Genomic DNA, 57,671 nt, shown 5'->3' with positions numbered 1-57,671 from the left:
GGCTCCCGACAGCCCGTGGACGTTGCACGCGAGCGGCGTGCTGACCCCGGCGGTCCCGGTACGCGGCGACGACCTCGCCGCCTGGCCGCCTGCCGGCGCGGAAACCCTCGAGACGGCCGGGCTCTACGACCGGCTCGCGGACAGCGGCTTCGGCTACGGGCCCGTCTTCCGGGGCCTGCGGCGGGCGTGGCGGCACGGCGAGGACGTCTACGCCGAGGTCGAGCTGCCCGAGGACACCGCGGACGGGGCGTTCGGGCTGCACCCGGCGCTGCTCGACGCCGTCCTGCACGCGGCCGCGTTCCTGCCCTTCGCCCCGGCCCCGAACGGGCGCCTGCCGTTCTCCTGGCGCGGGGTGTCCTTGCACGCGGAAGGTGCGCGTGCGCTGCGGGTGCGGCTCACCCGCACCGGTGCCGAGTCCCTCGCGATCACCGTCGCCGACTCCGCCGGGCGAGCCGTCGCGACCGTGGAATCCTTGGCCCTGCGGGAGTTCTCGCCCGACCAGCTCACCGCCCGGCCGGACGCGCTGTACCGGCTGACCTGGGCCGCGTACGACGGCGACCCGGTCGGCCTGCCCGACGTCGAGGTGGTTCCCTTCGAGACCCGGCCGGTGCGGGAAGCGACGCGGGCCGCGCTCACCTTGATCCAGTCCTGGCTCGCCGAAGACCGCCCGGCCAAGCTCGTGCTGCTGACCTCCGGCGCGGTCGTCGCCGAGGACGGCGACGGGCCGGGGGATCCGGCGCTCGCCGCGGTCTGGGGCCTGGTGCGCTCGGCGCAGTCGGAACACCCGGGCCGGTTCGTGCTGGTGGATTCCGACGGCTCCCTCGACGTCGCCGACGCGGTGGCGACGGGGGAGAACCAGGTCGCCGTCCGCGGCGGCACGGTCCGGGTCGCGCGGCTGGCCAAGGAAACGGACGCGCTGACCGTGCCCGCGGGCGACTGGCGGCTCGACATCGCCGAGCGCGGCACCCTCGACGGGCTGACCGTCGTGGCCTGCCCGGAGTTCGCCGGGCCGGTGGCGCCGGGCGCGGTCCGGATCGCCGTGCGCGCGGCCGGGGTCAACTTCCGGGACGTGCTCAACACCCTCGGCATGTACCCGGGCCCGGCCACCTCGCCGGGGCTGGAGGGCGCCGGGGTGGTCACGGCGGTCGGCGAGGGTGTCACGCGCTTCGCGCCCGGCGACCGCGTCATGGGCATGTTCGGCGGCGCGTTCGGGCCGGTGGCGGAGGTCGACGAACGCCTGCTCTGCCGGTTGCCCGCCGGGATGTCGTTCGCCCAGGGCGCTTCGGTGCCGGTCGTGTTCCTGACCGCGCTCTACGCCCTGACCGACCTCGGTGATCTGCGTCCCGGCGAAACCGTCCTGGTGCACGCGGCGGCGGGCGGTGTCGGCATGGCCGCGGTGCAGCTCGCGCGTCGGCTCGGCGCCGAGGTGTACGGCACCGCGAGCACCGGGAAGTGGGACACGCTGCGGGAGTCGGGCTTGACGGACGACCACATCGCGTCCTCGCGGACCCTCGACTTCGAGCACGAGTTCCAGGCGGCGACGGACGGGCGCGGCGTCGACGTCGTGCTCGACTCGCTCGCCGGTGACTTCGTCGACGCGTCCCTGCGGCTGCTGCCCCGCGGCGGCCGGTTCCTGGAGATGGGCAAGACCGACGTGCGCGATCCCGAGCGCGTGGCGGCCGAGCACCCGGGCGTCCGGTACCAGGCGTTCGACCTCGTCGAAGCCGGGTACGACCGGATCCGCGAGCTGTTCGACCGGCTGCTGGGGTGGTTCGAGGCCGGGGTGCTGACGCCGCTGCCGGTCACCGCGTGGGACGTCCGGCACGCGCCGGCGGCGTTCCGGCACGTGAGCCAGGCGAAGCACGTCGGCAAGGTCGTGCTCACCGTGCCCGCGCCGCTCGATCCCGACGGCACCGTGCTGATCACCGGCGGCACCGGCGGTCTGGGCCGGCTGCTGGCCCGGCACCTGGCGTCCTCCGGCGTCCGGCACCTGCTGCTGGCTTCGCGGCGTGGTCCGGCCGCTTCGGGCGCCGAGGAGCTGCGGGCCGAGCTTTCCGCCCTGGGCGCCGAAACTTCGTTCGCCGCCTGCGACGCGGCCGACCGGGACGCGCTGGCGCGGGTGCTCGCCGACGTCCCGGCGGACCACCCGCTGACCGCCGTGGTGCACGCGGCCGGGGTGCTCGACGACGGGCTCGTCGGCTCGCTCACCCCGGACCGGCTGGACGCCGTGCTGCGGCCCAAAGCGTCCGCCGCGGCCCACCTGGACGCGCTGACGCGGGACCTGGACCTGTCGGCGTTCGTGCTGTTCTCGTCGGCGGCGGGCGTGCTCGGCGCACCCGGGCAGGCGAACTACGCGGCCGCGAACGCCTTCCTCGACGGGCTCGCCCGCCGGCGTCGCTCGGCGGGCCTGCCGGCGCTGGCGCTGGCGTGGGGGCCGTGGCTGCCGGCCGGCGGCATGACGGCCGGGCTGACCGACGCCGACGTGCGGCGCATGACGCGGTCCGGGCTGCCGCCACTCCCCGTCGAGCAGGGCTTGGCGTTGTTCGACGCGGGCCTGGGCGCGCCGGACGCGGTGCTCGTGCCGATGCTGGTCGACGTGCGGGCGATGAGCGAGGTTCCGGACCAGCTGCGCGGAGTGGTCCGGACCACGGTCCGGCGCCGGGCGGCGGCCGCGGCGCCGGCGGACCTGCGGGAGCGGCTCGCGGCCGCGTCCGGCGAGCACCGGCGGGAGGCGCTGCTGGAGCTGGTGTGCGCGCAGGTGGGCGCGGTGCTGGGCTACGGCCCGGAAAGCGTGGACCCGGCGCGGGTGTTCAAGGAGCTGGGCTTCGACTCGCTGACCGCGGTCGAGCTGCGCAACCGGCTGAGCACCGCGAGCGGCGTCCGCCTGCCGGCGACGCTGATCTTCGACTACCCGACCCCGGCGGCGCTGGCCGGGTACCTGGGCGAGGAACTGTTCCCGGAGTCCGGTGCGGACGCGGAAGAGCACGAGATCCGGGCGGCGCTGGCGTCGATTCCGGTGGCGCGGTTCCGGGAAGCGGGGTTGCTGGAGGCACTGCTGAAACTGAGCGGCCGCGAGGTGCCGGACCCGGAAGAGGACGACTTCGGCGACATGGCCGTCGACGACCTCGTGCGGCTGGCGCTGGGAGCCGAAGAATGAGAAAGCGCGGACGAACGGAAGCGGCCGCCCCGGTGTCCTTCCCCGACAAAGGACACCAGGACGGCCGCCGAGTTCCGCCGCGGTCGTTTTCAGGAGATGAAGAAGCGGCGCCTCCCCTGGGCCGTCGTGCGGCGCGCCGTCGCGCTGCGGACGAAGAACAGCAGTCCCACCACTATCGTCACGCCGCCGCCGACCACGCCGATCGTGTGCTGGCCCGCGTTGATGATGATCGCGATCCCGCCCGCGACGAGAATCAATCCCATGACGAGGGAAACGAACGGCCGTCCACCTTGGTCTTTCGCCATTTGAAACTCCTTTGGAACGAGGGTCGACGAAATCTCTTGTGATCGATTCAAGCACACGCCGCACAGCGTTGTGAGTCCTCGAAAGTCGTCTTCCGACCATCGAAAGTTGACGTTGCCCGGGTTGCGGGTCGCTCCCGGTGCTGGGACGATCACGCTGGTACGGGGGTTGCAACTTTGGTTGCGGTGACAAGCGACCTTCTGCAGTAGCCCGGCCGGGGGAACAGCCGGTTGACTGGTAGCCAGGTACAGCGATATCCAGGATCGAATACGGAGCAAGCGCTTGATCACAGCACGAGATCTGACGAAGCGATACGGGGACACGACCGCCGTCCACGGCTTGTCCTTCGACATCAAGCCTGGCGTCGTGACCGGTTTCCTGGGCCCGAACGGGGCCGGCAAGTCGACCACCATGCGGATGATCCTCGGCCTGGACACCCCGAGCGGTGGCTCGGTCACGGTCAACGGCAAGGCCTACCGCGACCTGCCCGCGCCGATGCGCGAGGTGGGCGCGCTGCTCGACGCGAAGGCCGTCCAGGGCTCCCGCACGGCGTACCGGCACCTGCAGTGGGTGGCGCAGGCCGGCGGCATCCCCCGCAAGCGCGTCGACGAGGTGCTCGACACCGTCGGCCTCACCGACGTCGCGGGCAAGAAGGTGGGGAACTTCTCCCTCGGCATGTACCAGCGGCTCGGCATCGCCACGGCCCTGCTGGGCGACCCGCCGACGCTGCTGTTCGACGAGCCGGTCAACGGCCTCGACCCGGAAGGCATCTTCTGGATCAGGACGCTGATGCAGGACCTCGCCGCCGAAGGGCGGACGGTCTTCGTGTCCAGCCACCTGATGAACGAGATGGAAGAGACCGCCGCGCACGTCATCGTGATCGGCCGCGGCGAGCTGATCGCCGACATGCCGATCACCGACTTCACCCAGCGCAGCGCGCGCAGCCACGTCCACGTGGTCTCGCCGCAGGCCGCCGAGCTCGCCGAAGCGCTCGAGCGCGCGGGCGGCAAGGTGACCAAGCTGGACGACGGTTCGCTCAACGTCGTCGGCATGGACGCGCCGGAGATCGGTGACCTGGCCCTGGAACGCCGGCTCGGGTTGCACGAGCTGACGCCGGTCCGCGCGAGCCTCGAGGCCGCGTTCATGGACCTCACCAAGGACAGCGTGCAGTACCGCTCCCACAACGGCGCGCCGCCGGAGGAGCACAAGGTTCTCGAGACGGCCCGCGCGCTCGCGGCGGAAGGGAGTGAGTGACGTGACGACGGCAACGGCTGCCCTGCCGGCGGCGAAGACCTCGCCCGGCATCACGAACACGCTCACCGCGGAGTGGACCAAGCTCCGGTCGGTCCGGTCGACCTGGCTCGTCGTCATCGCCGCGGCGGTGGTCAGCGTCGGGTTCTCCGTGCTGTTCAGCTTCCTGACCGAACAGGACTACAAGAACCTGCCCGGCGAGCAGCGCATCGACTTCGACGCGGCCGGCACCAGCATGGTCGGGATGAACCTCGGCCTGATCCTGCTGTCGGTGCTCGGCGCGCTCGCCGTGTCCGGCGAGTACTCGACCGGGATGATGCGCCTGACCCTGGCCATCACCCCGCACCGCGGCCGGGTCCTCATCTCGAAGGCCGTGGTCGTCGGGCTGCTGTCCTTCGTGCTCGGCACGGTGTTCGCGGCGGCGGCGTTCTTCATCGGCCAGCTCGTCCTCGGCATCAACCCGGACATCCCGACGCTCGGCCTCGGCGGCCCGGGCGTGCTGCGCAGCCTGCTCGGCTGGGGCGCGGAGATGGCGGCGTTCGCGTTGCTGGCGCTGGCGTTCGGCGTGATGTTCCGCAGCGCGGCGGGCGCCATCGCGACGGCGATCGGCTTCATCTTCGCCCCGGCGATCCTGGGCGCGTTCCTGCCGGCGTGGGTCCAGCGCGACATCCTGGCCTACTTCCCGGCGTCGGCGGCGGAGCAGCTGAGCACGGCCCAGCTCAAGACGGACTCCGCGACCTACCTCGGCCCGCTCACCGGCGGCGGCACGCTGCTGACGTGGGTCGCGGTGGCCCTGGTGGTGGCGTTCTCCCTGATGGGCAAGCGCGACTCCGGCTGAGCGGGTCCGCCGCGGCTGGTCGTGAGTGTTCAGGGCGGTTCCGACCGCCCTGAACACTCACGACGTCAGGCCGAGGATGCGGTCGGCGGCTGTGACGGCGCCGCCGCCTTCGCGCGTGTGGTCGCGCATGGCCCGCGTGCGGGCGCCGATCTCGTCGTCGGCCGCCACCGCGAGGACCGCGTCGCGAACCGACTCCGGGGTCACCTGCTCGCGCGGGAGCCGGACGCCGAGGCCCAGCTCCACGACCCGCTCCGTGTTGACCTCCTGCTCGCCGTGCATCGGGACCAGGACCAGCGGTGTCCCGCAGTAGAACGCCTCCATCACGCTGCCCATGCCCGCCGACGTCACGAACGCCGACGCGTGCCGCAGCACCGCCGGGTGCGGAACCCACTGTCGTGCCTCGATGTTCGGGGGCAGCGCTCCCAGCGACGCGGGATCCACGCCGCCGCCCAGGGTCATCACCAGGTTCCACGGCAGGTCCGCGAACGCGCGGGCGCACTGGCGGAAGAAGTCCGGCTGGTCGTTGAACGCCGACGTGCCCAGGGAGACCAGCAGCACCGGGTTCCCGTTCGACGGCGGTTCCCAGCCCGTCAGCGGTCGCTGCGGGCCGAAGCACGGGCCGGTGAACGTGTGCCGCTCGTCGAACGTCTCGCCCGCGTACTGGAACCCGCGGGGGATGAGGACCAGCTTGTGATCGCCGCCGTCGTCGAGGAACTGCTCCGGCGTCCGGCCCGGGGCCTCGGCCGACAGCAGGGCCTCGAGGTCGGCGAGGAAGTCGTAAGAGTCCTCAGTGGACTCGGGAGCCGGGTACCGCGCGACGTGCGCGGGCAGCGAATAGTGCTCGTTGGACGCGAAACACGCCGAGAGCTGCACGGTCGGGCAGGTGACGTCGTGGGCGAGCACCCGGCCCGCGATCCACATCGTCGAGTCGAAGGCGAGCACGTCCGGCGGGTCTTCCGCCAGCAGCTTCCGCACCGGCTCCAGCGGCGCCAGGCAGCTGGACGCGCCGGTCAGCGCGGCCGCCAGCCGGTGCGAGCCCGGGTCGCCGGCCGGCTCGTCGTAGCCGAGCGGCCGGGCGCCCGTCGCCGCGATCCGGCCGGCGAACGCGCTGCCGGTCGCGACGGTGACCCGGTGGCCGCGCCGGACCAGCTCGCCGAGGACGTCCAGGACGGGGGTCACGTGGCCGTGGCCGGGCAGGGTGCAGAGCACGACGTGTCGGGTCACACCGGCCATGGTCGCAGCGCGCATTCAGGGATTTCGCCAGACATCCGGCCGTTAGCCTCGGGCGCGGACACTCGTGGAGGTGGCGGATGGAGTTCGGCTGGACCGCGGACCAGCGGCAGCGCTACGACCGGACCTTGGCCGACACGCGCGCGGCGTTCCCGGCCGAGCCCGAGTACGTCTTCAGCCGCGAGAAGTGGGCCCTGCTCGGCAAGTTCGGCGTCCTGGGCGCCAGCGTGCCCGCCGAGCACGGCGGCGGCGGCCTCACCGCGCTGGAGACCGCGCGCGTCTTCGAAGCCGCCGGCCAGGGCTGTCCGGACACCGGTCTCGTCTTCGGCGCGGCCGCGCACCTGTTCGCCTGCACGATGCCGATCGTCGGCTTCGGCACGCAGGCCCTGCGCGAGCGGCTGCTGCCCGGCCTCGCCGCCGGAGACCTGATCGCGGGCAACGCGATGACCGAGCCGGAAGCGGGGTCGGACGTCGGGGCGCTGCGGACCACGGCGACGGCCGTCGACGGCGGGTTCGTCCTGAACGGCGTCAAGAGCTTCGTCAGCAACGGCCCGGTCGCCGACGTCCTGGTCACCTACGCGGTCACCGACCCGGATGCCGGCCACTGGGGCATCACGGCCTTCGCGCTCGACGCCGATCTGCCGGGCATCACGCGCGGCGAGCCGTTCGGCAAGCTGGGCATGGAAGGCTGCGTGGCCGGCGAGATCACCTTCACCGACTGCTTCGTCCCGGCGGACGCCGTGCTCGGCGAACCCGGCCAGGGCTCGGCGATCTTCCAGCACTCGATGGGCTGGGAGCGTGCCTGCCTCTTCGCGCTGTACCTCGGCGTGCAGGACCGGCTGATCGCGCGGTGCCGCGACCACGTGCGCGGCCGCCGCCAGTTCGGCAAGCGGCTCGCGGAGTTCCAGTCGGTGTCCAACCGGGTCGTGGAGATGAAGCTGCGGGCCGAAAGCGCCCGGCTGCTGCTGTACCGGGCGTGCTGGGCCCTTGACGCGGGCGAGGACGCGACGCTGTTCGCGGCGTTGTCGAAGCTCGCGGTGTCCGAAGGGACGGTCGCGAGCGCGACCGACGCCGTCCAGCTGTTCGGCAGCCGGGGCTACCTGCGCGAGCACGGCGTCGAGGCCGCCTTGCGGGACGCGATCGGCGGGACGATCTTTTCCGGCGCTTCCGACGTACAACGGCAGCTGGTCGCGATGGAACTGGGGTTGTGATGCTGCACGAGCTGATCCTCACCGCCGCCGAGCGCACTCCGGACGCCCCGGCCGTGCACTGCGGCGACACCACCGTCACCTACCGCGAACTCGACGAGCTGGCCGCCCGCCAGGCCGCCGGGCTGCGCGCCGCCGGGGTCCGCCGCGGTGACCGGGTGCTGATCTGGGCGGAGAAGAGCGTCGAAGTGGTGGCGCTCATGCAGGCGGCACTGCGGCTGGGCGCGGTCTACGTGCCGGTCGCGCCGTCCAACCCGGTGTCCCGGGTGCGGCTCATCGCCGACAGCTGCACACCCGCGCTGGTGGTCACCGGCACGGCGGCCGACTGGGGCCCGAACCCGCCGCCGCTCAGCTCGTTCGAGGCACTGTCCACAAGCGACGGTTCGGTGGTTCCCGAGCGCGTCGGCCCGGACGAGCCCGCCTACATCCTCTACACGTCCGGCTCGACCGGCGCGCCGAAGGGCGTCCTGATCAGCCACCGCAACGCGCTCGCGTTCGTGGAATGGGCCGTCGCGGAGACCGGGCTGCACGCGGGGGACCGGCTGGCCAACCACGCGCCGTTCAACTTCGACCTGTCGGTGTTCGACCTCTACGGCGCGTTCTCCGCCGGGGCGTCGGTGGACCTGGCGGGTTCGGACCTGTCCTACTCACCCGCGGAGCTGACGGACTTCCTGCACGGCCGCGGGATCACCGTCTGGTACTCGGTGCCCTCGGCGCTGGTGCTGATGATGCGGCACGGCGGGCTGCTGGACCGGCCCGCTCCGGCGTCCTTGCGGGTCTGCGTGTTCGCCGGGGAGCCGTTCCCGATCGCCGGGGTCCAGGCGCTGCGCCGCGCGTGGCCGGAGGTGCGGCTGTTCAACTGGTACGGCCCGACCGAGACGAACGTCGTCACGAGCTACGAGGTGACCTCCGCCGATCTCTCGCGGACCGGCGCCCTGCCGATCGGGCGGGCGTGCTCGGGCGCGACGCTGACGCTGGCGGACGGCGAGATCGTCGTCGAGGGTCCGACGGTCATGCTCGGCTACTGGGGCGCGGCCCCGCAGCTCGGCGGCTACCGGACGGGCGACCTCGGCCGGTACGACGCGGCGGGCGAGCTGGAGTACGCCGGCCGCCGCGACGCGATGGTCAAGCTGCGCGGCCACCGGATCGAGCTGGGCGAGGTCGAGACGGCCCTGGCCCGGCACCCGGCGGTCGCCGAGGTGGCGGTGGTGGTCGCGGGCGCGGGCATCGACGCGCGGCTGCGCGCGGTGGTCGTCCCGCGTCCCGGCGAGCGCGTGACGCTGCTGGGGATGAAGGCCCACTGCGCGGCACACCTGCCGAAGTACATGATCGTCGACGAGGTCGTCACGGCGGCGGAACTGCCCCGCACGGCGAACGGCAAGACCGACCGCGCCAAGCTGGCCGCCGCGCACTGACCCGGGACGGGAAAAGGGCGGTCCCGGGGTCGGGACCGCCCCTTTCTCCGTGTTCAGCCGCGCGCGATGACGTAGTGCGTCGGCAGGTTCAGGCTCGAGCCGTCCGCCAGGGTTTCCGTGGTGCGCAGCAGCAGCTCGCCGCCGTCCACGATGGAGAAGCCGCCCAGCTCGTAGACCGTCTCCAGCTCCGCCTCGCCCGCCGCCGGCTGGAGGCCGATGCCGAAGTAGATCGACACCCGCTCCAGCTTCGGCAGGTCGTTCGCCGGGTCGGCGATCAGCTGCTGCATGTACGTGTAGCTCGCCGGGGTCAGCTCCTGGTTGAACACGCACCCGCGCGCCCCGGCCAGCGCGGCCAGGTTGCGCGTGCACGTCACCCGCCGGTCCACCGGCAGCTGGTGGATGACGCCCGACAGGTAGATGTTCACGTCGCCGTAGCGCGCGCGGAACGCGGCCACGGCCGTGTCGTCGAGCACGTCCAGCAGCTCGTACGAGACGTTGGGCGCGGGGTTCTCCGTCCGCGCCCGGTTCAGCGCGGCTTCCGCGATGTCCACCCCGACGACCCGGTCGTACAGCCCGGCCAGGTACTTCGTCTGGGTCCCGTTGCCGCAGCCCAGGTCGACTAGCGGGAGCGCGGGGTCGAAGTGGGCCTTGAACAGCTCCGCGTGCGCCGCCGCGCCCTCGGCGGGCGCGCAGTCCCAGAAGGCCGCGCCCGCGCGGTCCGGGAGGTCCTTCCAGTAGGCCTCCCAGACCTGCCCGTCCTTGTTCGCCATGGTGGGCTTCTCCCGCCGGGTCAGTTCTTCGGCCACGGGATTTCCGGGGCCGCGTAGTACTTCACGCCCAGTGCCGTCCAGCGCGGGCCCTGCGCGGCCAGCCGCGCCGAGAACGACGTCCAGTCGTGGCTCGCCTGCGAGGACCAGCCGATCTCGGCGATCGCGGGCAGCCGCGGGAACGCCAGGTACCGCACGTCGTCCAGGCTCTTCACGGTGTCCGTCCACAAGGGAGCTTCGACGCCCGAGATGTTGGCGTTCAGCGCGCCCGGCACCACCGCCGTCGGGTCCCAGCCGTACGCCGCCTGGACGCTGATGGTCCCGGCCCAGTCGAGGCCGGTGTCCGCCGGGACACCGGGGGCGTACTTCATGTCCAGGTAGGTGTAGACGCACGGCGCCATGATCAGCTTGGCGCCCTTCTGGCTGGCCTGGCCGACCTCGTTCTGGGTGCCGTCGTAGATCCAGAACTCGCCGGTCACGCCCTTCGGCGGGGTCGCCGTCAGCATCTCCGCCCAGCCCAGCAGCTTCTTGCCGAGCTTGGCCACCATCGGCGCGATCTTCGCCATGAACGCCGTGTACTGCGCGTCGTCGAGGTCCTGGATCTCGTCGCCGCCGACGTCGAGGTAGTCGCCCGGGGTCAGCGCCGCGACCTGCGTGAGCACGTCGTTGATGAACTTGTAGGTGACCGGCTTGGTCACGCACAGGTCCGACCGCGGCGCGGGGGTGAGCCCGGTGTAGACCGGCCCCGCGACGCCGTCGCAGTTGAGCTCGGCGTACGACGCCAGCGCGGCGCCGAAGTGCGACGGCATGTCGACCTCCGGCACGATCGTGATGTGCCGGCTCTGGGCGTAGGAGACGATGTCGCGATACTGGGCCTGGGTGTAGAAGCCGCCGGCACCGCCGCCCGAGCCGGTGCTCGCGCCCTTGGCCGTCAGGTTCGGCCAGCCGTCGATCTGCAGCCGCCAGCCCTGGTCGTCGGTGAGGTGGAGGTGCAGGTTGTTGACCTTGTACAGCGCGATGTCGTCGAGGTACTTCTTCACGTCCGCCACCGGCAGGAAGTGCCGGGCGACGTCGAGCATCGCGCCGCGGTAGGCGTAGCGCGGGTAGTCGAGGATGTGGCCGCCGGGCACCGTGAGCGTCCCGGTGAGCGAGGCGGGCAGCAGCTGGCGCAGCGTCTGCACGCCGTTGAACAGCCCGGCGGGCTTCGCCGCCCGGATGGTCACGCCGGTCGCGGAGGTGTCGAGCTGGTAGCCCTCGTCGCCGACGCGGGGGTCCGCCCCGCCGAGCAGCAGCGAGATGCCGGGCAGCGTCCTGGGCAGCCACGGCCCGACGGGCACCACGGGGACCGGCAGCCGGGTCGCCGGGCGCAGCAGCCCGGCGAGGTAGTCGCCGACCTGGCGCGCGTCGGCGCCGGCGGAGGTGAACACGGTCGTCGCGGCGCCGAGCCGGTAGCTCACGGCCGGGTCCGCGGTCACCGACACCGGGGCGGGCACGATCTGCTGCAGGGCCGACACGGCCGCGGCGGGCCGCGGGGCGGCGCCGGCGGGCACCGCCGGGGCGATCAGGCCGAGGAGGGAGAGGAGCAGCACCCCACGCTTGACACTTCGAGCGGTCATGAGCCGTCCATTGCGGATAGTGTGGCGGAAGAAAGACACTGGCCCCTTTCTCTTAACCGGCCCACCGCCCGCGGGTCCACCCGATCGGCCGACCTCTAGGCAGACTGCTAAGGCCGGGCCGGCGGGCTCGCCGGAACAACTAAGGTTGTGAGCCGACAACCTTCCGTCACCGACTGTCAACCTTTGGCCGTTTTTCGCGAGGGTTCGATCCGCCAAGATCGGGTAGTACGCAATGCCAGGCGCGTCCGCCAGGGGGAAATCCGGCCGGACGCGGGGATCCCGGCCCGTACCGACGACCGACACAGAAACGGGTGACCGACATGACCGACACGCCGACCGCCGTCCACTACCGTGCCTACCTCCTCGCCTACGACGTCGAGAAGGAAGACCTCTACGACCGCACCCGCACCGCGTTCCTGACCCGCGCCGGCGTGCTGACCGAGCTGGCGCTGCGCGGCAACATCGCCGACGAAGACGGCGACGCCGTGCTGGTCAAGGCGGACCCGACCGGCGACCCGGTGCTGGACAAGCTGCTGGCGCAGATCGGCAACGAGAAGCGCAGCTGGAAGTCGTGGATCCGCCACGACTACAAGGAGACCCTCGATGACATCGAGGAGCAGCTCGTCGAGCAGAAGCTCCTGACGGTCGAGGAGAAGAAGGTCCTCGGCGTCGTGCCGAAGACGCACGTGACCGTCACCGACCCCGCCATCGCGAAGGCGCTGCAGGAGCACGCCGTCGAGGTGCTGCACGGCTCGACCCCGGCCGCCGAGATCGGCGCGGACGACGCCGCGCTCGTCGCGCTCGCCGCCGCCGGCACGGTCCCGAGCGTGGTGACGCGCAAGGAGAGCAAGGGCGAGTACAAGGACCGCATCGAGGAGCTGACCGACCGCGTCGGCGAGGTCGCGCCCGGCCTGGAGAAGGCGCTGCGCGGCATCCGCCTCACGATGATCGCCGCCCAGGGCGGCCTCGGCTTCAGCGGCTGACGCCGCACCGACGAAAGGACCCGGTGGCCTCGCGGCCGCCGGGTCCTTTCGCTTCCGCCCCTGGGGAGGGGTCATCCGAGCGCGGGCATCACCTTGTCCGCGAACAGGGTCAGCGTCCGGGACATGGTCTCGGCCGACTGGCCGCCGAAGTCGAGGTTCCACAGGATGACGTCGGGGCCGAGCACGTCGCGGACCTCTTCGATCCGGCCCAGCACCGTGTCGGGCGAGCCGACGACGGCCTTGGCCTCCAGGCCGTCCGTCTCCAGGTCGAAGCTCGCCATCTGCCGCGCCATCGCGGTGTAGCCCTCGTACGCGGGCGATTCGACGTTGTGCCAGGAGAGGATCGCCTCCTTGAAGGCGTTGAACGACTTCACCATGAACGGCACGGCCAGGTCGCGGGCCTCTTCGTCGGTGTCCGCGATCAGCAGCGGGATGCTCACCGCGAACTTCGGCTTGCGGCCGGAATCGCCGTGCTCCTCGAGGAACGCGGTGCGGTACAGCTCGACGTACTCGCGCTTGCGGGCCATCTCGTTCAGCTGGGTCGAGCTGATCAGCAGGTTGAAGCCCTTGCGGCCGGTCCAGTCGAAGCTCGCCGGGGTCGCCAGCGCGGCCACCCACACGGGCGGGCCGGGCTGCTGGACCGGGGCCGGCAGCGAATTCGCGTTCTCGTACTCGAAGAACGGCGTCTTCTCGGTGACGTCCGTTTCGCGCCACAGCCGCACGACGGCTTCGATCGTGGCGAGGAACCGCTCTCGGCTGGTGTCCATGTCGACGCCGAAGGCCTCGAACTCGTACGGCAGGAAGGCCCGCGCGAAGCCGACGTCCAGGCGGCCGCCGCTCATCACGTCGACCTGGGCCGCGTGCGCGGCGATCTGGATGGGGTGGTGGAAGGAGGCCTGGATGCCGCCGGTCATCAGGCGGATCGACTCGGTGCGCGCGGCCACGGCCGACAGGAAAGCCAGCGGGCTGGGGGAATATCCGCCGTAGGAGCGCAGGTAGTGCTCGGTCATCTTGACGTAGTTCAGGCCGAGCTGATCGGCGAGCACACTGACCTGCAGCACATCCTGGAAGTACTGCGAGGCGGTCGTGGTCTCCGGGTCGCAGTCCGGCAACAGCGAGACGCCATACTCCACGTTCTGATACCTCCGGCGAATAGGGTGACGAGCCTGGACGGGCCGGCTGCCAGCTTTTTCCCACCGGGCGGACGCGCGATAGCCGCCCTAGCAAGCCAACCCTGGGGGAACTCTTAAAGAGTCCCGCGCCCGGAGCTGAGGAATCGCCTAGAGCCCCCATGCTAGCCCGGTTCCGCGCGCAAGGGGGTGCGTAGCGTCGCGGCAGCCGCTCGGAAACGTTCGTTAGGGGAATTCGGTGACTCTGGGGTATCTCTTCGGCGCGAACATCTCCGATCCCGACCCGGAGCACGGCGCGAACCTGTACGAGGCGTACCCGGCCATGCGCCGGACCTACGAAGAGGTCCGCGACTGGACCGGCCTCGAACCGCGCACCCTGCTGCGCGGCGAGTTCGAGCCCCGCGGCGACCACGACCGGTTCAGCCTGGCCGGCACCCGCCTGGCCGCGCTGGCGCTGGGCATCCACGACGTGCTCGCCGAGTCCGGCGTCCACCCCGGTGTCGCGGGCGGGATCAGCCTCGGCGGGCTGATCGCGAGCTCGGTGGCCGGCGCGGTCGACCGACGGATGCTGTTCGACCTGCTGCTGCGCGAAGCGAAGACGCCCGTGCCCGACCCGGCACCGCCGGCCCAGGGCGCGGCCATCGCGTTCCTCCCGGTCACCGAGGACCCGACGTTCTACTACGGCGCCCGGCGGCCCGGCGTGTACCTCGGCGGCGACTTCGGGGTGCTGGCGAACGGGACCGCCCGGCTGCTCATGCTCAGCGGCACGGCCGAGGCCCTCGAAAAGCTGGTCGCGCAGAGCCCGCCCGGCATGATCAGCGTCATCGACGGCCAGCCGTTCGCGGTGCACTCCCCGCTGCGCCAGTACGCGACGGACTTCATGGCGCCGACCGTGGCGGCCATGCCGGTCGCCGACCCGCGGATCCCGGTGTGCTCCTTCCTCGAGGAACGCGCGCTGACGACGGCGGCCGAGGTCCGGGATCTGTTCCAGCGCAACAAGACCACCACGATGAGTCTGCCGCACGTGTGCGCCGGGATGAAGGCCCAGGGGGTCCGGCTCGCCTTCGTGCTCGGGCCGACGCTGCCCGCCGGCGTGCTCGACTTCCCGTTCCCCGTCGTGCGCATCACCGAGCCGCACCACGTCACCGAAGCCATGACCGCGATCTACGACTACGCCGTCGACCTCGTCGCCCCGTGAAGCAAGGAGAGACCGTGAGCACCCGCACGCACGAACGTGCCAGCCTGACCGACCACTGGTTGTCCCTCGACCTCGACGCGTGGACGCGGCACGTGGTGCGGCGGCACTTCAACCCGGAGCTCGGCAGCCCGTACTGGCTGAAGCGGGCGACCGAGCTGTCCTTCGACCCGAGGGACATCACGCGCTATGACCAGCTCGCCGAGTTCGGCCCGTTCCCGCCCGGCGACCTGCGCGGCATGGACCCCGGCGACCTGGTGCCGCGCATCGTCCCGCGCCCGCTGACCGGGCGCGTCTGGGAGTCCGGCGGCACCACCGGCGACCCCGTGCGGGTGTTCTACACCGAAGACATGATGACCCACCGCGTCGAGTGGCGCCGCTGGTCGTACCTCTTCGACGGCTACCAGGCGGGCCGGACCTGGCTGCAGGCGACGCCGAGCGGGCCGCACCAGATCGGCAACGGCGCGATCGAGCTGTCCGAGCAGCTGGCCGGGCTCGTCTACGGCATCGACATGGACCCGCGGTGGATCAAGCAGCTCATCCGCGCCGGCAAGATGAAGGAACTGGGGGAGTACACCGACCACGTGCTCGGCCAGATCGTCGACATCCTGCGCTCGCAGCACGTCCACTACCTCAACACGACACCCGCGTTGCTGCAGAAGCTGATCGCGCGGCACCCCGAGCTGGTCGCCGCGCTCGACGGCGTCCGGCTCGGCGGCACGCACATGAGCCCGCGGATGTACCAGGACTTCGTCAAGGCGCTGGACGGCGGGCTCGTGCGGTCGGGCTACGGCAACACCTTCGGCAACGCCGTGAGCCTGCACCCCGAGGACGGCGGCGCGATCCTCCCCTACGCGCCGACGTACCCGCAGGTGACGATGTCCGTTGTGGACCCTTCGGACTTCCGCGTGAACGTCGACAATGGACAGTTGAAGCTGACCGTGCTCCACGAAGACCTCTTCCTGCCGAACCTGCTGGAGCGCGACGAGGCGACCCGCTACGACACCAAGGGCGAGTGGCCGGTGGACGGCGTCTACAACGTCCGCCCCCTGCAGGTGAGCCAGGCCGCGCCGGAAGGCCTCTACTGATGGCCACGCCGAAGGTGGTCGTGATCGGTGCCGGGGTCATCGGCGCCGCGGTGACCTACCACCTCGCGAAGCGCGGGGCGCGCGTGCACTGCGTCGACCGCGCGGACCGGCCCGCCGCCGGCACCACGGAGGTCGGGTTCGCCACGGCGACGGCCTACCGGCGCTTCCCCAAGGCCTACTTCGAGCTGAACCAGGCCGGCATCGACGAGCACACGGCGCTGGCCGGGGACTCCGCGCCCTGGTGGCACCGCACCGGGACGGTGGCGTGGACCGACGACGAGTCGTTCACCGGCTACCTCGCCCAGCTCGAAGAGTGGGGCTGCCCGGTCGAGCGGCAGGTCCCGGACGGCTCGTCCGTGGTCCTGCCGTCGGCGGGACCGGTCGCCTTCCTGCCGGCCGAGGGCTGGATCGACGCGGTCGCCTTCACCCGCCACCTCCTGGACCAGGCGGTCTCCCTCGGGGCCACGCTGGACTTGAACGCCGAGGTGACGTCGGTGTCGGGCGGGGCCGGCCTCGCGGACGGCCGCCGGATCGAGGCCGACGTCGTGGTCAACGCCACCGGTTCGGCCGCGGACGAGATCGGCGCCCTGGCCGGCGCCCGCCCGTTCCTCGGGGCGCCGCGGCGCAGCCTGATCGCCCACCTGCTCGTCGACGGCGACCCGCTCGAGTACATCCTGCGCGCGCCCGAGGTCAGCATCCGCCCGGACGGGCCGGGGCGGGTGGTCCTGCGCTCGGACCGCGTCGACCGCGGGCTGCCCCCGCGGTCGGGGACGCCCGACCCGGAGTTCGTGAAGGACCTGCTGGACCGGGCGGCGAAGGTGGTGCCGCTGCTGGGCACGGCGACCGTCCGCGCGGCCGAGGTGGTCGACGCGCGGTGCGCGCGGGACGAACTGCCGAGCGTGGGGCCGTTGTCGGCCGTGCCGGGGTACTACGAGGCCGTCGCCAGCGCCGGGGTGACCCTGGCACCACTGTTCGGCAAGGCACTGGCGGCCCGCATCGTCGACGGCGCGCCCGACCCGCTGGTCGACGTTTTCACGCCGGACCGGTTCGCCGTGACGGCAAGCTAGGAACTTCCCCAAAAGTTCCGTCGCACAATGATCTCGCACCGGGAAACCGGTCGCGAAGGGGTGTAGCTCTCAATTGGCCAGAGCAGCGGTTTCCAACACCGACGGTTGCAGGTTCGAGTCCTGCCGCCCCTGCCACGAAACACCGGTCCCGGCCGGGCCCGCCGACCCGTTGGGAGTGACCGAGGTGACCATCTGGACCGACCTGCTGGGCAGCCAGTCCCATTACCTCGGCGAAAAGTACCGCACCCGTGTCATCGAATCCGGTGACGGCGAGGCGCTCGTGCTGCTGCACGGCGTCGGCGGGCACGCCGAGGCCTACGCTCGCAACGTCAACCGGCTCGGCGGGCACTACCGGGCGATGGCGGTGGACCTGCTCTGGCACGGCTGCTCCGCCAAGCCGGAGTTCACCCACGACGCCGTCGGGACGTACGTCGAGCAGGTGCTCGACCTCCTGGACTCGCAAGGCATCGAGCGCGCGCACGTCGAGGGTGAGTCGCTCGGCGGCTGGGTCGCCCTGACCCTCGCGCTGGAGCACCCCGAGCGCGTCGGGAAGCTGGTGCTCAACACCACCGCGGGCATCAAGTGGGCGCCGGGCTCAGTGAACGAGCGGCCCGCCGAAGGGCGCGAGGCCCTGCGTGCCCGGTCGCTGGCCGCCATCGAGAACCCGACGCCGGAGACGATCCGCACCCGGCTGGAATGGCTGATGGCCACCCCCGACCGCGTCACCGACGAGCTGGTCGAGGTCCGCCGCCGCATCTACGCCGAGCCGGCGACGAACGCCGCGCTGCGCACGGTGTTCGAGAACTCCTTCGGGTTCGGCTCCGGGCCGAACCGCCGGATCTCCGAGGACCGGCTCGCGGCGGTGAGCGTGCCGACGCTGGTGCTGTGGTCGGACCACAACCCCGGCAGCGGGCCCGACGTGGGCCGCCGGATCGCGAAACTCATCCCCGGCGCGGCCTTCCACTGTGTCGCCGACGCCGCGCACTGGCCCCAGTGGGAGCAGCCCGAGGAGCACGACCGCGTGGTCCTCGGCTTCCTGGGCAGTGCGGAGTGACCAGCAGGAGGACGAACCCCATGCGCATCCGCAGTCTCGCCTACGTCGGACTGTCCACAAGAGACCTGCCGGCGTGGGCGGAGTTCGGCGCGGAAGTCCTGGGACTCCCGGGAGAGCGCGGGGACGACCGCCTGCTGCTCCGCATGGACGAGCGCGCCTACCGCTTCGACATCCGCGCCGGCGACGCCGAGGCGCTGACCTGGCTGGGCTGGGAGGTGGCGAGCGCCGCCGACCTGGCCGCGCTCGAGCACGAGCTGACGTCAGCCGGTGCCGCGGTCACCCGGGCGACGGCCGCCGAGTGCGCCGACCGGCGCGTCGCGGGCATGGCCTGGCTCGAAGACCCGTCGGGCCTGCGGCACGAGCTGTGCTACGGCCAGGAAGCCGACTTCCGGCCGTTGCGCCTGACCCGGGCGCTCACCGGCTACCGCACCGGAGAGCACGGGATGGGCCACGCCGTCGTGGGCGTGAAGAACTACGCCGAGACGCTGGCGTTCCTGGTCGACACGCTCGGCTTCGGGGTCAGCGACACCTTCAAGGGCTTCATCGCGTTCCTGCACTGCAACCCGCGCCACCACTCCATCGCGCTGGTGGACACCGACGAGCCCGGCCTGCGGCACATCATGCTGGAGACGACCACGCTCGACGACGTCGGCGCGACCATCGACGTCGCCTTCGACCGCGGCATCGTCACCCGCACGCTCGGCAGGCACACCAACGACCGGGCCGTCTCGTTCTACCTCGAGACGCCGTCGGGCTGGGAGATCGAGTACGGCTGGGACGGCATGGACGTCGACACCGCCGACTGGTCGACGCGCCAGCTGGCCGGGCCGACCAGCCTGTGGGGCCACCACCACGTGACCGGCACCGAGATCAAGACGTCATGACGCCGGACGCCCTCGACCCGGACATCACGAAGCTGTCCGGCTGGCAGCGGGAGTGGGTCAAGGCCGCCCGCGCCGAGGTCGACGAAGACGAGCTGGCCCTGCTGTGCCAGGCGGCCACCGACATCCCCAGCCCGACCGGCTGCGAGCGCGAGCTGGCCGAGTACTTCCGCGACGTGATGACGTCGGCGGGGCTCGACAGCCGGCTGCAGGCGATCGACGAGCGCCAGGCCAACCTCGTCACCCGCGTCGGCACCGGCCGGGCGGGCGCGCAGCTGCTCCTGCTGGCGCCGCTGGACACCGCGTTCGCGCCCGGGCCGGAGGACGCGCCCTGGCTGGGGGAGCGGCCCCGGCCCGACTTCACGCTGCCCGCGCAGCGCTTCGGCGACAAGATCGTCGGGCTCGGCGCGGAGAACCCCAAGGCGTTCGCCGGCTGCGCGCTGGCCGCCGCGCTCGCCGTGCACCGCTCCGGCGTCCCGCTCGACGGGCAGCTGGTCGTCGCGCTGGTCGGCGGCAGCATGCCGGTGCTGGCCGGGGAGCTGTCGTCGCGGCGCAACTCGGGCATGCACGTCGGCACCCAGTTCCTGATGGACCACGGCCAGTGCTCCTCGGACCTGGCGATCGTGCTCAAGCCGGGCTACTCGGTCGTGCACGAAGAGGTCGGGTTCGCGATCTTCCGCGTCGTCGTGCGCGGTGCGGTCGGCTACACCGGCAGCCGGCACAAGGGCCACTACAGCAACGCGATCGTCGCGGCCGCGCGGATGGTCGGCTCGCTGGAAAGCTGGTTCGCCGAGTACACCGCGCGCAACTCGTCCGGGCAGGTCGCGCCGCAGGGCGCGGTCACCGCGATCCGGGCCGGCGACGGCACCAAGCCGGCGTTCAACCCGGCGACCTGCGAGTTCTGGGTCGACCTGCGGGTCAACCCGCGCACCACGGTCAACGACGTGGCCGGGCAGTTCGAGGCGGTCGTCGCCGAGCTGCGCGCGGCCGAGCCCGCCGTGGACGTCGAGGTCGAGCTCGTGGCCGGCCAGGCCGGTTCGGCCACATCGCCGGACAGCCCGGTGGTGACCCGGCTGATCCGGGCCTGGGAAGACGTCGAGGGCCGGCCGCACGTCCCGGGCAAGCCGGGCAGCGGCCTGTCAGACGGCGGCGTGCTGCGCCGCCACGGCATCCCGACCGCGCGGATCGGCCTGCCGCCGGCGGCCGAACCGAGCCCGTTCGAAGGGTTTTCCATGGGGGTCGCGGACCTGCCCGCCATGCGCCGGCTGGTCGACCTGCTGGTCGGCGTCGTGGTGGACGTGACCACCCGGCAGCGCGCCGAACTGCGTGAACCGCCCGCGAGCAGCCGAGGAGACAACAGATGACCGACACCGTCGACGACGACGTCCGCCCGGCCCGGAGGCAGGCGAACATCGGCGGCCCCGGCCGCCGCGACTGGTCCACCTGGCCGCGGTACGAGGCGGCCGCGCTCGGGTTCCGCGAGTACTGGTACCCCGTGGCGTGGTCGCGGAAGGTGGGCCGCAAGCCGCGGGCGATCAAGGTGCTCGGCGAGCAGATCATGCTCGTGCGCGACGGCGGCGCGGTCCGCGCGCTGCACGACCGGTGCCCGCACCGCGGGGTCCCGCTGAGCCACGAGATGTCGTCGCAGGAGTTCCCCGGCACGTGGAGCTGCTGCTACCACGGCTGGACGTTCGACCTGGAGACCGGCGTGCTGGTCGCGGCGATCACCGACGGCCCGGAGTCGCCGATCTGCGGCAAGGTCACCGTGCGCACGTACCCGGTCGAAGAAGCGCGCGGCCTGGTCTGGCTGTGGCTGGGCGACGGCCCGGCGCGCCCGCTCGCCGACGACGTCCCGGAGGAACTGCTCGACCCGGCCGCGCTGGTGGTCGGCCGCATCACCGTGCGGGACGGCAACTGGCGCTTCGGCGCGGAGAACGGCTTCGACGACGGCCACGCGAAATGGCTGCACCGCAACGCTCTGTGGACCAAGCGCGTCAAGATGCCGGTGTGGAGCGAGATGAAGGTGATCCGCGACGGGCCGTGGATCACCCGCCGCAAGGACAAGATGCACTACAGCGCCTCGTTCCCCGGCCTCGGCGACTTCCCGAAGAAGAAGTGGTACCGCCGGCGCGAAGGCAACAAGACGAAGGTGTCGCTGCGGCTGCCGGGCACGTTGCGGGTGAAGTACGAGGAGTGGTCGCACTTCGAGTGGTGGGTGGCCGCGACCGCGGAGGACCACACGTACGTCCAGCTCGCCGTGATGAGCAAGGGCAAGTGGCGCAACCGGAAGTTCTGGTTCTACTACTGGACGTGGGCCCGCTGGGTGTTCCACGGCATGTTCAACGACGAGGACCGCCTGATGGTCGAGGTCACCGACGCCCCGCCGGAACGGCTGTACCGCCCGGACGTCTCGCTGACCGAGTGGCGGAAGCTGGTCGAGGAGGAGGCCCGGCGCAGCCCGGTCGAGGTGGTCAAGGAGCAGCAGGCCGAGCGGAGGCGGGCGAAGCATGACTGAGCCGTTCCGGCTGGTGGTCGGGATGTCCGGCTCCAGCGGCGCGATCTACGGCATCCGGCTGCTGGAGATCCTCAAGGGGATGCCGGAGGTCGAGACGCACCTGGTCGTCACGCCGGCGGCCCGGCAGACGATCTCCTTCGAGACGGACTGGACGCCTGCGTCGGTCGCGTCCCTGGCCGATTTCACCTACCGGCCCGGTGACATCGCCGCGCCGATCTCGAGCGGGTCGTTCCCGGTCGACGCCATGGTCGTGCTGCCGTGCTCGGTGCGTTCGCTCGGGGCCATCGCCTGGTCGCAGAACGACAGCCTGCTGGTGCGGGCGGCCGACGTGACGTTGAAGGAGCGGCGGAAGCTCGTGGTCGCGTTGCGCGAGACGCCGTTGCACCTGGGGCACCTGCGGGCGATGACCCAGGTGACCGAGATGGGCGGGATCATCGCGCCGCTGATGCCCGCGTTCTACGGCCGCCCGAAGTCGTTGGGCGACCTGGTCGACCACCAGGTCGGGCGGCTCTGCGACCTGCTGGGGATCACACCGCCGGACGAACTGGTCGGACGCTGGCACGGTCCCGCGGCCCAGTGAAAAGGCCCCTTCCGCCGGAAGGGGCCTTTCGCTTTGGTGGAAGGTCGCCCGCACCGGCGTCGTCGACGGTGCGGGCGACCTTCAGTCCAGAGCGGACGCGTCCGCGTCCTCCAGCAGGGCGCGGTGGTCCACCCGCGCGACGACCTCCGGCGGCACCCGGCACGAGGGCGGGAACACCGCCGGCGGCACGGGCTTCGTGCAGTCGAAGATCAGCTTCGTCTCCATCGGGCCCTTCTCGTCCCGGTTGTGCCCGTAGGTCACCGGGTTGAGCTGGCCGCCGAGGAAGCCCGGCATGATCGTCAGGTCGCGGTCCGCCTGGAAGCGCGTCGCCAGGCACCACAGGGTCTCGACCTCGTTGAACACGTCGACGTCGTCGTCCACCACGAACACGTGCTTCAGCAACGGGTCCACGGCCAGCGCCGCGCACGCCGCGAGCTTCGGCTCGCCCTCCACGCGCTTGCTCATCGACAGGTACAGGTGCGAACGCGCCATGCCCGACAGCGGCAGGTGCACCCCGGTCACCGAGGGCACCGCTTCGGTGACCCGGCGGTGGATGCTGCCCATCCGGGGGAGCCCGCCGAGCATGCTGTGCTCGGTGTGGGCGTTGAACACGTCGACGAAGATCGGCTTGCGGCGCAGGGTGATCGCGGTGATCTTCACGTACGGCTGCGGGCCGGTGCGGGTGTAGAACCGCGGGTACTCGCCGAACGGGCCTTCGACGGCCGTCGCGTCCGGGTCGGTGTCGATCACGCCTTCGATGACGATCTCCGCATGCGCCGGCACCTCGAGGCCGACCGTCTTGCAGGGCACCATTTCCAGCGGCTCGCCGAGCAGGCCGCCGACGACGTCGAGCTCGCCGCCGATGCCCTCCAGTTTGGACACCGCGCCCATCAGCAGCGCCGGGTGGTGGCCGATGACGAGCGCCACCTCCATCGGCTTCTTCTGCTCGCGCAGCTTCCGCAGCACGTAGGCGGTGTGGTGGGCCGGGTTCACCTGGATGCCGACCTGGTCGCGGCCCTGCGCCTGGTGGCGGAAGATGCCCGCGTTGATCTTGCCGCTGTCGGGGTCGCGGCAGAGGGTCACCGCCGAGGTGATGTACTTGCCCGCGTCCAGTTCCTGGTGCTTGAGCAGCGGCAGCCGGCCGACGTCGATGTCGTCGCCGGTGAGCACGACTTCCTGCACCGGCGCGGTCGCCACGGTGACCGGCTTGATCCCCGAACCCTCGCGCCGGGCGTATTCGGCCACCATGGTGTGGATGTCCGCGCCGATGCTGCGGGCCAGCCGTTCGTAGGTGCCGTGCAGGTTGATGAGCACCGGGATGTCGGAGCCGCCGACGTTTTCGAACAGCACCGCGGGGAAACCCGGGTACGCGGGGTCGTCCTCCATGCGGTCGACGACGGCGGTGACCTCGAACTCGGGGTCGACCTCCTTGCGCACGACCTTCAGCTGGCCCGGGTCCAGCTCGGCCAGGAATGTCCGCAGATCCTTCGCCATCAAACGCCTTCCGTTCGCACCGGTGGCTCGCGAACCGAGTATCGGACGCGCGTCCGGGGCGAAGAGAGCGCACGCCGGAAGAACTAGGGGAATGCTTCGTTGTGCCGCAGGTCCGGGCGCCGGCCGGGGTTCGGCGGTGCTAAATGGTCCTGTCCACGAACCCGCGCGTCGTCGTACGTCAGGAGAACGACATGACCGTAACCGCAGCGCCGCCCCGCGAAGCCGCGGCGGCCGACCTGGCCCGGTCCTGGGCCGAGGATCCCCGGTGGCGCGGCGTCCGCCGCGACTACTCCGCCGCGGACGTCCTCCGCCTGCGCGGCAGCGTGACCGAGGAGCACACGCTGGCCCGCCTGGGCGCGGAGCGGTTGTGGAGCCTCCTGCACACCGAGGACTACGTCAACTCCCTCGGCGCGCTCACCGGCAACCAGGCCGTGCAGCAGGTGCGCGCCGGCCTGAAGGCCATCTACCTCTCCGGCTGGCAGGTCGCCGCCGACGCGAACCTCTCCGGCCACACCTACCCGGACCAGAGCCTCTACCCGGCCAACTCGGTCCCGCAGGTCGTCCGCCGGATCAACAACGCGCTGCTGCGCGCCGACCAGATCAGCTGGGCCGAGGACGAACCGGACGCCCCGCACTGGCTGGCGCCGATCGTCGCGGACGCCGAGGCCGGTTTCGGCGGCGTGCTCAACGCGTTCGAGCTGATGAAGGGCATGATCGCCGGCGGCGCCGCGGGCGTGCACTGGGAAGACCAGCTGGCCGCGGAGAAGAAGTGCGGCCACCTCGGCGGCAAGGTGCTCATCCCGACCGCCCAGCACGTCCGCACGCTGCAGGCCGCGCGCCTGGCCGCCGACGTCTGCGACGTCCCCAGCCTCGTCATCGCGCGCACCGACGCCCAGGCCGCGAACCTCATCACCAGCGACGTCGACGAGCGCGACAAGCCGTTCCTGACCGGCGAGCGCACGCCCGAGGGCTACCACCGCGTGCGCGGCGGCATCGAGCCGTGCGTCGCGCGCGGCCTGGCCTACGCGCCGTACTCGGACCTGCTGTGGATGGAGACGTCCAAGCCGGACCTCGAGGTCGCGCGCCAGTTCGCCGAGGCCATCAAGGCCGAGTACCCCGACCAGCTGCTGGCCTACAACTGCTCGCCGTCGTTCAACTGGAAGCAGCACCTGGACGACGCGACGATCGCGAAGTTCCAGCGCGAGCTCGGGCACATGGGCTACAAGTTCCAGTTCATCACGCTCGCCGGTTTCCACGCGCTGAACCATTCGATGTTCGCGCTGGCGCGTGATTACGCGGAAGAAGGCATGACCGCCTACGTCGAACTGCAGGAACGGGAGTTCGCGTCGGAGGCCGCCGGCTACACCGCGACACGGCATCAGCGCGAGGTCGGCACCGGGTACTTCGACCTGGTGAGCACGGTCGTCAACCCGTCCAGCAACACCGTCGCGCTGATGGACTCCACCGAGAAGTCCCAATTCTACTGAGCATTTCCCCAGTCCGTTCCGTGCTAAAACGAATCGACGCCACATCCAGCCACGCGATAAATGGAATTCAGGACGGTCGCTCATGCGCATGCCGGAAAATCTCGAAGACATGGTGTACGGAGTCTATGGAACCACTGAAATCGCGGTGAAGCCCTGCCCGTTCACGCAGGCCGAGATCGACGAGCTCGAGACCACGAACGAAATGCTCATCTACGTGCCGCAGGAGATCTCCGAGGCGCAGATGATCGAGACGGGGAAGCTCAACACCAACTTCCGCTGGGAAGTCGAGCAGAACATGATCAAGAGCCCGATGACCGACGAGTCGCACTGGCTCGTCTGCTCGGCCTCGCCGATCCCGGAGATGCTCGGCCAGAGCACCCAGGCGATTTCCCGCGTGTACGACGAAGAAGGCCTCGACGGCATGGACTTCCGCCGCTACCTGGCCTTCGTGCTGACCTACCGCCACCTGACCAACGAGTACCCCGACTACCGGCAGTGGTGCCTGCTCGTCGGCGGCCACTACGACCGCAGCGGCATCTCGCTCGTCGGCTTCGACAAGTACGGCAACTTCGGGCACCACGGCTGGATGAAGAACTTCAAGGCCAAGATGTCCGGCGGCCGTTACGTCGCCTTCGCCCCGCGCAAGCACATCAACCCCGAGACCGAGCGCCTGGAGCGCCCCCGGCGTGGCTCGCGCAACAAGGCCACGCACGACGCGGGCACCGACTGACCCGCCCGCGAACCTGGACCTGTGCCGTCACTGGAGGAAGAGCAATGGCAGAAGACGAGCGCGTGGAGATCACGCGGAAGCTCGCCGAATTCGTCGAGAAGCACCTGCTGGACGGCAAGGACGTGGGGGAACTGACCACGACCACGCCGCTGCTGGACTGGGGCCTGCTCAACTCGATCGAAACGACCCGGCTGGTCGCCTACATCCGCGAGGAGTTCTCCGTGCGGGTCCCGCCCACGGACATGGTGGCCCGGCACTTCAAGGACATCGAAAGCATCGCCGACCTGGTGACCTCGCTGCGCGCCCCGGTCGCCTGACCACCCTGTATCGGATCCAGAACGGAGAACCCGTGTCCTACGACTACGACGTCGGCATCATCGGTGGCGGCCCGGCCGGTTCCACGGCGGCGTCCTACCTGGCCAAGGCCGGCCTCTCGGTGGCCGTTTTCGAGGGCGAAACGTTCCCTCGCGAGCACGTCGGCGAGTCCCTCGTCCCCGCGGTCATCCCCGTGATGCACGACATCGGGGTCATCGGGAAGGTCGAGGCGGCCGGCTTCCCCCGCAAGTACGGCGCCGCGTGGACCTCTTCGGACACCCGCCCGACCAGCACGCTGGACTTCGACGCCGGGTCGCACGGCCTGGGCGTCGCGGAAATCGCCTACGAGGAGCGTGACCAGGACGGCGTCGACCGCGTCTACGCCTGGCACGTCGACCGCGGCCAGTTCGACTCGCTGCTGCTCAAGCACTCCGAGGAGCTCGGCGCCAAGGTCTACCAGGGCGTCCGGGTCAACCGGGTCGACTTCACCGACCGCGACCGGCCGGTGCTGCAGGCCAAGATCGGCGGCCAGCAGGTCGACGTCGCCGTCCGGTGCGTGCTCGACGCGTCCGGCCGCCAGACCCTGCTGGGCAACCAGCTCAAGGTCAAGGTGCCGGACAAGGTCTTCAACCAGTACGCGGTGCACACGTGGTTCGAGGGCCTGGACCGCGCGTCGCTGGCCCGCCGGCCCGAGGACGCCGACTACATCCACGTGCACTTCCTGCCGCAGGAGGACACCTGGGTCTGGCAGATCCCGATCACGGAGACGATCACCTCCATCGGCGTCGTCACCCAGAAGGAGAACTTCAAGAAGCACAAGGACGACCTCGAAGGCTTCTTCTGGAACTCCGTCGGCACCCGGCCCGAGATGCTGGACGCGCTGAAGAACGCCGAGCGCGTGCGGAAGTTCAAGACCGAGGGCGACTACAGCTACGGCATGAAACAGATCGCCGGCGACTCGCTCCTGCTGATCGGCGACGCGGCCCGGTTCGTCGACCCGATCTTCTCCAGCGGCGTCAGCGTCGCGATGAACAGCGGCCGCCTGGCGGCCAAGGACGTCATCGCCGCGCACCAGGCCGGCGACTTCCGCCGGGAGCGGTTCGACAACTACGTCAACACCCTCCGCAAGGGCGTCAACATCTGGTACGACTTCATCTCGATGTACTACCGGCTGAACGTGCTGTTCACCGCGTTCATCGACGACGACCGCTACCGCAAGGACGTCATCCAGATGCTGCAGGGCGACGTCTACGACGCGGAGGAGCCGGCGGCGCTCACCGCGATGAAGGAATACGTCGCCGCGGTCGAGGCCGACCCCACGCACCTGTGGCACGGGCACCTCGGCAACCTCAAGGCGTCCTCTTCGGCGCTGGCCCTGTTCTAGGCACCTCACCGGTCGTGGGTGTTCAGGGCGGTTCTGACCGCCCTGAACACCCACGACCGGCTGCGTCCGATCGGAGAGACCAGCCATGTCCTCGCTCGACGAGCGCACCACCGAGCCCGACGCGCCCGCGGCGACCCCGAAGGGGCGCGCGTGGATCTCCTACCTCGCCATGGTGGTCCTCCCGGTCGTGGCCGCGTTCTTCCTGCTGCGCACCGGGGGCGGCGACGGCCACAGGCCGCCCGGGCACACCGGCGGCGCGGCCGACCCGGTGGCCAAGCTGCTGTTCGCCCTGCCGGTGATCTTCCTGGCCTGCCGGCTGCTTTCGGCGGCCGCGCGACGGCTGGCGCAGCCGACGGTGATCGGCGAGATCTTCGCCGGGATCCTGCTCGGGCCGTCGTTCCTCGGCTGGGTGTGGCCCGCCGCCTACCACTGGATCTTCCCCGACTTCCTGGCCTCGACGATCAACACGTTCGCCCAGATCGGCCTGGTCATCTTCATGTTCCTGGTCGGCTACGAGCTCGACGTCGAGCTGGTCCGCCGCCGCAGCAAGGCCGCGGTGCTGGTGAGCCACGTCAGCGTCGCGATCCCGTTCCTCTCCGGGGTGCTGCTCGCGTTCGTGCTCCACCCGGCGCTCGGCGCCGGCGTGGACCGGCTGCCGTTCGCGCTGTTCCTCGCGATCTCGATGAGCATCACCGCGTTCCCGGTGCTGGCCCGGATCATCACCGACCGCAAGATGACGAAGCTGCCGATCGCCGCGCTCGCGCTCAGCTGCGCGGCCGTCGACGACATCACCGCGTGGTGCCTGCTGGCGCTCGTGGTCGCCATCGCCGGCGCCGGTTCGCTGGCCGCCACGGGACTGACCGTGGGGCTCACGATCGCGTTCTTCGCGTTCATGCTGTTCGTCGTGCGCCCGGTGCTGCGCCGCCTGTTCGCGCCGACCGAGCACGGCCAGAAGGCGCTGCCCACCACGGCGGTCGTGTCCGTGCTGCTGGCCGGGCTGCTGCTGTCGGCGCTGGCCACCAACGCCATCGGCATCCACCCGATCTTCGGCGCGTTCCTCTTCGGCGCCGTGACGCCGCGTGGTTCGCTGCCGATCCGCCAGGCCACCGAACAGATGCACTCGCTGACGGTCACCCTGCTGCTGCCCCTGTTCTTCGTCTACACGGGACTCCGCACGAAGTTCGACCTGATCGGCACCGACCCGGCGTTGTGGCTGTGGTGTGCGCTGATCGTCGTCGTGGCGATGCTGGGCAAGTGGGGCGGCAGCCTGGTCGCCGCGCGGCTGTCCGGGATCGGCAAGCGGGATTCGTGGGCGCTGGGCGCGTTGATGAACTGCCGCGGCCTCACCGAGCTCGCGGTGCTCAACATCGGGCTCGACCTCAAGGTGATCAGCCCGACAATGTTCGCGATGCTCGTGGTGATGACCCTGGTGACCACCGTGGCCACCTCGCCCGCGCTCTCGCTGATCGAGCGCCGCAAGCGCCGCGCGGCGGAGACCCTTCCCGCCGCGTAGGAGCCGGTCATGACCGAGATCACCTTCCTGCCCTACCCCGCCTACGGGCACATGACGCCGGTGCTGCCGGTGGTCGCGGAACTCGTGCGCCGCGGCCACCGCGTCACGTGCTTCACGTCCGGGGAGTTCGCGGAGCGGGTCGTCGCGACGGGTGCCCACGCCGTCCCGTACGGCTGTGACCTGTCCACCGCACAGCCGGACATCACGGACGCCGACGAGGCCGCCCGCGCGCCGTTGCACCTGCTCGAAGACACCATGGGCGTGCTGCCCGCGGTGGAGCGTGCCTTCGAACGGTCCACACCGGACCTGCTGGTGTACGACACGACGTTGTGGGCGCCGGGCCGGTTGCTGGCGCGCAAGGCGAAGCTGCCGGCCGTGCAGCTTTCCGCGACCGTCGCGTCCAACGAGCACTTCTCGCTGACCCAGGAGAACCAGACCTACGGCGAGGCGGTCGACCCGGCGCACCCGGCGATCGCGAAGTTCGTCACGCGGCTGGGCGAGTACCTCGCCGACCACGGCCTCGGCGCGCTGACGCTGGAGGAGTTCTTCACCGGCGGCGACGAGTTCACGGTCGTGTTCGTGCCCCGCGCGTTCCAGCCGGCAGGGGAGACCTTCGACGACCGGTTCGCCTTCGTCGGGCCGTCGGTCGGCGCGCCTTCCGAGGCGGCGCGGTGGCAGCCGCCGGGCGACGGCCGTCCGGTCGTGCTCATCACCCTGGGCACCACCGTGAACGACCGGCCGGAGTTCTTCCGCACCTGCGCCGAGGCGTTCGCGGACCAGCCGTGGCACGTGGTGCTGACGCTGGGGAACCGGGTGGACCCGGCGGCACTGGGACCGTTGCCGTCCACCGTGGAGGCCCATCGCTGGGTGTCGCACGCCGACGTCCTGCCGCACTGCTCGGTGTTCCTCTGCCAGGGCGGCATGGGCAGCCTGATGGAGTCGCTGTACTTCGGGGTGCCCGCGATCGTCGTGCCCCACCACCCGGAACAGCACATCAACGCCCGGCAGGTCCGCCGGATCGGGCTGGGTGCCGTGCTGGACAAGGACACGGCGACGCCCGAGCGCATCCGGGACACCGTGCTGGCCGTCGCGGGCGACGACGCCGTCCGGCGGCGCGTCCAGGACATGCAGCGCGAGGTGCACGCCGCCGGCGGAGCGGCCCGCGCCGCCGCCGAGATCGAGGCCAGGGCCGTCACGAACCTGGCCGGAGGGAGCCGGAAGTGACTTCGCAGGAGCCGTCCTCGTTGCCCGTCAAGCGCAGCTGCCCGTTCGACCCGCCCGACGAGTACCGGACCGCGCGCGAGAACGGCGGGATCAGCCCGCTGGCGTTCGACGCCAGTCCCGGCCCGGCCACCGGCTGGCTGGTGACCAAGCTGTCGGACGTGCGCGCGGTGCTGGCCGACGCGCGGTTCAGCCACCGCAACGACCTGGTCGCGCTCGCGGTGCCGCCGCCGTTCCCGATGGACACCTACGCACCGGAACCGGCCGCGCCGGGCGCGTTCCCGAAGATGGACGGCGCGGACCACGCGCGCTACCGCAAGCTCGTCGCGAAGTACTTCACCGTGCGGCGCACGCGCGAGCTGGTGCCGGCCGCGGAGCGGATCGCCGGTGGGCTGCTGGCCGCGATGGCCGCCCGGGGAACGGCGGCCGAGCTGGTCGCGGACTACGCCGAGCCGCTGGCCACCCGGCTGATGTGCGAAGTGGTCGGCGTGCCCGAGACGGACCGCGAGGAGTTGCTGCACCACCTGAACGTCGTCGCCCGGATGCGGTACCCGCTCGAGGAGCTGGTCGCCGCGATCACCGTGGTCGGCGGCACCCTCGAGCGGCTGGTCGACGCGGCGTTCGCCGAGCCGGGCGCCGGCATGCTCGGCGACCTGGCCCGCACCGGCGAACTGGACCGGCCGGAGCTGGTCAACCTGGCGTGGGCGCTCATCGGCGGCGGCTTCGACACCACGACTAACATGCTGGCGCTGGGGACGTTCGCCTTGTTCGAGCACCCCGGCCAGCTCGCGCGGCTGCGGGAAGACCCGGCGCGGTGGCCCGGCGCCGTCGAAGAACTGTTGCGGTACCTGACCGTTTCGCACCTGGGGGCCAGCCGCGCGGCGCTCGAGGACGTCGAAGTCGGGGAACAGCTGGTGCGCAAGGGCGAAACGGTCGTCGTCGCCCTCCCGGCCGCGAACCGCGACCCCGAGCGGTTCCCGGACCCCGACACCCTCGACATCGGCCGCGTGACCCAGGGCCACGTGGCGTTCGGCCACGGCGTGCACCAGTGCGTCGGCCAGCACCTGGCGCGGTTCACGATGCAGGTGGGCTTCCGGGCGCTGTTCGAGCGGTTCCCGGGGTTGCGGCTCGCCGTGCCCGCGGACCAGGTGCCGTTGCGCGACGACATGCTGCACTACGGCGTGCACGCCCTTCCCGTCACCTGGACCGCCTGAGTCCTCTAGGCACCGCACTAGACCTCACCTGTCCGCCGTGGACAGCGTTGCCGCGCCTGTGTTGCCGTGGACGTCGAGCAGCAACCGCTCGCCACAGGAAGGATTCCGCCCGCCCATGGAGCGTGAGATGCCGGGTTCCGCGACCACTCCGGGCGAGCCGATCGCCGTCGTCGGGCTGTCCTGCCGCCTGCCGGGGGCGGACGGCCCCGCCGCGTTCTGGCGGTTGCTCTCCGAAGGCCGCAGCGCGATCACCGAAGTCCCCGACGGCCGCTGGGACGCCGCCGAAGCCGGTGTCCGGCACGGCGGGTTCCTCGACGCCGTCGACCGCTTCGACGCCGCGTTCTTCGGCATCTCGCCGCGCGAGGCCACCGCGATGGACCCGCAGCAGCGGCTGGTGCTGGAGCTGGCCTGGGAGGCGCTGGAGAACGCGGGCATCGTGCCCGCGAGCCTCGACGGCGGCACCGCGGGCGTGTTCGTCGGCGCCATGTGGGACGACTACGCCGCGCTCGGGCACGCGCGCGGGACCGAGGGCGTCACGCACCACACCATCACCGGCGTCCACCGGAGCCTGCTCGGCAACCGCGTCTCCTACCTGCTCGGCGCGCACGGCCCGAGCTTCACCGTCGACTCCGGGCAGTCGTCCTCGCTGGTCGCCGTCCACCTGGCCGTGCAGAGCCTGCGCCGCGGCGAGTGCCCGGTCGCGCTCGCGGGCGGGGTCAACCTGATCTTCTCACCGGACAACGCCGTCACGACCGCGAAGTTCGGCGGCCTCTCCCCGGACGGCCGGTGCTTCACCTTCGACGCGCGCGCCAACGGTTTCGTGCGCGGTGAGGGCGGCGGTCTCGTCGTCCTCAAGACCCTTTCGCGGGCCCAGGCGGACGGCGACGAGATCCTGTGCGTCCTCCGCGGCACCGCCGTCAACAACGACGGCGCGAGCACCGGCCTCACCACGCCGGACGCCCGGGCCCAGGCGGCGGTCGTGCGCGGTGCCCACGCGGACGCCGGCATCGAGCCGTCCGCCGTGGGTTACGTCGAACTGCACGGCACCGGGACGAAGGTCGGCGACCCCGTCGAGGCGGCCGCGCTCGGCGACGTCTTCGGCGCGCGCGAGGAGCCGCTGCCGGTCGGCTCGGTCAAGACCAACATCGGGCACCTGGAAGGCGCGGCCGGGATCGCCGGGCTGCTCAAGGCCGTCCTCGCGGTGCGGCACGCGACGCTGCCCGCCAGCCTCAACTTCGCGACGCCGAACCCGGCGATCCCGCTGGCCGAACTCAACCTCCGGGTCGTCACCGAACCGGCCGGCTGGACCGCCGAGCGGCGCTTCGCCGGGGTCAGCTCGTTCGGCATGGGCGGCACCAACGCCCACGTCGTGCTCGAAGCGGCCGAACCCGTCGCACCCCGCGAGGCCGCCGACGGGACGGCACCTTGGCCGCTCTCCGGCCGCACCCAGGCAGCCCTGCGGGCGCAGGCCGCCCGACTGCTGTCCTATGTGGACGAAAATCCCGGACTGTCCCCTGTGGACGTCGGCTGGTCGCTGGCCACGCGCCGCACGGCGTTCGAGCACCGGGCGGTCGCCGACGGCCGTGACGGACTGCAGGCGGTCGCCGACGGGATGGCCGTCACCCAGGGCGTCACGGCCACGTCGGACGACCGCGTGGTCTTCGTCTTCCCCGGCCAGGGCGGGCAGTGGGCCGGGATGGCCGCCGAGCTGCTCGACGCCTCGCCGGTGTTCGCCGCGCGGCTGGCCGAATGCGCCGCCGCGCTCGCGCCCCACCTCGACTGGGACGTCGTCGACGTGCTCCGGCAGACGCCGGGAGCGCCGTCGCTCGACCGGACCGACGTGCTGCAGCCCGTGTTCTGGTCCGTCGCGGTGTCGCTGGCCGCCGAGTGGCGGGCCCGCGGCGTCGAACCCGCCGCCGTCCTCGGGCACAGCCAAGGCGAACTGGCGGCCGCCGCGGTCGCCGGCGCGCTGTCCCTCGGCGACGCGGCGCGGATCGTCGCGCTGCGGGCCAAGCTGCTGGCGGACCGGATGGCCGGCCACGGCGGCATGCTGTCGGTCGAGCTGCCGGTCGAGGCCGTGACCGAGCTGCTGGCCGCCTACCCGGGCCGGCTGTCGGTCGGCGCGGTCAACGGCCCGTCGACGACGGCGGTCTCCGGCGATCTCGACGCCCTCGACGAACTGCAGGCCGAGCTGACCGCGCGCAAGGTGCGGTCACGCCGGATCGCGATCGCCTACGCGTCGCACTCCGCGCAGGCCGAGCCGCTCGAGGACGAGCTGCTGCGGCTGATCGCCGGGATCCGGCCCGTGGCCACGGACATCCCGTTCTACTCCTCGACGGCCGGCGGCCTGCTGGACACCGAGCGCCTGGACGAGCACCACTGGTTCGCCAACCTGCGGCAGCCGGTGCTGTTCGCCCCGGCCGTGCGCGCCGCGCTGGACGCGGGCATCGGCGTGTTCGCCGAGGTCAGCCCGCACCCGGTGCTCGTCGGCGGCATCCTCGGGACCGCGGCCCACCACGAACTCCCGGCGGCCGCGGTCGGCACCCTCCGCCGCGGCGACGGCGGCCCGGCCCGCTTCCGCACGTCGGTCGCCGAGCTGTGGACCCGCGGCGGCGCCGTCGACTGGACGTCCGAGTTCCCCGGCGCCCGCCCGGTCGACCTGCCGACGTACGCCTTCCAGCGCGAACGCTTCTGGCTGGACGACGCCCCCGAAACTGTCGGTGCCCGCCGATACCCTGGAAACCGGGGGCCGGAGGCACACCCGACGCAGCCCCAAGACCTACTCGAAACCGTCCGCGCGCACACCGCCCTCGTGCTCGGCCACCCCGGCCCGGCCGCGATCGACCCCACGACGTCGTTCAAGGACCTCGGCTTCGACTCGATCCTCGGCGTCGAACTCGGCGAACGGCTGACCCTCGCGACCGGCGTCAAACTGCCCGCCACCGCGGTGTTCGACCACCCGACCCCCGCCCGGCTCGCCGCGATGCTGAGCGGAACCTCCCAGGACGCCCCGTCCGAGGTCGCCCCCGGCGCCGAAGAGCCGATCGCCATCGTCGCGATGAGCTGCCGCTACCCGGGCGGCGTGCGCTCGGCGGACGACCTGTGGCAGCTGGTCGCGGACGGCCGCGACGTCATCGCGGACCTGCCCGCCGACCGCGGCTGGGACCTCGACGGCCTCTACGACGCCAACCCGGGCAAGCCGGGCAAGACCTACGCGCGCCACGGCGGTTTCCTCACCGGCGTCACCGAATTCGACGCGGACTTCTTCGGGATCTCGCCGCGCGAGGCCCTGGCCATGGACCCCCAGCAGCGGCTGCTGCTGGAGACCGCGTGGGAGGCGTTCGAGCACGCCGGGATCGACCCGGCGACGCTGCGGGGCAGCCGGACCGGCGTCTACGTCGGCGCGACGTCGTCCGAGTACGGCCCGCGCCTGCACGAGGGCGGCGAAGGCTTCGACGGCCACCTGCTCACCGGCACCACCGGCAGCGTCGCGTCCGGCCGGCTCGCGTACGTCCTCGGGCTGGAGGGCCCGGCGCTGACCGTCGACACGGCGTGCTCGTCTTCGCTGGTCGCGCTGCACCTCGCGGTGCGCGCGCTGCGGGCGGGGGAGTGCTCGCTGGCCGTCGCCGGGGGTGCCGCGATCATGGCGAGCCCGGGGATGCTCGTCGAGTTCAGCCGCCAGCGCGGCCTGTCCCGCGACGGCCGGTGCCGGGCGTTCTCGGCGGGCGCCGACGGCACGGGCTGGGCCGAGGGCGTCGGGCTCGTGCTGGTCGAACGGCTTTCCGACGCGCGCCGCAACGGCCACCCGGTGCTCGCGGTCGTGCGCGGCACCGCGGTGAACTCCGACGGCGCGTCCAACGGCCTGACCGCGCCGAACGGCCCGTCGCAGCAGCGGGTCATCCGCGCGGCGCTGGCCGACGCCGGGCTCGAACCGTCCGAAGTGGACGTCGTCGAGGCGCACGGCACCGGGACCCCGCTGGGCGACCCGATCGAGGCGCAGGCCCTGCTCGCGACCTACGGGCAGGACCGCGAACGGCCGCTGCTGCTGGGTTCGCTGAAGTCGAACCTCGGCCACACCCAGGCCGCGGCGGGCATCGGCGGCGTGCTCAAGATGGTCCAGGCCCTGCGCCACGGCGTCGTGCCGCGGACCCTGCACGCGGATGAACCCAGCCCGCGGGTCGACTGGTCGGCCGGCGCCGTGACGCTGGCTTCGGCGGCGCAGCCGTGGCCGGAGACCGGCGCGCCCCGCCGGGCCGGGGTGTCGTCGTTCGGGATCAGCGGCACGAACGCGCACGTCATCGTCGAGCAGGTCCCGGAACCCGCGGCGGCACCGGCCGCCGAGGACGGCCTGGGCGTGTGGGTGCTGTCCGGCCGGTCCGAAGACGCGGTCGCGGACCGGGCGTCGGCCCTGACGGACACCGGGCACGGCGTCGCCGAAGTCGGCTGGTCCCTGGCGTCGACGCGGACGGCGTTCGAGCACCGCGCCGCGGTGGTCGGCGATCGCCCGGAACTGCTCGCCGGTCTCGCCGAGATCGCCGAGCGGACCCCGGGGGCGGCCGTGGTCACCGGAGTCACCGGCCCGGCGGGGCGCACGGTGTTCGTGTTCCCGGGTCAGGGTGCGCAGTGGGCCGGGATGGCGGCTGGGCTGCTCGCGGAGTCGCCGGTCTTCGCCGGGCGGTTCGCGGAGTGTGCGGTGGCGTTGGAGTCTTTTGTGGACTGGTCGCCGTTCGAGATGCTGTCTTCGTTGGACCGGGTCGATGTGGTGCAGCCGTTGTCGTGGGCGGTCATGGTTTCGCTGGCGGCGCTGTGGCAGTCGTACGGGGTCTTGCCGGACGCGGTGGTGGGGCATTCGCAGGGTGAGATCGCCGCGGCGGTCGTCGCGGGTGGATTGTCCCTTGAGGACGGTGCTCGGGTGGTCGCGTTGCGGAGCAAGGCCATCGCGGCCGGGCTCGCGGGGCAGGGCGGCATGGCGTCGATCGCGCTGGACGCCTCGCAGGTCCAGTCGATGCTGGACGACCGGATCTCGGTCGCGGCGTACAACAGCCCGTCGTCGACGGTCGTGGCCGGTGATCCCGCGGCGTTGCAGGACCTGGTCGCGCGCTGCGAACGTGACGGCGTCCGCGCGCGGGTGATCCCGGTGGACTACGCGTCGCACTCGGCGCACGTCGAGGCGATCGAAGCCGAGCTGCGCGAGGTCCTGGCTCCGATCGAGCCGCGCTCGGCCGAGGTCCCGTTCTACTCGACGGTCACCGCCGAGCCCGTCGACACCGCGACCTTGGACGCCGGGTACTGGTACCGCAACCTGCGTCAGCCGGTGCGGTTCCGCGAGACCGCCGACGTGCTCGCCGAGCGGGGGCACCGGTACTTCGTCGAGGTCAGCCCGCACCCGGTGCTCGGCGGTGGCCTCCAGGAGGCGCTGGACGCGGCCGTGGTCGGGACGCTGCGCCGCACCGAAGGCGGCCTCCGCCGGTTCCTGCTGTCGGCGGCCCAGCTGTGGGCGCACGGTCACGACGTCGACTGGTCGGCCCTCTACCCGAACCGGCGGACGGTCCCCCTGCCCACGTACCCGTTCCAGCGACGGCGGTTCTGGCTCGAGCCGGCCGCCAAGCCCGCCGACGACGGCCGCTTCTGGACCGCCCTCGACGACGACACGCTGGCTCGCGAACTCGGCCTCGCCGACGACACGCCGTGGCGCGACGCAAAACCCGCCCTGACGCAGTGGCGGCGCCGGGAAGGCCTGGACGGCTGGCGCAACCGGATCGCTTGGCGTGCACTGCCCGAGCCGCCCGCCCCGCCGCTGACCGGCACCTGGCTCGTCGTGACGCCCACCGCGGGAGCCCTCGCGGGGCTGGGCGCCGACCTCGTCGAGGTGCTCGACACCGGCGACCGCGCGACCCTCGCCGGACGCCTGGCCGGGCTGACCCCCGACGGCGTGCTCGCTCTGCGCGGCCCGGACGACGACCCGATCCGAGCCGTCACCCGCGCGACCGTCCTGGTCCAGGCCCTCGGCGACGCCGGCATCGAGGCACCCCTCTGGTACCTGACCACCGGCGCCGTCGCCCCGCTCGACACCGACCCCGCGCCGAACCCGGCGCAGGCCGCGGTCTGGGGCTTCGGCCGCGTGGCCGCGCTGGAGCACTCCGGCCGCTGGGGCGGGCTCGTCGACCTGCCCGGGACGTGGGACGCCGACACCGCGACGCGGCTGGCGGCCGTGCTGACCGGGACGGGCGACGAGGACCAGGTCGCGATCCGGCCGTCCGGGGTGTTCGGCCGGCGGCTGGTCCCGGCGTCCCTGCGCGGCGCCACGCCCGCCCGGACCTGGGGCACGCGGGGCACCGCGCTCGTCACCGGCGGCACCGGCGCGCTCGGCAGGCACCTCGCGCGCTGGCTCCTCGACCGCGGTGCCGAGCACGTCGTCCTGGTCGGCCGACGGGGCGTGGCGGTGCCCGAACTGGGGCCCCGGGTGAGCGTCGTGGCCTGCGACGTCGCCGACGCCGGCGCCGTCCGCGGGCTCCTCGACGGCATCGACGACCTGCGGACCGTCGTGGACGCGGCGGGCGTCGGCACCCTGGCCGCCATCGCCGACACCGACCCCGAAGCCGTCGCCGAGGTCCTGCGCGGCAAGGTGCTCGGCGCGCAGCACCTCGACGACCTGCTCGGCGACCGCGAGCTGGACGCCTTCGTGCTGTTCTCCTCGATCTCCGGAGTCTGGGGCGTCGCCGACCACGCCGCCTACGCCGCGTCGAACGCCTACCTCGACGCGCTCGCGCTGCGCCGTCGCGCCGAAGGCCGGACCGCGTTGTCGGTGGCCTGGGGCCCCTGGGCCGGCGGTGGCATGATCGCCGAGAGCCTGCACGACATCCTCGCCCGCCGGGGCGTCCCGGTGATCGCCCCCGACCTGGCGCTGGCGGGCCTGGGACAGGCACTCGACCACGACGACGCGTTCGTCGCGCTGGCCGAGCTGGACTGGCCCGTGTTCGCCGAGGTCTTCTCCGCGGTCCGGCCGAGCCCGCTGCTCGCCGAGCAGCCCGAGGTCAAGCGGCTGCGCGAGGAGCAGCCTGCTGCCGCCGGCTGGGCCGGGCAGCTCGCCGCGCAGTCCGCGCCGGAGCGGGAAAAGCTCGTGTCCACTTTGGTCCGGCAGCAGGTCGCGGCCGCGCTCGGGCACGCCGGCCCGGAGACCGTCGACGTCCGCCGGGCGTTCAAGGACCTCGGCTTCGACTCGCTCACCGCCGTCGAACTGCGCAACCGGCTCAGCACGGCGACCGGCCTGAAGCTGCCGAGCACGCTGGTCTTCGACCACCCGACGGCCGCGAAGCTGACCGAGTTCCTCCTCGGCGAAGTCTCGCCACAGTCCACTGTGGACGTGGCGCCGGTCCAGGCGGTCCGGGACGACGACCCGATCGCCATCGTCGCGATGGGCTGCCGGTTCCCCGGCGGGGTCACCACCCCCGAACAGCTGTGGACCCTGCTCACCGACGGCGTCGACGCGATCTCCGGTCTGCCCGCCGACCGCGGCTGGGACCTCGGCTCGCTCTACGACGCCGACGCGTCCCGGCCGGGTACCACCTACACCCGGCACGGCGGGTTCCTCGCCGACGCGACCCGGTTCGACCCGGCGTTCTTCGGCATCTCGCCGCGGGAAGCGACCGCGATGGACCCGCAGCAGCGGCTGCTCCTGGAGGTCTGCTGGGAGGTCTTCGAACGCGCCGGGATCGACCCGGCCGCGCTGCACGGCACCCCGGCGGGCGTGTTCGTCGGCATGACCGACCAGTCCTACGGCGCGGGAGCCGGTGGCGAGGGCGAGGACTACCTGGTCACCGGCGCGGTGTCCAGCGTCGCCTCCGGCCGGATCGCCTACCTGCTCGGCCTGGAGGGCCCGGCCGTCACGATCGACACGGCGTGCTCGTCTTCGCTGGTCGCGCTGCACCTCGCGGCCCAGTCGCTGCGCTCGGGCGAGTGCTCGATGGCGCTCGCCGGCGCGTCGATGGTGATGTCGACGCCGAGCCAGTTCCTCGGCTTCAGCCGTCAGCGCGGGCTCGCGCCCGACGGCCGCTGCAAGCCGTTCGCCGCGGCCGCCGACGGGTTCGCGCTCGCCGAGGGCGTCGGCGTCCTGCTCGTGGAGCGGCTGTCCGACGCGCGGCGCCGCGGTCACCCGGTGCTCGCCGTGCTGCGCGGCTCGGCGGTGAACTCCGACGGCGCGTCGAACGGCCTGACCGCGCCGAACGGCCTTTCGCAGCAGCGGGTCATCCGTGCCGCGCTGGCCGGCGCCGGGCTCGAACCGTCCGAAGTGGACGTCGTCGAGGCGCACGGCACCGGGACCCCGCTGGGCGACCCGATCGAGGCGCAGGCGCTGATCGCCGCGTACGGGCCCGAGCGTGCCCGGCCGCTGCTGGTCGGGTCGCTGAAGTCGAACCTCGGGCACACCCAGACCGCGTCCGGCGTCGCCGGGGTGATCAAGGTGGTCGAGGCGATGCGGCACGGCCGGCTGCCGAAGACCCTGCACCTCGACGAGCCGACGCCGGAGGTCGACTGGTCGTCCGGGGTGGTGGAGCTGACCGGCGAAGACCGGGCGTGGCCCGAGACGGGCGCCCCGCGACGCGCCGGCGTGTCGGCGTTCGGCATCAGCGGCACCAACGCGCACGTGATCCTGGAACAGGCGCCCGAACCGGCTCCGGTCGAGCCACTGCCGGACACCGTCGGCATCTGGGCGCTGTCGGCTCGTTCGGAGGCCGCCGTGCGCGCGCGGGCGTCGGCCTTGGCGGAGACGGAACACGGCGTCGCCGAAGTCGGCTGGTCCCTGGTCAGCACCCGGTCGGCGTTCGAGTACCGGGCCGCGGTCGTCGGCGACCGGGACGAACTCCGGGCCGGGCTGCGCGAGCTGGCCGCCGGGAGCCCGGTGAGCACCACGACCACGGGCGAGACCGTCTTCGTCTTCCCCGGTCAGGGCGCGCAGTGGGCCGGCATGGCCGTCGACCTGCTCGACGAGTCGCCGGTCTTCGCCGAGCGGATCGCGGAGTGCGCGGCCGCGCTGGCCCCGCACGTCGGCTGGTCGCTGACCGAGGTCCTGGCCGACGCGGCCGCGCTGGAGCGGGTCGACGTCGTCCAGCCGGCGTCGTGGGCCGTGATGGTTTCGCTCGCCGCGCTCTGGCGGGCGCACGGCGTCGAGCCGGATGCGGTCGTCGGCCACTCGCAGGGCGAGATCGCGGCCGCGGTCGTCGCGGGTGGACTGTCCCTCGAGGACGGTGCGCGGGTGGTGGCGTTGCGCAGCAAGGCGATCGCCGCCGGCCTCGCGGGACACGGCGGGATGGCGTGGATCGCCGCCCCGGAGTCCGTGGTCGCGCCGCTGCTGGAGCCGTACGACGGGCGCCTCTCGCTCGCCGCGGTGAACGGGCCGGGTTCGGTCGTCGTCTCCGGCGAAGTCGAAGCACTGGAAGCGCTGCTCGCCGAGGCGGGTGACCTGCGGGTCCGCCGGATCCCGGTGGACTACGCCTCCCACTCGGCCGCGGTCGAGGCCATCGAAGCCGGGCTGCGGGAGGTCCTCGCGCCGGTCCGGCCCCGGACGTCCGAGATCACCTACGTCTCCGGCGTCACCGGCACCCCGGTCGACACGGCCACGCTCGACGCTGGGTACTGGTACCGCAACCTGCGTCAGCCGGTGCGGTTCCACGACGCCACGAAGACGCTCATCGAAGCCGGGCACCGGTTCTTCGTCGAAATCAGCCCGCACCCGGTGCTCGGCGGCGGGATCGAAGAGACCCTCGACGAGACGACGGACTCGGCGGCCGTGGTCGGTACCCTGCGTCGCAACGCGGGCGACTTCCGGCGGTTCCTGACGTCGCTGGGGCAGCTGTGGGCGCACGGCCACGACGTCGACTGGGCGGCCCTCCACCCGGTCAAGCGCACGGTGCCGCTGCCGACGTACCCGTTCCAGCGGCAGCGGTTCTGGCTCGAACCGCGCACGACGGCCACGGTCGCCCGGTCCGCTGTGGACGATCTCCGCTACGAGGTCCGCTGGAGCCCGGTGACCACGCCGCGCGCCACCACGCTCGACGCGGGCTGGGTGGCCGTGGTGCCCGCCGGACGCGACTTCCGCGACCTGCTCGGCCCGGACGTCCGCGTCCTCGAAGTGTCCACCCAGGACCGCGCGGACCTGGCCGTCGAACTGGCCGCCGAAGCACCGCCGGTCGGCGTGGTTTCCCTGCTGGCCCTGGATGACGAGCCGCACGCCGAGCACCCCGTGCTCACCGCCGGGCTCGCCGGGAACGTCCTGCTCACGCAGGCGCTGGCCGACGCCGGGATCGCCGCCCCCCTGTGGTTCGCCACGCGCGGCGCGGTGTCGGTCGACGCCGGTGACCCCCTCGGCAGCCCGGCCCAGGCGATGGCCTGGGGTCTCGGCGGCATCCTCGGGCTCGACCACCCGGACCGCTGGGGTGGCCTCGTCGACCTCCCGCCGGTCGTGGACGCCGTCGTCGCCGGCCGGTTCGCGGCCGTGCTCACCGGCCACGACGGCGAAGACCAGGTGGCCCTGCGGCCGTCCGGGGTGTTCGCCCGGCGGCTGGCCCGCGCCGCGGCGTCCCCGCCCGTCCGGTGGCGGCCACACGGCACGGCGCTGGTCACCGGCGGCACCGGCGCGCTCGGCGGGCAGGTCGCCCGCTGGCTCGCCGCGAACGGCGCCGAGCACCTGGTGCTCGTCAGCCGCAAGGGCGACGACGCGCCCGGGGCCGCGGAGCTCACCGGCGAGCTGTCCGCTCTCGGCGCCAAGGTGACCGTCGCCGCCTGCGACGTCTCGGACCGCGACGCCCTGCGCGCCCTCCTGGCCGAGCTGCCGCCGGTGACCGCCGTGGTCCACACGGCCGGCGCGGTCGACGTCGAGCGCCCGATCACCGCGGTGACCCTGGCCGACTTCGCCGACCTGGCCGAGGCCAAGGTCCGCGGCGCGCGCAACCTCGACGAGCTGTGCGGCGACCTGGACGCGTTCGTGCTGTTCTCCTCCGGCGCCGGTGTCTGGGGCAACTCCGGTCAGGCCGGGTACGCGGCCGCGAACGCCTTCCTGGACGCGCTGGCCCAGCAGCGGCGTGACCGCGGGCTCCCGGCGACGTCGATCGCCTGGGGTGCCTGGGCGGGCGGCGGCATGGTCGACGAGACCGTCGGCGCGCAGCTCGAGCGGCGCGGGGTCCCGATGATGCGGCCCGAGCTGGCCGTCACCGCGATCCGGCCGTCGGTCGACGCCGGTGGCCCGGCGAGCGTCGTCGCGGACATCGACTGGGCGCGGTTCACCCCGCTCTACACGGCGTCACGGCCGCGCCCACTGCTGCGGGAACTGCCCGAAGCGCAGGCTCAAGCCGAAGAGTCCCCTGTGGACAGTGGCGGCGAGCTGGTGCGGCGGCTGCGGACGGCGTCGGCGAGCGAACGCGACCGCGTCGTGCTCGACCTCGTGCGCGGCGAGGTCGCCACGGTGCTCGGTTTCCCCGGCCGCGACGCCGTCCGGCCGGCGCAGACGCTGAAGGAACTCGGTTTCGACTCGCTGACCGCGCTCGACCTGCGCAACCGGCTCGGCGCGGCGACCGGCTTGAAGCTGCCCGCCACGCTCGTCTTCGACCACCCGACCCCCGCCGCGGTCGCGAAGCACGTGCTCGAAGGGCTCTTCACCGAGGACAACGCGACGGACGAGCTGGACCGGATCGAGGCCGAGCTGGCCGCGCTGCCGGCCGAGCTGGTCACCGCGCGGCTGCGGAAGCTGCTGTGGAAGTGGGACGACGACCGCGGCGACGAGGACGACGAGCTCGAACTCGACACGGCGACCGACGACGAGATGTTCGCGGCGATCGACCGGGAACTCGGGATTTCGTGACTGGGAAACAGGAGCGGACGCAGATGCGGAACGAGGACAAGCTCCGTGACTACCTCAAGCGGGTCACGGCCGATCTGAAGGTGGCCAACCGGCGCCTGCACGACGTCACCGAGCGCCGCGGGGAACCGATCGCCGTCGTCTCGATGAGCTGCCGGTTCCCGGGCGGGGTGACCACGCCCGAGCAGCTGTGGGAGCTGATCGCCGAGGGCCGGGACGCCGTTTCGCCGTGGCCGGCCGACCGCGGCTGGGACCTGGATCTCTACGACCCCGATCCCGAGCGGACCGGACGCAGTTACGTCCGCGACGGCTGCTTCCTGACCGACGCCGCGCAGTTCGACCCGGCGTTCTTCGGCATCTCCCCGCGCGAAGCCGTCGCGATGGACCCGCAGCAGCGGCTCCTGCTGGAGACGACGTGGGAGGCCTTCGAACGCGCGAAGCTCGACGCGGCGGGCCTGCGCGGCAGCAAGACCGGCGTGTTCGTCGGCGCCAGCAACCAGGGTTACGCGGGCGGGCTGGTCACCGCGCCCGAGGGCCTCGAAGGGCTGCTGCTCACCGGCGGTTCGGCCGCCGTGCTGTCCGGCCGGCTCGCCTACACCTTCGGCCTCGAAGGCCCGGCCGTCACCGTCGACACGATGTGCTCGTCGTCGCTGGTCGCGCTGCACCTGGCGGTCACCGCGCTGCGCAACGACGAGTGCTCGATGGCACTGGCCTGCGGCGCGACCGTGATGGCCAACCCCCGCAACTTCGTCGAGTTCAGCCGCCAGCGCGGCCTCTCCTCCGACGGCCGCTGCCGCGCGTTTTCGGCCGACGCCGACGGCACGGGCTGGGGTGAAGGCATCGGTGTCGTCCTCCTGGAGCGGCTGTCCGACGCGCGCAAGCACGGGCACCCGGTGCTCGCCGTCATCCGCGGCACCGCGATCAACCAGGACGGCGCGTCGAACGGCCTGACCGCACCCAACGGGCTCTCGCAGCAGCGCGTGATCGAGGCGGCCCTGGCCAACGCGCGGCTGGCGCCCGAGCAGGTCGACGCCGTCGAAGCACACGGCACCGGCACCAAGCTGGGCGACCCGATCGAGGCCCAGGCCCTGCAGGCGACCTACGGCCGGGACCGCGAACGGCCGCTGCTGCTGGGCACGGTCAAGTCGAACATCGGCCACACCCAGGCGGCCTCCGGGGTCGCCGGTGTGATCAAGATGGTCCTGGCGCTGCGGGCGGGCGTCCTGCCGAAGACGCTGTTCGTCGGCGAGCCGACCCCGCACGTCGACTGGACCGCGGGTGCCGTCTCGCTGCTGACGGAGCACCAGGAGTGGCCGGAGACGGGCGCGCCGCGCCGTGCGGGCGTGTCCTCGTTCGGCGGCAGCGGCACCAACGCGCACGTCGTGCTGGAGGGCGTGACCGAGGAACCCGAGCCACCGTCCGAGTCCGTTGTGGACACCGCGGTCTGGGTGCTCTCGGGCCGGTCCGACGCCGCGGTGAAGGACCGCGCCGAAGCGCTGGCCCGACTGCACGACGGGAACATCGCCGACGTCGGCTGGTCCCTGGCCCGGACGCGGTCGGCCCTCGAACACCGGGCCGCCGTGGTCGGCCGGGACCTGCCCACGCTGCTCGCGGGCGTCCGCGAGGTCGCCGAGGCCGGCACCGGTGCCGCGGTCGGCGGCGAGGCCCAGGTCGTCGGCGGGACCGTGCTGGTGTTCCCCGGCCAGGGTGCCCAGTGGACCGGGATGGCCGTGGACCTGCTGGCGTCCTCGCCGGTGTTCGCCGCCCGGATGGCCGAGTGCGAGACCGCTCTCTCGTCCTTTGTGGACTGGAAGTTGACCGAGGTCCTCGGGGACGCGGCGGCCCTCGAACGCGTCGACGTCGTGCAGCCGGTCTCGTGGGCGGTCATGGTTTCGCTCGCCGCGCTGTGGGCGGCGCACGGCGTCACCCCGGACGCCGTCGTCGGCCACTCGCAGGGCGAGATCGCGGCGGCCGTCGTCGCGGGTGCGCTGTCGCTGGCAGACGGCGCCAAGGTCGTCGCGCTGCGCAGCAGGCTGATCCTCGGCCGGCTCGCGGGCCTCGGCGCGATGGCGTCGGTCGCGGCACCGGAAGCGCAGGTGGAAGCGTTGCTTGCCGAAGGTGTCTCGATCGCGGCGGTCAACGGACCCGCGTCCGTGGTGATCTCCGGCGAGATCGCCGCGGTCGAAGAGGTCCTGGCCCGCGCGGAAGCCGACGGTCTGCGCGTCCGCCGGATCCCGGTCGACTACGCCTCCCACTCCGCCGTGGTGGAGGTTCTCGAGGCCGAGCTGCTCGAGGCCCTGGCGGACCTCGAACCCCGTGAACCGCAGGTCACGTTCGTCTCCAGCGTCACCGGCGAGACCGCCGGGACGCTCGACGCCGCCTACTGGTACCGGAACCTGCGGCAGCGGGTGCGCTTCCAGGACGCGACGCGGACGCTCGTCGCCGAGGGTCACCGGTTCTTCGTCGAGTCGAGCCCGCACCCCGTGCTGGGCGGCGGGATCCAGGAGACCCTGGACGAGGTGCTCGACCCCGGCTCGGCGGCCGTCGTCGGCACGCTCCGGCGTGGTGAAGGCGGCCTGCCCCGGTTCCTGACGTCGGTGGCGCAGCTCTGGACACGCGGCCACGACGTCGACTGGGCCGCCGTCTACCCGGCGGCCCGCACGGTCGCTTTGCCGACATATCCCTTCCAGCGTCAGCGTTACTGGCTGGAGACGGCGGCCGAAACCGCCGAGGCGGACGGCGAGTTCTGGAGCGCGGTCGAAGACGGCGCGCTGACCGAGGAACTCGGCGTCACCGCGGAAACGCCGTGGCAGGAGGTGCTGCCCGCGCTGGCGGACTGGCGCAACCGCCGCACCGAGCTGTCCACAGTGGACCAGTGGCGCTACCGGATCACCTGGCACCCGGCTCCCGAGCCGGTGCCCGCGCTGTCCGGTACCTGGCTGGTCGTGCACGCGCCCGACGTCTGCCTCGACGCCCTGGAGAAGGCGGGTGCGGTCGTCCGCACCCTGCGCATCGACGAGACCGACGACCGCGCGTCCCTGGCCGAGCGGCTGCGGGGCGAGTCCGGCCTCGCGGGCGTGCTTTCCCTGCTCGCGCTGGACGAGGGCAGCCACCCGGCGCATCCGGTGCTGTCCCGGGGGCTGGCCGCGAACCTCCTGCTCGCCCAGGCCCTCGGCGACGCCGGGGTCGGCGCGCCGCTCTGGCTCGCGACCCAGGGCGCGGCCGCCGTCGGTCCCGGCGACGAGCTCCCGCGGCCCGGGCAGGCCACGACCTGGGGCCTCGGCCGGGTGCTCGCCCTCGAACACCCCGACCGCTGGGGTGGCCTGGTCGACCTCCCGGAGACCCTCGACGAGCGCGCCGCGAACCGGCTCTGCGCGGCCCTCACCGGGATCGGCGACGAGGACCAGCTGGCCGTCCGCGACTCCGGGCTGGTCCAGCGCCGGCTGCGGCGCGCGCCCGTCGGCGGTACCGCGCCCGAGTGGCGGACCAGCGGGACCGCGCTGGTCACCGGCGGCACCGGCGGGCTCGGGGCGCACGTCGCCCGCTGGCTCGCCGGCCGCGGGGCCGAGCACCTCGTGCTCACCAGCCGCCGCGGTCCCGACGCGCCCGGCGCGGCCGAGCTGCGCGCGGAACTCGAGGCGATGGGCGTCGAGGTGACGATCGCCGCGTGCGACGTCGCCGACCGCGACGCGCTGTCTTCGCTGGTCAGCGGCCTGCGGGACGTGCGGGCGGTCGTGCACACCGCCGGCGTCGGCCTGCTCGCGCCCTTGGCCGACACGGACCTGCCCGACTTCGAAGAGGGCGCCCGCGCGAAGCTGGCCGGTGCCCGTCACCTGGACGAGCTGTTCCCCGAAGCCGACCTCGACGCGTTCGTCCTGTACTCCTCGGTCGCGGGGGTGTGGGGCAGTGGTGACCACGGCGCGTACGCCGCCGCGAACGCCTTCGTCGACGCGCTCGCCGAGAGCCGCCGCGCCCGCGGCCTGGCCGGGACGTCGGTCGCCTGGGGCATCTGGGCCGGCGACGGCATGGTCTCCGACGTCGTCGCCGACCAGCTCAAGTGGCGCGGGATCCCGTTCATGGCCCCGGAACCGGCCCTGCTCGGGCTCGGCCAGGTGCTCGACCACGACGAGCCGTTCCTGGCCGTCGCCGACATCGACTGGCCGCGGTTCGTGCCGGTCTTCACGGCCGCCCGGCCGCGGCCCCTGCTGTCCGAGGTGCCCGAGGTCGCGGCCGTGCTCGCCGCCGAGGCCGAAGTCACCGAGGAGCAGACCGGCGCCGCGGGCGCGTTGCGCACCAAGCTGTCCGGACTGTCCGAAGTGGACCAGGAACGCGAGCTGCTCGCGCTGGTGCGCAAGCACGCGGCGTCCGTGCTCGGCTACGCCGGGCCCGACGACGTCGACCCGTCACGCGCGTTCCGGGAGCTGGGCTTCGACTCGCTGACCGCGATCGAGCTGCGCAACCGGCTCACCGCGGCCACCGGCCTCAAGCTGTCCGCGACCCTGGTGTTCGACTACCCGAACGCGACCACGCTGGCCCGGCACGTCCGCACCGAGGTGCTCGGCACCGACGCTCCCGCGCCGGTCGCCGTGGCCGCGGTCGCGACCGGCGAACCCCTGGCGATCGTCGGCATGAGCTGCCGGTTCGCCGGCGGCGTCGGCAGCCCCGAACAGCTCTGGGACCTGATGATGGCCGAGGCCGACGTCATCGGCGACTTCCCCGGCGACCGCGGCTGGCACCCCGACGCGCTCTACGACCCCGACCCCGACAGCGCCGGCCACAACTACGCCCGCGCGGGCGGGTTCCTCCTCGACGCGGCCGAGTTCGACCCCGGCTTCTTCGGCATCAGCCCGCGTGAAGCGCTCGCGATGGACCCGCAGCAGCGCGTGGTCATGGAGGCGGCCTGGGAGGCCTTCGAGGCCGCCGGGCTCGACCAGGCCGCCGTCCGCGGCAGCCGCACCGGCGTGTTCGTCGGCGCCAGCGGCCACGACTACGGCCCGCGGCTGCAGGACGTCCCCGAAGGCGTCGAGGGGCACCTGGTCACCGGCGGCACCGGCAGCGTCACCTCGGGCCGGGTCGCCTACACCTTCGGGCTCGAAGGCCCGGCGGTCACGATCGACACCGGCTGCTCGTCGTCGCTGGTCGCCCTGCACCTGGCCGGCCAGGCCCTGCGGTCGGGGGAGTGCGACCTCGCCCTCGCCGGCGGCGTCGCGGTGATGTCGACCCCGGCGCCGTTCGTCGCGTTCAGCCGCCAGCGCGCGCTGGCCGCCGACGGCCGCAGCAAGCCTTTCTCCGCCGAAGCCGACGGCATGGGCCTGGCCGAGGGCGTCGGCATGCTGCTCGTCGAACGGCTTTCCGACGCGCGCCGCCACGGCCACCGCGTGCTGGCCGTCGTCCGCGGCACCGCGACCAACCAGGACGGCGCGTCCAACGGCCTGACCGCGCCGAACGGCCCGTCGCAGCAGCGCGTCATCCTGTCGGCGCTCGCCGCCGCGAGGCTCGAACCGTCCGATGTGGACGCCGTCGAGGCGCACGGCACGGGCACCACGCTCGGCGACCCGATCGAGGCCCAGGCACTGATGGCGACCTACGGCCGCGACCGCCAAGCGCCGCTGTGGCTCGGGTCGGTCAAGTCCAACATCGGGCACAGCCAGGCCGCCGCGGGTGCCGCCGGGATCATCAAGATGGTCCTGGCCATGCGGCACGGCGTCCTCCCGCGCTCACTGCACTCCGAGCACCCGACGCCGCACGTCGACTGGTCGTCCGGCGCGCTCGAACTGCTCACCGAGGCCACGCCGTGGCCGGACAAGCCGGGCCCGCGCCGCGTCGGCGTGTCCTCGTTCGGCGTCGGCGGCACCAACGCGCACGTCGTCCTCGAACACGATCCCGTCTTCGAACCGGCTGCCGAGCGCGAGCCGGTCGCGGGCCCGGTGCCGTGGGTGCTCTCGGCCCGTTCGGCGGCCGGGGTGCCCGCGCAGGCGGCGAAACTCGCGGCACTGCCCGGCACTCCGGACATCGCCGACGTCGGCTGGTCCCTCGCGTCGACGCGGACCGCGTTCGAGCACCGAGCCGTGGTGCTGGGCTCGGACCGCGAAGAACTGCTCGCGGGGCTGGCCGATCTGACCACCGGGACACCGAGCGCGTCCGTTGTGACCGGGGTGGCGGGCGCGGCGGGGCGCACGGTGTTCGTGTTCCCGGGCCAGGGGGCGCAGTGGGCCGGGATGGCGGCTGGGCTGCTCGCGGAGTCGCCGGTCTTCGCCGGGCGGTTCGCGGAGTGTGCGGCGGCGTTGGAGTCTTTTGTGGACTGGTCGCCGTTCGAGATGCTGTCTTCGTTGGACCGGGTCGATGTGGTGCAGCCGTTGTCGTGGGCGGTCATGGTTTCGCTGGCGGCGCTGTGGCAGGCGCACGGCGTCTCGCCGGACGCCGTCGTGGGGCACTCCCAGGGCGAGATCGCCGCCGCCGTCGTCGCGGGTGGACTGTCCCTTGAGGATGGTGCTCGGGTGGTCGCGTTGCGGAGCAAGGCGATCGCCGCGGGACTCGCGGGGCAGGGCGGCATGGCGTCGATCGCACTCGGCGCCGAGCAGCTCGAAAAGCTCCTGCCCGAATGGGCCGGCCGGATCTCCATCGCGGCGTTCAACAGCCCGTCGTCGACCGTCGTGTGCGGCGAACCCGAAGCACTGGACGAACTGCTCGCCCAGTGCACGGCCGACGGAGTGCGTTCGCGGCTCATCCCGGTCGACTACGCGTCGCACTCGGCGCACGTCGAGGCGATCGAAGCCGAGCTGCTGGACGTGCTCGCGCCGATCCGCCCGCTCTCGGCCGACGTCCCGTTCTACTCGACGGTCACCGCCGAACCGGTCGACACCGCGACCCTGGACGCCGGCTACTGGTACCGCAACCTGCGCCAGCCGGTGCTGTTCCGCCAGACCGTCGACGTGCTCGCGGCGCGCGAGCACTCGGTGTTCGTCGAGGTCAGCCCGCACCCGGTTGTCTCCTCCGCGATCGGGGAGGCGGTCCCGGAGGCGGTCGTGAGCGGCACCCTTCGGCGCGGGGAGGGCGGCTTGACGCGGTTCCGCACGTCCCTGGCCGAGCTGCACGTCCGCGGCGTCGACGTCGACTGGGCGCCGGTGTTCCCGGGAGCCTCGCCGATCCCGTTGCCGACTTACGCTTTCCAGCACCAGCGCTACTGGCTGGACGCCCCCGCCCGCGGGGCCGAACTGGACGACGAGTTCTGGGCCGCCGTCGAGCAGGCCGACGTCGAGGCGCTCGCCGCCTGGCGCGACCACCGGCAGGCGAAGTCCACTGTGGATGGCTGGCGGTATCGCGTCGAGTGGACGCCGCTGCCCGTCGCGACCGGCACCACGGTGGCGGGCTGGCTCGTCGCCGGCCCCGACCCGCACGGCCTCGCCGGCGGGCTCGGCGCCCGGCACGTCGACCTCCCGTCCGAAGTGGACCGGGCGCGATGGGCCGAGCTGCTGCGCGCGGCCGGACCGTGCGAGGGCGTGCTCTCCCTGCTCGACGGCCTCGTCCCGAACCTGACGCTCCTGCACGCCCTCGGCGACCCGGGGATCGGCGCGCCGCTGTGGTGCGCCACCAGCGGCGCGGTCAGCACCGGTGCGGCCGACCCGATCCGGGCCACCGGCCAGGCGCCGACCTGGGGCTTCGGCCGGATCGCGGCCGTGGAGTACCCGCGGCGCTTCGGCGGGCTGGTCGACCTCCCGGCCGACCTCGACGCCCGCGCCGTGGCCCGGCTCGCCGCCGTGCTCGGCACGCCCGGCGACGAAGACCAGGTGGCCGTCCGCGCGTCCGGTGTCTTCGGCCGCCGGCTGGTCCGCGCGGAACCGGCGCGAAGCACGACGCCGTGGCGCGCGTCCGGGACGGTGCTGCTCACCGGCGGCACCGGCGGGATCGGCGCGCACCTCGCGCGCTGGCTGGCCGGCGCGGGTGCCGAACGCCTGGTGCTCACGAGCCGTCGCGGCCAGGACGTCCCCGAACTGACCGCCGAGCTGGCGGACCTCGGCACCGAGCTGACCGTCGTGGCCTGCGACGTCGCCGACCGCGCCCAGGTCGCCGACCTGCTGGCCGGGCTGCCGGACCTCACCGCCGTGGTGCACGCGGCGGCCGTCCTGGACGACGGCGTCATCGACGGTCTCACCGCCGAGCGCATCGCGGGCGTCCTGCGGCCCAAGGCCGACGCCGCGCGGCACCTGCACGAGCTGACCGCCGACCGCGAGCTCTCGGCGTTCGTCCTGTTCTCCTCGCTGGCCGGCACGCTCGGCGGGCCGGGCCAGGCGAGCTACGCCGCGGCCAACACCTACCTCGACGCCCTCGCCCGCGAACGCCGGGCGGCGGGCCTGCCCGCGACGTCCGTCGCCTGGGGCGCGTGGGCCGGCGGCCGGGGTGAGGGCCTCGCCGAGCAGGGCCTGCCCGCGATGAACCCCGAGCTGGCGATCCTCGCCCTGCAGCAGGCCCTCGACACCGGCGAGACCGTGCTCGCGGTCGCCGACATCCGCTGGGACCGCTACCGCAAGACCCTCGCGCAGGGCCGCCCGAGCGCGGCGCTGCGGGGCATCCCCGAGGCGGCCGAACCGGCCGGCGAGGTCACCGGAACCGGCTGGGCCGCCCGCTTGAGCGGGCTGGCGGAGGCCGAGCAGCACCGGCTGGTGCTGGAGCTGATCCAGGCCCAGGCCGCGGTGGCGCTCGGCTACCCGTCACCCGGGTCGATCGAGCCGGACCGCGCGTTCCGCGACCTCGGCTTCGACTCGCTGACCGCCGTCGACCTGCGCAACCGCCTCGGTGAGGTCACCGGCCTGCGGCTGCCGGTGACGCTGGTGTTCGACCACCCGACCGCCGTCGTGCTGGCCGAGCACGTCCGGCGTGAGCTGGTGGGGGGCGCCGTGGCCGAGGCCTCGGCCCCGGTCGTCGCGGCCGTCGACGAGCCGATCGCGATCGTCGCGATGTCCTGCCGCTACCCCGGCGGCGTCACCGGCCCGGACGACCTCTGGGTACTTGTCGCCCACGGTGTCGACGCGGTTGGCGAGTTCCCGGCCGACCGCGGCTGGGACCTCGACCGGCGGTACGACGCCGACCCGGACAAGGCCGGCACCTTCTACACGCGTGGCGGTGGTTTCCTGCACGACGCGGCGGAGTTCGACCCGGCGTTCTTCGGGATCGCGCCGCGCGAGGCGCCCGCGATCGACCCGCAGCAGCGGCTGCTGCTGGAGACGTCGTGGGAGGCCGTCGAGCGCGCGGGCATCGACCCGGCGCGGCTGCGCGGCAGCCGGACCGGCGTGTTCGTCGGCTCCAACTACCACGACTACGGCGGCCGGCTGCGGCACGCGCCCGGTGAGTTCGAGGGCCACCTGGCGACCGGCAGCGCGGGCAGCGTCGCCTCCGGCCGGATCGCCTACACCTTCGGCCTCGAGGGCCCGGCGGTCACGGTCGACACGGCCTGCTCGTCGTCGCTGGTGGCCCTGCACTGGGCGGTCAAGGCCCTGCGCTCCGGCGAATGCGACCTCGCGCTGGCCGGCGGCGTCACGGTGATCTCGTCGGTCGACACCTTCGTCGAGTTCAGCCGGCAGCGCGCGCTGTCGCCGGACGGCCGGTGCCGCGCGTTCTCCGCGGACGCCGACGGCGCGGGCTGGGCCGAGGGCGTCGGCATGGTGCTGGTGGAACGGCTTTCGGACGCGCGACGGCGCGGGCACCCGGTGCTCGCGGTCGTCCGGGGCAGCGCGGTGAACCAGGACGGCGCGTCCAACGGCATGACCGCGCCGAGCGGTCCCGCGCAGCAGCGGGTGATCCGCGCGGCGCTCGCCGACGCGGGCCTGCGACCGTCCGATGTGGACGCCGTCGAGGCGCACGGCACCGGCACGACGCTCGGCGACCCGATCGAGGCGCAGGCGCTCATGGCCACCTACGGCCAGGACCGCGAGCGGCCGCTGTGGCTGGGTTCGGTGAAGTCGAACATCGGGCACACGCAGGCCGCGTCCGGCATCGCGGGCGTGATCAAGATGGTGCAGGCACTGCGGAACGGTGTCCTGCCCCGCACGCTGCACGCCGAGACGCCGTCGCCGCACATCGACTGGACGGCCGGCCGGGTCGAGCTGCTCTCGGAACCGGTCGAGTGGGCGGCCAACGGCCACCCGCGCCGCGCCGGGGTCTCGTCGTTCGGGGTCAGCGGCACGAACGTCCACACGATTCTCGAAGAAGCTCCCGAGCCGTCAGCCGACGAAGTCGTGGCTCCGCAAGGGTTGACGGCCTGGTCGGTGTCGGCCAAGTCCGAAGCCGCCCTGCGCGGCCAGGCCCGGCGGCTGCTGGCGTTCCTGGAGTCCGAACCGGACCCGGGCGCGGTGGCCCGGTCCCTCGCCGCCCGCTCGCGGTTCGGGCACCGCGCGGTCGTCGTCGGCGACGGGCTCGGCGAACTGCGTGACGGGCTCGCCGCGCTGGCCGCCGACCGGCCCGCCGCCGGGCTGCGGCGCCACACCGCGCGCACCGGCCGGACGGCGTTCCTCTTCACCGGGCAAGGCGCGCAGCGGCTCGGCATGGGAAGCGAGCTGTACGCGCGGTTCCCGGTGTTCGCCGACGCCTTCGACGCGGTGTGCGCGCACTTCGACCTGCCGCTCCACGACGTCGTGTTCGGCGACGACGCCGCCCGGCTCGACCGGACCGGCTTCACCCAGCCCGCGCTGTTCGCGGTCGAGGTGGCGTTGTTCCGGCTGCTCGAAGCCTGGGGCGTCCACGCGGACCACCTCGCCGGCCACTCGATCGGCGAGCTGGCCGCGGCGCACGTCGCCGGGGTGCTTTCGCTGGCCGACGCGGCCAAGCTCGTCGCCGCCCGCGGCCGGTTGATGGAGGCGTTGCCGGAGGGCGGGGCCATGGTGGCGATCGCCGCGCCCGAAGCCGAAGTCGTGCCGCTGCTGGGCGAGCACGTCTCGCTGGCCGCGGTCAACGGGCCCGAAGCCGTCGTGATCTCGGGCGGGACCGAAGCCGTGCTGGCGCTGAAGGAGCACTTCACCGCGCTGGGCCGCAAGACCAAGCGCCTCGAGGTCTCGCACGCCTTCCACTCGCGGTTGATGGACCCGATGCTCGCGGAGTTCGCCGCGATCGCGGAAAGCCTGACCTACCACCAGCCGCGGATCCGGGTGGCGTCGGCCGGCGACGTCACCACGCCGGAGTACTGGGTGCGGCACGTGCGGGAGGCCGTCCGGTTCGCCGACGCGATCGCCGAGCTGGCCGCGGCGGGTGTCACCCGGTTCGTCGAGCTGGGCCCGGACGCGGTGCTCGCCGCGCTCGTCCCGGACTGCGCCGGCCGGGCCGACCTGAGCGTGGGTTCGGTGCTGCGCAAGGGACACGGCGAGGAGCGGACGCTGCTCACCGCCCTCGCCGGGCTGCACGTCAGCGGTGCCGACGTCGACTGGGCCGCGGTGCTCGGCGGCGGCGGGCACGTCGAGCTGCCGACGTACGCCTTCCAGCGGGAGCGGTACTGGCTCGACGCGCCGGCGGTGACCGGCGACGTCACCGGTGCCGGGCTCACCGAGACGCGGCACCCGCTGCTGGGCGCGGCCGTCTCGCTGGCCGGGTCGGACGGCGCGCTGTTCACCAGCCTCCTCTCGGCGGCCAGTCATCCTTTGCTCGCGCAGCACGTCGTGCTCGGCAACGTCCTGCTGCCGGGGACGGCGTTCATGGAACTGGCCGTGCACGCGGCGGACAAGGTCGGCTGCGAACGCGTCGAGGAGCTCACCCTCGCCGCGCCGCTCGTGCTGCCGGAGACCGGCGGCGTGCGGCTGCAGGTCGCCGTCGGCGGGCCGGACGAGTACGGCAACCGCGCGATCGACATCTACTCCCGCGCCGGCGACGCGATGGAGGATGAGCCGTGGACCACGCACGCGAGCGGCACCCTCGCCGCGACGCCGGTGCCGGCCGGCGGTGACCTCACCGGCGCCTGGCCGCCGGCCGGAGCCGAGCCGATCGACCTCGACGGGCTCTACGACCGCATCGCGGACCACGGATTCGCCTACGGGCCGGCGTTCCAGGGCCTGCACCGCGCGTGGCGCGCCGGCGACGAGATCTTCGCCGAGGTCGACCTGCCCGAGGAGGAACGGGCGGAGGCCGGGCGCTTCGGCCTGCACCCGGCCCTGCTCGACGCGGCTCTGCACACCGTCGCCCTGCGCGACGAAAGCCGCGCGGTCCTGCCGTTCGCCTGGTCGGGGGTGACGCTGCACGCCGGTGGGGCGTCGGCCCTGCGGGTGCGCGTCACCGGCCAGGACGCCGACACCGTGACGCTCTCGGTCGCCGACCAGGACGGGCTGCCGGTGGCGACCGTCGGTTCGCTGTCCCTGCGCCCGGTTTCGGCCGAGCAGCTCGACGCCGCCAAGTCGGCCCACCACGAGTCGTTGTTCCGGGTGGGCTGGGTGATGGCCCCGATCACCCCGGCCCGGCTCTCGGCGGCCGAACGCTGGGCGGTCGTCGGGGTCGACGTCGGCGTCCGCGTCACCAAGGCCCTCGGGTCCGCGGGCGTCCCGGTCGAGTCGTACCCCGACTTCGACGCGCTCGAGGCGGCCGTCGTGGCGGGCGCCCCGGTGCCCGAAGTGGTCGTGGTGACCAGCGGTTCGCACGGCGACGAGGACGTGGCCCGCGCGGTCCGGACCGCCACCCACGGCGCGCTGGAGCAGGTGCAGGAGTGGCTGGCGAGCGAACGGTTCGCCGGGTCGCGCCTGGTGTTCGTCACGCGGGGCGCGATCGCGACGCGCGTCGGGGAAGGCATCACCGACCTGGCGACGGCGGCCGTCGTCGGGTTGGTGCGCTCGGCGCAGTCGGAGAACCCCGGCCGGTTCGTGCTGGTGGACCTCGACGACCGAGAAGTGTCCTACGCGGCGCTCCCGTCCGCCGTGGCCTGCGGCGAGCCGCACGTCGCGGTCCGGATCGGCGCGATCCAGGTGCCCCGCCTCGCGCGGGTCCCGGCCACCGCGCCCGAGCCGGTCCCCGCGTGGGACCCCGAGGGCACGGTGCTGATCACCGGCGCGACCGGGACGCTCGGCACGCTCGTCGCGCGGCACCTGGTGACCGCCCGGGGAGCCCGGCGGCTGGTGCTGACCAGCCGGCGCGGGCCGTCGGCGGAAGGCGCGCGCGAGCTGGCCGACGAGCTGAGGGCGTGGGGCGCGGACGTCACCATGGCCGCCTGCGACGTCGCCGACCGCGACTCGCTGGCCGCGCTGCTCGCCGGCATCCCGGCCGAGCACCCGCTGACCGCGGTGGTGCACACCGCGGGCGTCCTGGACGACGGCGTGGTGTCCGCGCTGACCACCAAGCAGCTCGACACGGCCCTGCGGCCCAAGGTCGACGCGGCCTGGCACCTGCACGAGCTGACCGCCGGGATGAACCTGGCCGGGTTCGTGGTGTTCTCGTCGCTGGCCGGCACCTTCGGCGGCACGGGCCAGGCGAACTACGCCGCGGCGAACGCGTTCCTCGACGCGCTCGCGCACGTCCGGCGGGCGCAGGGGCTGCCGGCGTTGTCGCTGGCGTGGGGCCTGTGGGCCGAGCGCAGCGGCATGACCGGGAAGCTCGCGGAGGCGGACCTGTCCCGCCTGGCGCGCGGCGGGGTCGAGCCGATGCCCTCGGACGAAGGGCTGGAGCTGTTCGACATCGCCTGCACGCTCGACGAGGCCGTGCTGCTGCCGGTCCGGCTGGTCGTGGAGGCGATGCGCGACCGCGTCGGCGAGGACGCGATCCCGGTGATCCTGCGCAGCCTGATCCGCACCCCGGTGCGGCGCGCGGTCCGGGCCGCCCCGGCCGACCCGGTCGACAACCTGACCCACCGCCTGGCCGGGATGTCGGACGCCGAACGGGACGGCACGCTGCTCGACCTGGTCCGCACCCAGGCGGCGACGGTCCTGGGCTACGCGGGCCCGGACGCGATCGAGCCGGACCGCGGCTTCCTCGAGCTGGGCTTCGACTCGCTCAGCGCGGTGGAGCTGCGGAACCTGCTCGGCGCGGCCACCGGCCTGCGGCTGCCGGCGACGCTGCTGTTCGACTACCCGTCGACGACGGTCCTGGCGGCGTACCTGCGCACCGAGCTGGTCCCGGACGTCCCGGCGGCGATCCTGCCGGCGCTGGCGGAGCTGGACCGCGTGGAGTTCGCCCTGCCGGACCTGCTGGCGGACTCGGCGGCGCGCGCGACGCTGGGGGCGCGTC

The 57,671-nt window shown here is 73.0% G+C and carries 28 protein-coding genes, 1 tRNA gene and 1 pseudogene (2 of these 30 cut by a window edge); 24 read left to right on the top strand and 6 right to left on the bottom strand.

Annotated elements, in window-relative coordinates:
• Positions 1-3,157: pseudogene (locus ACYVLJ_RS27310) on the top strand (SDR family NAD(P)-dependent oxidoreductase) (its annotated part extends 7,031 nt beyond the left edge of the window); the annotation flags it as partial.
• An 89-nt stretch (positions 3,158-3,246) separates the two neighbouring features.
• Here ACYVLJ_RS27310 and ACYVLJ_RS27305 read toward each other — a convergent pair.
• On the bottom strand, positions 3,247-3,813 hold the full coding sequence (locus ACYVLJ_RS27305; RefSeq protein WP_460440863.1) for a hypothetical protein: 567 nt from the start codon (positions 3,811-3,813) through the stop codon (positions 3,247-3,249).
• Here ACYVLJ_RS27305 and ACYVLJ_RS27300 point away from each other — a divergent pair.
• A complete protein-coding gene (locus ACYVLJ_RS27300; protein WP_451979007.1) occupies positions 3,743-4,714 on the top strand; it encodes an ABC transporter ATP-binding protein in 972 nt (323 codons plus the stop codon). The genes ACYVLJ_RS27305 and ACYVLJ_RS27300 overlap by 71 nt on opposite strands.
• Before the next feature lies 1 nt (position 4,715).
• Positions 4,716-5,549, top strand: a complete 834-nt coding sequence (locus ACYVLJ_RS27295; protein WP_451979010.1) for an ABC transporter permease — start codon at positions 4,716-4,718, stop codon at positions 5,547-5,549.
• A 57-nt stretch (positions 5,550-5,606) separates the two neighbouring features.
• Here the strand turns inward: ACYVLJ_RS27295 and ACYVLJ_RS27290 are convergent, their stop codons facing one another.
• Entirely contained in the window at positions 5,607-6,773 is a 1,167-nt protein-coding gene (locus ACYVLJ_RS27290) for a macrolide family glycosyltransferase (RefSeq protein ID WP_460440830.1), read from the bottom strand.
• Positions 6,774-6,859: 86 nt separating this feature from the next.
• On the opposite strand from ACYVLJ_RS27290, the gene ACYVLJ_RS27285 reads away from it, so the two are divergent.
• Positions 6,860-7,990, top strand: coding sequence for an acyl-CoA dehydrogenase family protein (locus ACYVLJ_RS27285; protein WP_451988731.1), 1,131 nt, complete (start codon positions 6,860-6,862; stop codon positions 7,988-7,990).
• Positions 7,990-9,402, top strand: coding sequence for an acyl-CoA synthetase family protein (locus tag ACYVLJ_RS27280; protein ID WP_460440829.1), 1,413 nt, complete (start codon positions 7,990-7,992; stop codon positions 9,400-9,402). Before ACYVLJ_RS27285 ends, ACYVLJ_RS27280 begins: the two co-directional genes overlap by 1 nt.
• Before the next feature lie 53 nt (positions 9,403-9,455).
• On the opposite strand, the gene ACYVLJ_RS27275 is transcribed toward ACYVLJ_RS27280, so the two are convergent.
• Positions 9,456-10,208, bottom strand: a complete 753-nt coding sequence (locus ACYVLJ_RS27275) for a class I SAM-dependent methyltransferase (RefSeq protein ID WP_451988733.1) — start codon at positions 10,206-10,208, stop codon at positions 9,456-9,458.
• Positions 10,193-11,785 carry a beta-N-acetylhexosaminidase gene (locus ACYVLJ_RS27270; RefSeq protein WP_460440828.1) on the bottom strand — a complete coding sequence of 531 codons (1,593 nt, stop codon included), beginning with the start codon at positions 11,783-11,785 and terminating at the stop codon, positions 10,193-10,195. Before ACYVLJ_RS27270 ends, ACYVLJ_RS27275 begins: the two co-directional genes overlap by 16 nt.
• A gap of 320 nt (positions 11,786-12,105) precedes the next feature.
• On the opposite strand from ACYVLJ_RS27270, the gene ACYVLJ_RS27265 reads away from it, so the two are divergent.
• A complete protein-coding gene (locus ACYVLJ_RS27265; protein WP_460440827.1) occupies positions 12,106-12,768 on the top strand; it encodes a GOLPH3/VPS74 family protein in 663 nt (220 codons plus the stop codon).
• A 71-nt stretch (positions 12,769-12,839) separates the two neighbouring features.
• Here the strand turns inward: ACYVLJ_RS27265 and ACYVLJ_RS27260 are convergent, their stop codons facing one another.
• A complete protein-coding gene (locus ACYVLJ_RS27260; protein WP_460440826.1) occupies positions 12,840-13,901 on the bottom strand; it encodes an LLM class flavin-dependent oxidoreductase in 1,062 nt (353 codons plus the stop codon).
• 235 nt (positions 13,902-14,136) lie between these two features.
• Here ACYVLJ_RS27260 and ACYVLJ_RS27255 point away from each other — a divergent pair, with 235 nt between their 5' ends.
• From ACYVLJ_RS27255 to ACYVLJ_RS27215, 9 genes are all read left to right on the top strand, one after another.
• The gene (locus tag ACYVLJ_RS27255; RefSeq protein WP_460440825.1) at positions 14,137-15,096 is read left to right on the top strand and encodes a hypothetical protein; all 960 of its coding nucleotides are present in this window, start codon (positions 14,137-14,139) and stop codon (positions 15,094-15,096) included.
• Between the two features lie 14 nt (positions 15,097-15,110).
• Entirely contained in the window at positions 15,111-16,181 is a 1,071-nt protein-coding gene (locus tag ACYVLJ_RS27250) for a hypothetical protein (RefSeq protein ID WP_451988738.1), read from the top strand.
• Positions 16,181-17,248 carry an NAD(P)/FAD-dependent oxidoreductase gene (locus ACYVLJ_RS27245; RefSeq protein WP_460440824.1) on the top strand — a complete coding sequence of 356 codons (1,068 nt, stop codon included), beginning with the start codon at positions 16,181-16,183 and terminating at the stop codon, positions 17,246-17,248. Before ACYVLJ_RS27250 ends, ACYVLJ_RS27245 begins: the two co-directional genes overlap by 1 nt.
• A 56-nt stretch (positions 17,249-17,304) precedes the next feature.
• Positions 17,305-17,383, top strand: a tRNA-Trp gene (locus ACYVLJ_RS27240).
• A gap of 49 nt (positions 17,384-17,432) precedes the next feature.
• The gene (locus tag ACYVLJ_RS27235; protein WP_460440823.1) at positions 17,433-18,302 is read left to right on the top strand and encodes an alpha/beta fold hydrolase; all 870 of its coding nucleotides are present in this window, start codon (positions 17,433-17,435) and stop codon (positions 18,300-18,302) included.
• A gap of 20 nt (positions 18,303-18,322) precedes the next feature.
• Positions 18,323-19,186 carry a VOC family protein gene (locus ACYVLJ_RS27230; protein ID WP_460440822.1) on the top strand — a complete coding sequence of 288 codons (864 nt, stop codon included), beginning with the start codon at positions 18,323-18,325 and terminating at the stop codon, positions 19,184-19,186.
• On the top strand, positions 19,183-20,547 hold the full coding sequence (locus ACYVLJ_RS27225) for a M20 family metallopeptidase (protein ID WP_460440821.1): 1,365 nt from the start codon (positions 19,183-19,185) through the stop codon (positions 20,545-20,547). The genes ACYVLJ_RS27230 and ACYVLJ_RS27225 overlap by 4 nt, the downstream gene beginning before the upstream one ends.
• Positions 20,544-21,698 (top strand): Rieske 2Fe-2S domain-containing protein, encoded by a 1,155-nt coding sequence (locus tag ACYVLJ_RS27220; RefSeq protein WP_460440820.1) that lies wholly within the window; start codon positions 20,544-20,546, stop codon positions 21,696-21,698. The genes ACYVLJ_RS27225 and ACYVLJ_RS27220 overlap by 4 nt, the downstream gene beginning before the upstream one ends.
• A complete protein-coding gene (locus ACYVLJ_RS27215; RefSeq protein WP_460440819.1) occupies positions 21,691-22,278 on the top strand; it encodes a UbiX family flavin prenyltransferase in 588 nt (195 codons plus the stop codon). The genes ACYVLJ_RS27220 and ACYVLJ_RS27215 overlap by 8 nt, the downstream gene beginning before the upstream one ends.
• Before the next feature lie 81 nt (positions 22,279-22,359).
• Here the strand turns inward: ACYVLJ_RS27215 and ACYVLJ_RS27210 are convergent, their stop codons facing one another.
• Complete coding sequence (locus tag ACYVLJ_RS27210) at positions 22,360-23,772, bottom strand: UbiD family decarboxylase (protein WP_460440818.1); 1,413 nt, start codon at positions 23,770-23,772, stop codon at positions 22,360-22,362.
• 191 nt (positions 23,773-23,963) lie between these two features.
• On the opposite strand from ACYVLJ_RS27210, the gene aceA reads away from it, so the two are divergent.
• From aceA to ACYVLJ_RS27165, 9 genes are all read left to right on the top strand, one after another.
• A complete protein-coding gene (gene aceA / locus ACYVLJ_RS27205) occupies positions 23,964-25,259 on the top strand; it encodes an isocitrate lyase (RefSeq protein ID WP_460440817.1) in 1,296 nt (431 codons plus the stop codon).
• 109 nt (positions 25,260-25,368) lie between these two features.
• Positions 25,369-25,989, top strand: coding sequence for a hypothetical protein (locus tag ACYVLJ_RS27200; protein ID WP_451984150.1), 621 nt, complete (start codon positions 25,369-25,371; stop codon positions 25,987-25,989).
• Positions 25,990-26,033: 44 nt separating this feature from the next.
• Positions 26,034-26,306 (top strand): acyl carrier protein, encoded by a 273-nt coding sequence (locus ACYVLJ_RS27195; protein ID WP_460440816.1) that lies wholly within the window; start codon positions 26,034-26,036, stop codon positions 26,304-26,306.
• Positions 26,307-26,338: 32 nt separating this feature from the next.
• Positions 26,339-27,688 (top strand): NAD(P)/FAD-dependent oxidoreductase, encoded by a 1,350-nt coding sequence (locus ACYVLJ_RS27190; protein ID WP_451984146.1) that lies wholly within the window; start codon positions 26,339-26,341, stop codon positions 27,686-27,688.
• Positions 27,689-27,773: 85 nt separating this feature from the next.
• Entirely contained in the window at positions 27,774-29,201 is a 1,428-nt protein-coding gene (locus ACYVLJ_RS27185) for a cation:proton antiporter (protein WP_460440815.1), read from the top strand.
• Between the two features lie 9 nt (positions 29,202-29,210).
• Complete coding sequence (locus tag ACYVLJ_RS27180; protein ID WP_460440814.1) at positions 29,211-30,425, top strand: glycosyltransferase; 1,215 nt, start codon at positions 29,211-29,213, stop codon at positions 30,423-30,425.
• A complete protein-coding gene (locus ACYVLJ_RS27175) occupies positions 30,422-31,636 on the top strand; it encodes a cytochrome P450 (RefSeq protein WP_460440813.1) in 1,215 nt (404 codons plus the stop codon). The genes ACYVLJ_RS27180 and ACYVLJ_RS27175 overlap by 4 nt, the downstream gene beginning before the upstream one ends.
• A 127-nt stretch (positions 31,637-31,763) precedes the next feature.
• Positions 31,764-43,487, top strand: coding sequence for a type I polyketide synthase (locus ACYVLJ_RS27170; protein WP_460440812.1), 11,724 nt, complete (start codon positions 31,764-31,766; stop codon positions 43,485-43,487).
• Positions 43,488-43,510: 23 nt separating this feature from the next.
• On the top strand, positions 43,511-57,671 hold the 5' portion of the coding sequence (locus ACYVLJ_RS27165; RefSeq protein ID WP_460440811.1) for a type I polyketide synthase. Its footprint extends 128 nt past the window's final position; the window shows 14,161 of its 14,289 coding nt (coding positions 1-14,161); it begins with the start codon at positions 43,511-43,513; its stop codon lies beyond the right edge, outside the window.

Source organism: Amycolatopsis stemonae (assembly GCF_054781455.1).
Note: the sequence above shows the minus strand (reverse complement) of the source record. Positions and strands in the feature narration are given on the sequence as shown.

What these genes read in the sequence shown, in the direction of transcription:
- ACYVLJ_RS27305 (WP_460440863.1), bottom strand. Translation starts at nt 3,813, where the DNA reads ATGTCGAAGGACAAGCCGTGGACGGCGGTCGTGTCCCCGTATCGCTTC.
- ACYVLJ_RS27285 (WP_451988731.1), top strand. Translation starts at nt 6,860, where the DNA reads ATGGAGTTCGGCTGGACCGCGGACCAGCGGCAGCGCTACGACCGGACC.
- ACYVLJ_RS27280 (WP_460440829.1), top strand. Translation starts at nt 7,990, where the DNA reads ATGCTGCACGAGCTGATCCTCACCGCCGCCGAGCGCACTCCGGACGCC.
- ACYVLJ_RS27270 (WP_460440828.1), bottom strand. Translation starts at nt 11,785, where the DNA reads ATGACCGCTCGAAGTGTCAAGCGTGGGGTGCTGCTCCTCTCCCTCCTC.
- ACYVLJ_RS27265 (WP_460440827.1), top strand. Translation starts at nt 12,106, where the DNA reads ATGACCGACACGCCGACCGCCGTCCACTACCGTGCCTACCTCCTCGCC.
- ACYVLJ_RS27245 (WP_460440824.1), top strand. Translation starts at nt 16,181, where the DNA reads ATGGCCACGCCGAAGGTGGTCGTGATCGGTGCCGGGGTCATCGGCGCC.
- ACYVLJ_RS27230 (WP_460440822.1), top strand. Translation starts at nt 18,323, where the DNA reads ATGCGCATCCGCAGTCTCGCCTACGTCGGACTGTCCACAAGAGACCTG.
- ACYVLJ_RS27225 (WP_460440821.1), top strand. Translation starts at nt 19,183, where the DNA reads ATGACGCCGGACGCCCTCGACCCGGACATCACGAAGCTGTCCGGCTGG.
- ACYVLJ_RS27220 (WP_460440820.1), top strand. Translation starts at nt 20,544, where the DNA reads ATGACCGACACCGTCGACGACGACGTCCGCCCGGCCCGGAGGCAGGCG.
- ACYVLJ_RS27215 (WP_460440819.1), top strand. Translation starts at nt 21,691, where the DNA reads ATGACTGAGCCGTTCCGGCTGGTGGTCGGGATGTCCGGCTCCAGCGGC.
- ACYVLJ_RS27210 (WP_460440818.1), bottom strand. Translation starts at nt 23,772, where the DNA reads ATGGCGAAGGATCTGCGGACATTCCTGGCCGAGCTGGACCCGGGCCAG.
- aceA (WP_460440817.1), top strand. Translation starts at nt 23,964, where the DNA reads ATGACCGTAACCGCAGCGCCGCCCCGCGAAGCCGCGGCGGCCGACCTG.
- ACYVLJ_RS27200 (WP_451984150.1), top strand. Translation starts at nt 25,369, where the DNA reads ATGGTGTACGGAGTCTATGGAACCACTGAAATCGCGGTGAAGCCCTGC.
- ACYVLJ_RS27195 (WP_460440816.1), top strand. Translation starts at nt 26,034, where the DNA reads ATGGCAGAAGACGAGCGCGTGGAGATCACGCGGAAGCTCGCCGAATTC.
- ACYVLJ_RS27185 (WP_460440815.1), top strand. Translation starts at nt 27,774, where the DNA reads ATGTCCTCGCTCGACGAGCGCACCACCGAGCCCGACGCGCCCGCGGCG.
- ACYVLJ_RS27180 (WP_460440814.1), top strand. Translation starts at nt 29,211, where the DNA reads ATGACCGAGATCACCTTCCTGCCCTACCCCGCCTACGGGCACATGACG.
- ACYVLJ_RS27170 (WP_460440812.1), top strand. Translation starts at nt 31,764, where the DNA reads ATGCCGGGTTCCGCGACCACTCCGGGCGAGCCGATCGCCGTCGTCGGG.